Annotated in this window: 40 protein-coding genes (2 of these 40 cut by a window edge); 32 read left to right on the plus strand and 8 right to left on the minus strand. The window is 47.0% G+C overall.

Features of this window, described 5'->3' with window-relative positions; translation table 11 throughout:
* The 8 genes from FO446_RS09300 to FO446_RS09335 all read left to right on the plus strand — a co-directional run.
* Positions 1-2,750, plus strand: partial view of an RHS repeat-associated core domain-containing protein gene (locus FO446_RS09300; RefSeq protein ID WP_237900467.1) — the 3' portion only. The gene continues 2,653 nt to the left of window position 1, outside the view; the window shows 2,750 of its 5,403 coding nt (coding positions 2,654-5,403); its start codon lies beyond the left edge, outside the window; the stop codon is at positions 2,748-2,750.
* A 17-nt stretch (positions 2,751-2,767) separates the two neighbouring features.
* Positions 2,768-3,040: a hypothetical protein gene (locus tag FO446_RS09305; protein ID WP_237900469.1), complete on the plus strand. Its 273-nt coding sequence runs from the start codon at positions 2,768-2,770 to the stop codon at positions 3,038-3,040.
* Positions 3,041-3,057: 17 nt separating this feature from the next.
* Complete coding sequence (locus FO446_RS09310; RefSeq protein WP_237900471.1) at positions 3,058-3,288, plus strand: hypothetical protein; 231 nt, start codon at positions 3,058-3,060, stop codon at positions 3,286-3,288.
* Between the two features lie 400 nt (positions 3,289-3,688).
* Positions 3,689-15,817: an Ig-like domain-containing protein gene (locus FO446_RS09315; RefSeq protein WP_237900473.1), complete on the plus strand. Its 12,129-nt coding sequence runs from the start codon at positions 3,689-3,691 to the stop codon at positions 15,815-15,817.
* A 16-nt stretch (positions 15,818-15,833) separates the two neighbouring features.
* Positions 15,834-16,823, plus strand: coding sequence for an RCC1 domain-containing protein (locus FO446_RS09320; protein WP_232774131.1), 990 nt, complete (start codon positions 15,834-15,836; stop codon positions 16,821-16,823).
* Positions 16,824-16,956: 133 nt separating this feature from the next.
* Positions 16,957-22,329, plus strand: a complete 5,373-nt coding sequence (locus tag FO446_RS09325) for an RHS repeat-associated core domain-containing protein (RefSeq protein ID WP_237900474.1) — start codon at positions 16,957-16,959, stop codon at positions 22,327-22,329.
* A gap of 11 nt (positions 22,330-22,340) precedes the next feature.
* Positions 22,341-22,673, plus strand: coding sequence for an Imm8 family immunity protein (locus tag FO446_RS09330; RefSeq protein ID WP_237900477.1), 333 nt, complete (start codon positions 22,341-22,343; stop codon positions 22,671-22,673).
* Between the two features lie 193 nt (positions 22,674-22,866).
* A complete protein-coding gene (locus tag FO446_RS09335) occupies positions 22,867-23,823 on the plus strand; it encodes a phage lytic cycle repressor MrpR family protein (protein WP_419466143.1) in 957 nt (318 codons plus the stop codon).
* Positions 23,824-24,390: 567 nt separating this feature from the next.
* On the opposite strand, the gene FO446_RS09340 is transcribed toward FO446_RS09335, so the two are convergent.
* From FO446_RS09340 to FO446_RS09355, 4 genes are all read right to left on the minus strand, one after another.
* On the minus strand, positions 24,391-24,837 hold the full coding sequence (locus FO446_RS09340; RefSeq protein ID WP_237901054.1) for an acetyltransferase: 447 nt from the start codon (positions 24,835-24,837) through the stop codon (positions 24,391-24,393).
* A 158-nt stretch (positions 24,838-24,995) separates the two neighbouring features.
* Positions 24,996-25,928: a DUF4179 domain-containing protein gene (locus tag FO446_RS09345; protein ID WP_237900480.1), complete on the minus strand. Its 933-nt coding sequence runs from the start codon at positions 25,926-25,928 to the stop codon at positions 24,996-24,998.
* The gene (locus tag FO446_RS09350; protein ID WP_237900482.1) at positions 25,921-26,439 is read right to left on the minus strand and encodes a sigma-70 family RNA polymerase sigma factor; all 519 of its coding nucleotides are present in this window, start codon (positions 26,437-26,439) and stop codon (positions 25,921-25,923) included. The genes FO446_RS09345 and FO446_RS09350 overlap by 8 nt, the downstream gene beginning before the upstream one ends.
* A gap of 104 nt (positions 26,440-26,543) precedes the next feature.
* A complete protein-coding gene (locus tag FO446_RS09355; protein ID WP_232774126.1) occupies positions 26,544-27,293 on the minus strand; it encodes a Gmad2 immunoglobulin-like domain-containing protein in 750 nt (249 codons plus the stop codon).
* 242 nt (positions 27,294-27,535) lie between these two features.
* Between FO446_RS09355 and FO446_RS09360 the strand changes: the two genes are divergently transcribed.
* Positions 27,536-28,642 carry a peptidylprolyl isomerase gene (locus tag FO446_RS09360; protein ID WP_221869275.1) on the plus strand — a complete coding sequence of 369 codons (1,107 nt, stop codon included), beginning with the start codon at positions 27,536-27,538 and terminating at the stop codon, positions 28,640-28,642.
* A gap of 83 nt (positions 28,643-28,725) precedes the next feature.
* On the opposite strand, the gene FO446_RS09365 is transcribed toward FO446_RS09360, so the two are convergent.
* The gene (locus FO446_RS09365; protein WP_237900484.1) at positions 28,726-29,757 is read right to left on the minus strand and encodes a superoxide dismutase; all 1,032 of its coding nucleotides are present in this window, start codon (positions 29,755-29,757) and stop codon (positions 28,726-28,728) included.
* A gap of 170 nt (positions 29,758-29,927) precedes the next feature.
* On the opposite strand from FO446_RS09365, the gene racE reads away from it, so the two are divergent.
* Both racE and FO446_RS09375 read left to right on the plus strand, forming a co-directional pair.
* Entirely contained in the window at positions 29,928-30,740 is an 813-nt protein-coding gene (gene racE, locus FO446_RS09370; RefSeq protein ID WP_221869277.1) for a glutamate racemase, read from the plus strand.
* 96 nt (positions 30,741-30,836) lie between these two features.
* Positions 30,837-31,889 (plus strand): GerMN domain-containing protein, encoded by a 1,053-nt coding sequence (locus FO446_RS09375; RefSeq protein ID WP_173608513.1) that lies wholly within the window; start codon positions 30,837-30,839, stop codon positions 31,887-31,889.
* A gap of 19 nt (positions 31,890-31,908) precedes the next feature.
* On the opposite strand, the gene FO446_RS09380 is transcribed toward FO446_RS09375, so the two are convergent.
* Positions 31,909-33,156, minus strand: coding sequence for an MFS transporter (locus FO446_RS09380; RefSeq protein ID WP_237900486.1), 1,248 nt, complete (start codon positions 33,154-33,156; stop codon positions 31,909-31,911).
* Between the two features lie 215 nt (positions 33,157-33,371).
* On the opposite strand from FO446_RS09380, the gene rph reads away from it, so the two are divergent.
* From rph to FO446_RS09430, 10 genes are all read left to right on the plus strand, one after another.
* Positions 33,372-34,133 carry a ribonuclease PH gene (rph, locus tag FO446_RS09385; RefSeq protein ID WP_237900489.1) on the plus strand — a complete coding sequence of 254 codons (762 nt, stop codon included), beginning with the start codon at positions 33,372-33,374 and terminating at the stop codon, positions 34,131-34,133.
* Positions 34,126-34,719, plus strand: a complete 594-nt coding sequence (locus tag FO446_RS09390; RefSeq protein ID WP_048032069.1) for an XTP/dITP diphosphatase — start codon at positions 34,126-34,128, stop codon at positions 34,717-34,719. Before rph ends, FO446_RS09390 begins: the two co-directional genes overlap by 8 nt.
* A gap of 30 nt (positions 34,720-34,749) precedes the next feature.
* Entirely contained in the window at positions 34,750-35,289 is a 540-nt protein-coding gene (locus FO446_RS09395) for a metallophosphoesterase family protein (protein ID WP_173609121.1), read from the plus strand.
* 125 nt (positions 35,290-35,414) lie between these two features.
* Positions 35,415-36,707: a trigger factor gene (gene tig, locus FO446_RS09400; protein ID WP_237900491.1), complete on the plus strand. Its 1,293-nt coding sequence runs from the start codon at positions 35,415-35,417 to the stop codon at positions 36,705-36,707.
* Between the two features lie 132 nt (positions 36,708-36,839).
* Complete coding sequence (gene clpP, locus FO446_RS09405) at positions 36,840-37,421, plus strand: ATP-dependent Clp endopeptidase proteolytic subunit ClpP (protein ID WP_007722241.1); 582 nt, start codon at positions 36,840-36,842, stop codon at positions 37,419-37,421.
* Positions 37,422-37,441: 20 nt separating this feature from the next.
* Positions 37,442-38,707 (plus strand): ATP-dependent protease ATP-binding subunit ClpX, encoded by a 1,266-nt coding sequence (gene clpX / locus FO446_RS09410; RefSeq protein WP_012685515.1) that lies wholly within the window; start codon positions 37,442-37,444, stop codon positions 38,705-38,707.
* A 197-nt stretch (positions 38,708-38,904) separates the two neighbouring features.
* Positions 38,905-40,602, plus strand: coding sequence for an ATP-dependent protease LonB (gene lonB / locus FO446_RS09415; protein ID WP_173608509.1), 1,698 nt, complete (start codon positions 38,905-38,907; stop codon positions 40,600-40,602).
* Between the two features lie 247 nt (positions 40,603-40,849).
* Entirely contained in the window at positions 40,850-43,189 is a 2,340-nt protein-coding gene (gene lon, locus FO446_RS09420) for an endopeptidase La (protein ID WP_237900493.1), read from the plus strand.
* Positions 43,186-43,833, plus strand: a complete 648-nt coding sequence (gene yihA, locus FO446_RS09425) for a ribosome biogenesis GTP-binding protein YihA/YsxC (protein WP_173608507.1) — start codon at positions 43,186-43,188, stop codon at positions 43,831-43,833. The genes lon and yihA overlap by 4 nt, the downstream gene beginning before the upstream one ends.
* 39 nt (positions 43,834-43,872) lie before the next feature.
* Positions 43,873-45,225 carry a protein O-GlcNAcase gene (locus tag FO446_RS09430; protein WP_237900495.1) on the plus strand — a complete coding sequence of 451 codons (1,353 nt, stop codon included), beginning with the start codon at positions 43,873-43,875 and terminating at the stop codon, positions 45,223-45,225.
* Between the two features lie 48 nt (positions 45,226-45,273).
* Here the strand turns inward: FO446_RS09430 and FO446_RS09435 are convergent, their stop codons facing one another.
* Positions 45,274-46,215 (minus strand): DMT family transporter, encoded by a 942-nt coding sequence (locus FO446_RS09435; protein ID WP_312027551.1) that lies wholly within the window; start codon positions 46,213-46,215, stop codon positions 45,274-45,276.
* A gap of 232 nt (positions 46,216-46,447) precedes the next feature.
* Here FO446_RS09435 and hemA point away from each other — a divergent pair, with 232 nt between their 5' ends.
* The 7 genes from hemA (at position 46,448) to FO446_RS09470 (ending at position 53,488) form a co-directional block, all read left to right on the plus strand.
* The gene (gene hemA / locus FO446_RS09440; RefSeq protein WP_047072881.1) at positions 46,448-47,812 is read left to right on the plus strand and encodes a glutamyl-tRNA reductase; all 1,365 of its coding nucleotides are present in this window, start codon (positions 46,448-46,450) and stop codon (positions 47,810-47,812) included.
* A 242-nt stretch (positions 47,813-48,054) separates the two neighbouring features.
* Entirely contained in the window at positions 48,055-48,873 is an 819-nt protein-coding gene (locus FO446_RS09445; protein WP_047072880.1) for a cytochrome C assembly family protein, read from the plus strand.
* A gap of 24 nt (positions 48,874-48,897) precedes the next feature.
* A complete protein-coding gene (hemC, locus tag FO446_RS09450; RefSeq protein WP_173608505.1) occupies positions 48,898-49,827 on the plus strand; it encodes a hydroxymethylbilane synthase in 930 nt (309 codons plus the stop codon).
* Positions 49,824-50,636, plus strand: a complete 813-nt coding sequence (locus FO446_RS09455; protein WP_237900497.1) for a uroporphyrinogen-III synthase — start codon at positions 49,824-49,826, stop codon at positions 50,634-50,636. The genes hemC and FO446_RS09455 overlap by 4 nt, the downstream gene beginning before the upstream one ends.
* A complete protein-coding gene (hemB, locus tag FO446_RS09460) occupies positions 50,620-51,594 on the plus strand; it encodes a porphobilinogen synthase (RefSeq protein ID WP_064200736.1) in 975 nt (324 codons plus the stop codon). Before FO446_RS09455 ends, hemB begins: the two co-directional genes overlap by 17 nt.
* A 7-nt stretch (positions 51,595-51,601) precedes the next feature.
* A complete protein-coding gene (gene hemL, locus FO446_RS09465; protein ID WP_237900499.1) occupies positions 51,602-52,891 on the plus strand; it encodes a glutamate-1-semialdehyde 2,1-aminomutase in 1,290 nt (429 codons plus the stop codon).
* 120 nt (positions 52,892-53,011) lie between these two features.
* Complete coding sequence (locus FO446_RS09470; protein WP_237900501.1) at positions 53,012-53,488, plus strand: GyrI-like domain-containing protein; 477 nt, start codon at positions 53,012-53,014, stop codon at positions 53,486-53,488.
* 53 nt (positions 53,489-53,541) lie between these two features.
* On the opposite strand, the gene FO446_RS09475 is transcribed toward FO446_RS09470, so the two are convergent.
* Entirely contained in the window at positions 53,542-54,219 is a 678-nt protein-coding gene (locus FO446_RS09475) for an alpha/beta hydrolase (RefSeq protein ID WP_237900503.1), read from the minus strand.
* A gap of 110 nt (positions 54,220-54,329) precedes the next feature.
* On the opposite strand from FO446_RS09475, the gene FO446_RS09480 reads away from it, so the two are divergent.
* The 4 genes from FO446_RS09480 to FO446_RS09495 form a co-directional block, all read left to right on the plus strand.
* Positions 54,330-55,121, plus strand: a complete 792-nt coding sequence (locus FO446_RS09480; protein WP_173608500.1) for an alpha/beta fold hydrolase — start codon at positions 54,330-54,332, stop codon at positions 55,119-55,121.
* Between the two features lie 88 nt (positions 55,122-55,209).
* Positions 55,210-57,084 (plus strand): bifunctional metallophosphatase/5'-nucleotidase, encoded by a 1,875-nt coding sequence (locus FO446_RS09485; protein ID WP_237900505.1) that lies wholly within the window; start codon positions 55,210-55,212, stop codon positions 57,082-57,084.
* Positions 57,085-57,191: 107 nt separating this feature from the next.
* Positions 57,192-57,521 (plus strand): PadR family transcriptional regulator, encoded by a 330-nt coding sequence (locus tag FO446_RS09490; protein ID WP_173608498.1) that lies wholly within the window; start codon positions 57,192-57,194, stop codon positions 57,519-57,521.
* Positions 57,508-57,671, plus strand: the beginning of a protein-coding gene (locus FO446_RS09495) for an HAAS signaling domain-containing protein (protein ID WP_173608497.1). It continues 388 nt past the right edge of the window; 164 of the gene's 552 nt are visible here — the first part of the coding sequence; the start codon lies at positions 57,508-57,510; the stop codon falls past the right edge of the window. The genes FO446_RS09490 and FO446_RS09495 overlap by 14 nt, the downstream gene beginning before the upstream one ends.

Here is a 57,671-nt window from a genome sequence, read left to right on the forward strand (position 1 = left end):
AAATCAAAAGTCAGACCTATCCGAACGGAAGCAAGGCTACCTATGAATACGATGAGTTAGGAAGACCTCTTTCGGAGACTTTTCATAATCAAGGCGCAAAACGAAGCATTACGTATGTCTATCGGGACGGCGAAGCTTCTGGGGCGACGACAGAGGGACCGGGCATCGTGGAGAAAATTGCACCGGATTCATCGAAGCTCATCACCTACTACACCCCATATGGAGATACGGCCTATCAAGAGCAGGTAGGCACAACAGGTACGAAACGTCCCTTGGTAGAAAACGAGTTCACGCCGGATGGGTTAGAGGTTAGCCGCATGGTTCCTTTTGGGAAGCAGGGGGAAAGCACCTCGTATCTGTATGACTGGGATGGCTTTTTGTATCAAACGACGAATGCACTTGGAACTACCAAGAATCATCGAAACAATGCCTACTCGGATGGATCGAAATATTTGCCGCGCTTGACGGAACAAACGCTCTCTCCCAATGGGCTCATCGTAACCACCTATCGCGACTTGTATGGAAGAGTGGAGAGCACAGAGGAGACGACCCAAAGTGGCAGTCACCATCGCGAGACAAACTATCAGACTGATCGATTCGGGAAAGTAACCCATAAAGAAATCTCTGACGGCAAGACTTCCCAAGCGTGGAGTATGCGCTTCGATCATAACGACAATCTCGTATATTTGCAGGACCCGGAAAATAACGTAAACGTGTATGGCTACGATACGCTAGGCAATCTCACCAGTGTTCTGGAAAATGGCACGACTACGGCAGAATATACCTACAATAGTTTGGCATGGAAGCTCTCCGAGAAGAATCCGGAAACGAGAGCAGAGACGTACACCTACGATAAAAGCGGTCTTGTGAAGAGCTACAAGGACAAAAACGGCGTCACGTTCAACTACGACTATTCGCCTTTCCATGAACTGACGAAAGTTTCTTCTGGTACAGCCTTCTATGAAGAGCGCGTGTACGATCCACAGTCTGGTCTGCTTTTGAGCGAAAATAACCACACAGGAAACTCTATCAGCTATGGCTACGATGGATTCCATCGGAAGAATCGCCAGACGATGATGGGCAAAGACTACCAGCTTCTTTATTCAGACAATGACGATTCGGTAGATACACTTGTATACCCTGCACGAAGTGCGGTATCTGGTTCTGCCCCATCTCTTAGTGTCGGGTACACCTATGACAACGCGAACAGATTGAATTCGGTGGCGATTCCAGGAGTCGGAACGACCACGTACACGTACGATATCAGCAACACAGGTGAAACCAATGCTGTATCGTATCCGGGACAACCGACAGCGATGCAGCAATCGGTCAGCTCATTCGGTGAAAAAACAGCCTTGAATCACGCAGACGGCTGGAACGAGACTAATGGCTACGATCTGTTTGGCAATATCACTAGTCAAAAGCGCTCCGGTACGAATTATGGATTGTTTGTGTACGACAAGCTTTCCCGGATCAAGGAAGAATCGGTGGAAGGAAACGTTAAGCAGTATGCCTATGATAAGCGCGGCAACCGCCAAGTGTATGCCAATGCTCCTGGTAATATCTTAAGCTCCTATGAAATGAAGCACGATTTATTTAATCGTTTGCAGGAGTATAAGGACGAGAAAGGGACGACGACGTACACGTATTATCCAGGTGGACTGCGGGCGACGAAGCAACAGACTGGTAGTGTGACGGATACGACCAATTACGTTTACCTGAATGGGCAAGTCATTGAAGAGCTCACGCAGGATGGCAGGGTCAAAGCGCGGAATGTGTTTGGTAACCAGTTGATTTGGAGGAAAGACTACGCGGCGAATCTTGAAGGTACCTACTATTACAACAGCCACGGGGATGTTGTTAAGCTCAAAGACCCGAACGGCAACGTCCTGAATACGTATGACTATGACATTTGGGGTAACTTGATCGCGGATAAGGTCAAGGAGACGATGTCTAGCCCGTTTACGTATGCGGGGGAGATGTTTGACAAGGAGAGCGGGTTTTACTACCTGCGTGCCCGGTATTATGATCCGAAGATAGGGAGGTTTATCTCGGAGGATACGTATAAAGGGCAAGTGGATAATCCATTGTCGATGAATCGGTATACGTATACGCATAATAATCCGTTGAGGTTTGTTGATCCGAGCGGACATGATGCCATAGAAGGAACCGGTGGAACTGGTGAGGAACGTAATTGGTGGCAGAAGATGATGGATTATGCTGACGCCCATCGAGCACAATTTGACAGTTTATCTCCTAAGGAACAAGCTGATGAATTAATGCCACTTGGAATAAACTTTGGCATGTCTGGCAAAATCCTAAGCAGTTCGACCAAAGTTGTTTCTAGCAATTCTTTAAGAAGAATTGGTATAGATATTTTGGATAAAATGGAAAAATCGGGTGGTCACCTGGTAGCTAAGCATGTATCAATGACTAACCAAGAGCTTATAAAAAGAGCGATTCAAGAAGGGGTCGATGCTACTAGTTTTTATAGCAAATCTCATGCAACATTAGCAATTCAAGAAAATTTAAGAAATAATGCAGATAACATCGTAAATTGGCTGGCTGATCAGAATTCGCGAGTTACAACAGTTTTTGAGTTCACACATAAGTATCCTGTTGGGAAAGGGGCTATAGAAGCAACGAAGAAAATTCAAGACGGTTTAAGGAGTAGTAGGGTTGTATTAGTGAAAGATTCTTCTATGGAGTACGGATTTAGAATATTGACAGGGTTCCCAATATTTAAGTGAAACTTGAGGAGGTCTCTATGTCAGCACAAACTTTCGAATATTTTAAGCATTTTTTGGAGTGTTATTTTAACATTTCAGCTGATTACTCTGATTTGAAAGATTTACTTAGTTTTTATAAAAGTACTGAATCCGAAAAAACTAGAATAGAGCTGTTAGGTGAAATTAATACATTAATTGACGCGGATGAATGGACATATGCCCATAGTTTGATTAAGGAACACGGAATGAGGAATATGAAGCACGAAAACATAATAGAAATGTTGTTATTAATGAGAGATATGTTGAAATAAAATGATGGAGGTGAGTTGTGGAGTCAATGGAAAAAAGGTTTGAATCACTTCTTAAGGAATTAAATTTTGAGAAAGTACTAATCAATAATACCGTAGTTTTTTCACGTGATGGAATGTATTGCAAATTGACTTTCATACAAATGCTTGAATCATATGTAATTGAGTATGCTTATAGTTATGATCAAGCACAAAAGAATCTTTTTGAAGATGGTGATTTATTTTCAATGTTTTTGGATGTAGAGAATTAATTAAAAGAATGCGCAATGAATTAGTTAACGCACAACAATAGAGCTGAAGGAATAGTGCAAGACTGTCTCGTTGGTAGAGGTATCTACTATAAGGGACAGTCTTATTTTTTAAGTAGGAAGAAAAATCTAGGTATAGTCAAACATACTCTAACTTGGAAATCCCTTCTGCTAATCAGCAATATTGGCTGACTAGTAATTTGTTAGTCAAAACATATTGGTAAGTTCCTATTGATCCAATATCAGGAATTCACTATAATTCAAAATGCTGTTTAGGTAAAATTTACATTTTTTATTTGCACTTATTTTTAGGAAGGAGATGAAGAGTAACTGGCTGGCTTGAAATATTTTTAAAAAGGAATGATACCAAAGCTCAACACAATTATGACAAGGAGTTACAGGAATGAACCCTAGATTCATCCGCTCAATCAGTCGTTTCAATGTATTCCTACTGCTAGCTTTATTGTTTTTGCAACTTATCCCAGAGCACGCTATCGCAAGCGCTAGTAGTAAAACGTATTTAATTGGTTTTAAAGAAAGCAAGAAAACAAAAGTGAGGGCGATTCAAAGATCATCTGTCCAGCAACTTAGCACGAAAGTGATGGTTGCTCAATTAACAGAGAGTGAAATGGAGGTAATGTCTCAGGACGAGAATGTAGCCTATATTGAGGAAGATAGTGAAATAGAGTTAGCAGAAACAAACAGAACAGAAAAGCAGGAAATTCCGTGGGGGATTGAGCACATAGGGGCAAATCAAGCTCACGAAAAAAATTACAAAGGCCAAAACATCAAAATTGGAATTATTGATACAGGTATATCCAATCATGAAGACCTCCAAGTAAAAGGAGGCATTTCCTATGTAGAAGGAAAATCAGATTTTGATGATGAGCACGGGCATGGAACTGCGGTGGCTGGTGTTATCGCTGGTAAAGATAATGATGTTGGAATTGTTGGTGTTGCGCCAGAAGCTGAAATCTATGCCATCAGAGTCCTTGATGAAAAAGGTCACGGTACATATTCCAGCATGATTCAGGGGATTGAATGGGCGATACAGAATGACATGAACATCGTTTCCATTAGTGCTGGTGGTAGAATTGACAGTCAAGCGCTACACGACCAGATAAAAAGAGCGAATCAACAAGGGATACTGGTTATTGCAGCAGCAGGCAATCGAGGAATGGGTGAGGATACCCAGTTGTATCCTGCGAAATATGCTGAGACATTGTCCGTCGGTGCGATAAATCAGGACAATCAACGGGCTGACTTTTCAAGTGTTGGCAGTGGGTTAGACCTGATGGCTCCTGGCGTTGATATTCTAAGTACGTCTCTCCATGGAGACTATGAGCAACGTTCAGGCACTTCTTTAGCAGCTCCTCACGTAACCGGTGCAGCAGCTGTTATTTGGTCGAAAAAGGGTGGAGCCACCAATCGCGAAGTGCGTGATAGTTTAGTCGAGAACGCAACACCTTTAGGGGAATCACGTTTTTACGGAAAAGGGCTTGTAAACCTAGAGAAAGCGCTGGGACTAGGGGATGAGGACTCCGCAGAGATTACCTCACTGGAATCGACGCCGAACGAATTGCGACTTTCCGAAGGTGAAAATTATCAACTGAAGATTACGGCGAACATGACAGATGGCAACACCAGAGATGTCAGCAAAGAAGTTACGTATACGAGCAAAGATGAAAAAATTGCTACGGTTACATCTTCAGGGTTCGTCACAGGAAGTGGAATAGGAGATACGCAACTGATCGCTGAGTTGGGTGACAAGACGATTGAGATTCCGATAGTCGTGACGAAGAGAGCTCCTTTGATACCAATAGGGGGGCTCGACACCCCCGAAAAAGGCGAGTTAATCAGTGGTACGTATACCATTAAAGGATGGTATCTCCATCCAGACGGGGTATCGAAAATCAGTATCCTGATTGATGGTACGAATGTGGGAGAGGCATCTTATGGCGACCCGAGACCAGATGTTGAAGCGAAATATCCAGCTTATCAGAATAGCAGTGCTGGATTTCACTATCAACTGGACACTGGGAATTTAACGGCAGGCACACATAGCATTACGGTGGAAGTTCAAGATACGAATGGACAACAAACCGTCATTGATGGAACGACATTTTACATTGGTGACGTGGAGCCGTTGAATGGTCTGCATGCTGATGTAACCAAGCTGGAACTAACGAATGAAGGTTCGCATCAGTTGGTGGTATCTACTGTTTTAGAAGATAACACCCTGAAAGACGTTACAAGTCTTGCAGAGTACGCTTCATCAGATGAAAGTGTCGTAACAGTAGACGCTGCTGGGGTTGTAAAAGCAATGGGGGATGGAACGGCGATTGTGACCATTCGATATGATGGTCAATCAATCACGATCCCCGTTACGATCAAAAAGAATGAGCCACTGATACCGCGTTGGGAGTTAGAGGCGCCAACAAGTAATTCCATGATGACTGGCGTCACACTCATCAAAGGCTGGTACCTGGATCCATCAGGTGTTTCCAAGATAGAGGTTCATTTGGATGGAACAGTAGTGGGGGAGGCTTCTTATGGGCATACCCGACCTGATATTGAATCCTCGTATCCACAATACCAGAATGCTAAAGCCGGATATGAGTACCGTTTAGACACAACACAGCTAATGGAAGGGCAGCATTCGATCAAGGTAACGGCTGTTAATAAAGACGGCGCTGAACAAGTTCTGGCAGAGCGAGCTGTTTTCATCGGTCGTGCTGAACCGGCAACAAGTATTGTGGCAAATATAAGCAAGGTAGATTTGATACAAGGGAATACACAGCAATTATCCATTTCTGCTGTTTTACTGAATCAACAAACGAAAGATGTGACGAGAGAGGCTCAATACACGATTGAGAATCCTGCGATCATTAGCCTTTCAGATAAAGGTATCGTTACGGGAATTGAAATCGGTCAAACCAATATCATCGTGAAATACCAGGAACAAACGCTTACGATACCTGTTTGGGTCAAAGCAGCAGGGGCTCTGGCTCGGGGAGGCATTGACAGTCCCGCGGAAAATGCATTAATCAGCGGTGTTTACCCTGTCACAGGCTGGTTTATTGACTCTACTGGTGTTGAAAAGATTGAAGTACTGGTCGATGGAGCCGTAAGTGGCGAAGCAACCTATGGCATTTCTCGTCCGGAAATAGAAATTATGGATGCTTCCAAACCGGATGGAAACGTAGGGTTCCACTATAATCTCGATACAGGGAAATTGCGGGAAGGCACACATACTCTTTCTGTTAGAGGAACAGGCAAGGGTGGAAATCAGGTAATGCTGGGGAACAGAACGATTCAAGTCGTTACCTTGCTACCAGCAATCGGATTAAAGGCAAACGTTACAGAGGTAATCGTTCCTCAAGCAAAAACGCATCAAATGACTGTCATGGCGGTATTGGAGGATCAGAGCAGTCAGGATGTAACCAAGTTGGCTCTATACAACATAGAGAATTCTTCTGTCGCAAAGGTGAGCACAGATGGCTTGGTCACGGCTCTAGCCCAAGGACGTACGAGTCTCACCGTAAAATATGGGGATCAAAGTATCAGCATTCCTATTACCGTTACGGAAGCGGAAGCACTTAAAACCTTGGGAGAGATAGAAACGCCTGTAAATGGTGCTACTGTCAATGGCACCTATACGATTTCAGGATGGTTTTTACATCCCTCTGCTATCTCAGACTATCAGGTTGTCATTGACGGGATCGAACATGGGAAAGCAAAGTCAGGCATTGCTCGACCTGATATTGCCCTGCTTCATCCGGAATATACAAATACACAAGCAGGATACAGCTATACCGTAGATCTGAACGAACTGCAACCGGGTAATCATACCGTTTCTGTGATCGCAACGGATAGCGAAGGAAAGCAGCATCCACTACCCGAAAAAAGTTTCGTAGTTGGAAAAAATGCTCCAGCGATCAGTCTGCAAAATACAGAACCAACTATTAGCGTAGCAAAAGACGCTATGCAGAAACTGCAGATTACCGCCAGTTTTGAGGGTCAACAATCAAGGGACATTACAGGGGAAGCTGTTTATACAGTAGAAGATCCGAATGTCGTTTATGTCAGTCCGCTGGGAATCGTAACAGGGCTGAAGGTTGGAATGACAAAGATTCAAGTGAATTACGGGAATCAGTCATTAATGATTCCAGTTGTTGTCACAGAATCAGAAGCAGGCTCGCTTGTTGCCAAAGGGCAAATGGATATCCCAAAAGAAGGCACAGTTATTGGTGGAACCACAACCATACAGGGATGGATTCTGAACCCAAGCGGTGTGTCCAAAATCGAGGTTTTGGTGGATGGACAATTACAGGGAACTGCCGTATATGGCGGACCTCGTCCAGACATTTTAGCCATGTATCCACTCTACCAGAATGCAAATGCTGGCTTTCAATATCTACTGGATACGTCCTTGTTTGCGGAAGGGAATCACAAACTGACCATAAAAGTAACGGATAAAGCGGGCGCGGAGAGTCTCTTGCTGGAAAGTAACATCATCATTGGTCCCGTTACGGGAATCACAGCTAATTATTCCGAAGTTACTTTAGAAAAAGACAAGAGCGTAGCATTCACGGTCGTTGCATCTTATCGAGATAAGAGTACCAAGGATGTAACGGGAGAAGTAACCTACACGATTGATAATCCATCTATCGCCAAAATAGATGCAACTGGATTACTAACCGGGCTCTCATCAGGAAGTACAGTGCTCACTGTGTCTTATGCTGGCATAGTCAAGCAATACCCTGTCACTGTAAAAGGCGACGTCTTGGTAACAGGGGGCGCCATTGACACCCCGCAAGATAACGAACTGATCAGTAGGAATTACAACATGACGGGATGGTTCGTTTCTTCTGGTGAAGTGGAGAAAATCGAGGTTTTGATGGATGGAGATAAGCTGGGCGAGGCGAAATATGGGCTTGAACGACCAGATCTGAAGCGCAAATACCCAGACGCACCACATCTAAAACCAGGCTTCTCCTATCTGTTGGAAGTTGACCAGATGCAAGTAGGGGAACACCAATTACAGGTGCTGGTCACAGAAAAAGACGGGAAGCAAACCAGTATGGAGAAGACAATCACGATTGTTGAACCCATACATGACACGTATGCTTTTTGGCTGCAATTTTCTAATCAGCAAGGACAGAACAATTGGTCCTATCAGGAGGTAAGCGGAGATCGCTTCACGGACTTGGAATGGGACAAAGCTGCCGAGGAATGGAAGAGTAATCAAAACGAGACGGCAATCGGAAACACGTGGATAAAAGTCGGGAGCTCAGATCCTATCCTGAAATGGAAGGCACCGCGTTCAGGACGAATTCACGTTAGCGGTTGGATTTCCAAAATCCAAGTGGAAGAGGGAGATGGAGTTAACGTCCGACTACTGAAAAATGATGCTCAAATTTGGCCTTCCTCAGGCTGGCAATCGATTGACTTTAACGATGAGATTGGTGTGGAAATTCAGGAGGAGCTTTCGATTGAAGAAGGAGACGCATTGATTTTTCAAGTCAACCAGAAAGAAAACAACATTGGGGATCTTCTAAAATGGACACCTGAAATCACCTACATAACGACTGAGGTGAACGATAATTCTGCTCCCCAAGTCTACTTGACCTCACCCGTGGTAGGGAAGGCTGTCACTACTGTTAATTCAGAGGATGTCATCGTCATATCAGGCATTGCGATGGATCCGAACATCGGAGACCAAGTTCATATTTGGTATCAGCTAGATGAAGAAGATCCTCATGAACTGACTCGTTTTACGGCGTCTGAGAGCGCAAATGAATTTTCATACAACTTGCCCATCGGCAATTTGAAACCAGATCATCTCTACTCACTTCGTGTCTGGGCGGTCGATCAGAAATCCAGTAAATCTCTCGTCGAAAAAGTCGATATTAGCTTGGATATGAGAGCGCAAGCTGAAAAGGACCCGATAACCATTTCTGCGAATTGGAAATATCCGAAAGATCGAGCAGAAATACCAAAAGGGCAGTCGATTACGTTGGATTGGGACTACTACAACGGTAAAGGGTATCCAAGTTATATAGCCTCGCAAGAATTAATCATTTATATCAGCGAGGGCGGGCATGTCACTTCTACAAAACGGGAGAAATTAACAGGTACAGCCCGTTCTTATGTATTTGATACAAGCTATATACAAAAAAACGCCCTCATTGATGTGCGCCTAAAAGCGATAATGAAGAGCGATGCCCCGAAAATCCTTGAAGGCAGTACCGCTAAATTGGAGTTCTATCTATTAGCCACGAATCAAGCACCTGTCGTCGTAAATACAGAGCTTGTCATCATGGATAGTGGCCGAACAGGGTTAATTAATTATTCGCTTAGAGATAATGATGTTTCAGACAAAATCGTATCAACAAAATTAAGAGTGGGACTGACTCCAGGCGGAAACGAGCTGGGTGAGAAACAAGAGCCGATTTCCGAATCGAACCAAAATGGGAATGAGTCCGGCAGATATTTTTTCCCCATCACAAAAGAAATGTTATATCAAACCGTATATTGGACGGTTCAAGCTCAGGATAATCGTGGTGCATGGACTACACCAACGAATTACACATCCCGATTGGTAGATGCTCTCCCGAAGATCGTTATTTACACCCCTGGGGCAAAGAGGGTCATGGACATTGATGAGACCTTTACTCTGGAAGGGGTCTATACCCATCTTCAAGCAGGCGATGTCATATCTGGCAGGATGAATCGTCTTAAAAATCCGCAGGAATTTACTACTACTGGTAGCTCAGGTCAGTGGAGCCTTAGCTGGAGGGGCAGGGATCTTGGAGAAGGCACCTATCCGAACATCGAAGTATCCAATCGCGGCGGTTTTGTAGCAGTTTATCCTGGAAGCTTGACTATCGAGAAGAAACCAGATGCCCCAAATAATATTAGTGTAGAGGCAGATACGAATTCCCTTAAAGTATTTTGGAGTCCTGTCGTAGGCGCAACAGACTACGGCATTCAAGTAGATGGCGGAGGTATTAAGCGGATAGGCAATGTGTCCAATCATACCATCACGGGCCTACAACCGGCGACCGTTTATACAATTAGACTTTGGGCGTACAATTCATCCGGTACTAGCAGCTATGGCAGCGGCTCGATCACGGTCCAAACGAAACCAGCAGAAAGCAATTTTAATCTGTTGGTAGAGTATAACCCGGTACGGATGCATTTTCCTACCAACCAGGCAAAATACTTTAAAATCACAGCGAAAACGAGCGGAGTTTATCAGTTCACGTTAAATAACGACTCGGGATTAGCGGCAGATGCGAATATATCCGTTTATAAAGGGGCGGGCTTGCTGGATCATGAGGAGATCTCTTCAGGAAGTAATGGTAGAGTGAATCCAGTATTTGCTGCCGGAAAAACGTATTATGTGAAGATTGTAGGAAAAAGTGAGTTTTACGCTACGCTTCTGGCAAAGCCAGGAGGCGAAGCCTTTGTTTTTAATCAGCCAAACGATATCACGATTCCAGGTGGACAAACGGTAGAAATCGCCATGAATGTTATCTTTCCTGGAAAGTATCGCATGGTGACGCAATTGAAAAATCCAAGTCAGAAGTATCCTGCTGTAACGGTCTATTCCAATGGGGTTCAAGTGTCACCGAGGGAGAAGCCAAGTGCAGCGGAAGTCATTTATGATTTGGCGGCAGGTGCCTACACAATTAAGCTGACCAATACAGAAAGTAATCCAGTCAATGTATTATTTACCGTTTTTGCTCCAGCGGCTGGGGGAACAGTTTACGAGTATGTATACGATCAAAACAATCGAATTAAGGCGATCAAAGAAAATGGAGTCGAAAGCGTCATTTTCTATCATGACGAGAACGGAAATATCACAAAAAGCGTAAAGCAAAACGCATCTACACCACAGAAAGCCAAAGCCTTGAGCCTCGATCTGGAGAAGGTGAATGTATCACCCGGTAACTCCAAATCGATCAAGGTCATGGCAACGTTGGACAACGGGAGTCAGGTGGATGTAAGCGCGCAGGCTGTATATGTCGTGGAGGATCCTTCGGTTGCTTATATCAACAAGGGGATTGTGTATGCGGTGAACGGCGGGACGACGCGGGCCAGGTTGTATTTCGGAGGGCAGTCGAAGACGTTAACCATTACGGTTGATGCACCTTCTGTTCATTTGACATCGATCAGTCTTACACCAGGACAATCCACAATAACAGAAGGCCAGATCCAACGCTTGTACGCATCCGCTTATTACTCAGACGGTAACAGCAAAGATATCAGCAGCGTTGCCAGCTTTGACACTTCGAATTCATCTGTTGCGCAAGTGAGCAGCCAAGGTGTCGTAACGGGTATCAAAGCAGGAACAGCGACGATTACCGTTTCTTATGATGGTAAAAGTGCATCTAGCCAGATAACTGTTCAAGGGGCTACCATCCAGGAAGTAAAAGGAACTCCAGTGCAAGTGTCGTTGGTAGCAGGTGGTACTCAACAGCTTAGTGTCACGGCCACTTATTCAAACGGGGCCGAAGAAAATATTTCAAAGCAAGCCGTGTATTCAAGTAGTAATGCCAATGTTGCATCAGTGGATAGTGGTGGACTGATAACAGCACTTTCGCCAGGAGCTACGCAAGTCACGGTAAGCTACGGTGGGCAAAGTACGATCATTCCTGTTACGGTTGCAGGAAATGCCATCTCTCTCGTATCTTTGGCTGTAACGCCAGCGACAGTGAGCATTGGCAAAGGAGCCAGCCAGCAGTTGGAAGTGAAGGCGATCTACAGTGATAACAGCCAAACGATTGTAACGAATCAGGCGACTTATCAGAGTTCGCAACCTGCTATTGCTAGTGTTGGAGCAGGTGGGTCCGTTACAGGGGTGGCGGTCGGGTCATCTACTGTAACCATAACTTTTGGTGGTAAAGTAGTTACCGTTCCTGTTCAGGTAACAGAGACACAAGAGCCTGTGCAGAGCTTGTCTGTTACACCAGTCAGTCTGAACATATTGGTTGGGAAGACGCAGCAGCTACAAGTAACAGCGACGTATAAGGATGGCAAGAACATGGATGTTTCGGGGCAAGCAGTCTACTTGCCAGGAGATGCCACAGTGGTAACCGTTGATGCAAACGGGGTAGTTACGGCTGTTAAGGCAGGTAGTACGAACATCACCGTTTCCTTTGGGGGAGCGAGTGTGGTTGTGCCTGTTGTTGTTACAGCAGAAATTCCGGTTCAGAACATCAAGGTTGTACCGGAAGACATCACTCTTCAAGAGGGGACAACACAACAACTAAATGTGCTATTGAAGCTTGCGGATGGTACTGAAGTAGATGTAGCGGATAAATCATTGTTTACAATGGCAGATCCATCTATAGCATCTGTTTCTGCAAGTGGTCTCCTCACGGGAATAAAAGACGGAATCACCTCAGTAACCATCGACTATTTGGGAACCAAGGTAAACGCGAATGTAAAAGTAGCACAAGTATTGAAAGAAGATAAGCTGAAACGCTTGTCCGCAGGTGGAGCACATACATTGATGGTGAAAGAAGACGGAAGTGTATGGGCATGGGGGCAGAATGAGAAAGGGCAGCTAGGAGATGGAACGATACAAGATCGGACGACGCCAGTAGAAAGTATGCTGGTCATCTCAGCGCAGCAACTGGTAGCGAGTCCAAGCACAGTGCTGTTGCCAATCTCTCAAAGCAAGCCGTTGCAAATCACGGCGACCTATGCCAATAACAGTACCCAAGATGTCACGACGCAGTCGACGTATGAGAGCAGTAACCCAGCGGTTGCAACAGTAGATGCAGCAGGTGTGATCACATCGGTATCGGTAGGGACAGCTAACATCACAGTCAGCTACTATAACAAAACGATTACGGTTCCTGTGGAAGTCAGAGAGACAGAAGTGAAAGTCAATCGCTTGTCCGCAGGTGGAGCACATACGTTGATGGTGAAAGAAGACGGAAGTGTATGGGCATGGGGTCAGAATGAGAAGGGGCAGCTAGGAGATGGAACGGTACAGAATCGGACGACGCCAATAGAAAGTATGCTGGTCATCTCTGCTCAGCAACTGGTAGCGAGTCCAGGTACGGTGTTACTGCCGACATCTCAAAGCAAGCCATTGCAAATCACGGCGACCTATCCAAATAACAGCACCCAAGACGTCACGACACAGTCGACGTATGAGAGCAGTAACCCAGCGGTAGCAACGGTAGATGCAGCAGGTGTGATCACAGCGGTATCGGTAGGGACAGCGAACATCACAGTCAGCTACTATAACCAAACGATCACAGTTCCTGTAGAAGTCAGGGAGACAGATGTGAAAGCGAATCGCTTGTCTGCCGGCGGAGCACATACATTGATGGTGAAAGAAGACGGAAGTGTATGGGCATGGGGTCAAAATGAGAAGGGTCAGCTAGGAGATGGAACGGTACAAAATCGGACGACGCCAATAGAAAGTATGCTGGTGATCTCTGCTCAGCAACTGGTAGCGAGTCCAGGTACGGTGTTGCTGCCGACGTCCCAAAGCAAGCCATTACAAATCACGGCGACCTATCCAAATAACAGCACCCAAGATGTCACGACGCAGTCGATGTATGAGAGCAGTAACACAGCGGTAGCAACGGTAGATGCAGCAGGAGTGATCACAGCGGTATCGGTAGGGACAGCGAACATCACAGTCAGCTACTATAACCAAACGATCACAGTTCCTGTAGAAGTCAGGGAGACAGAAGTGAAAGCCAATCGCTTGTCTGCCGGCGGAGCACATACATTGATGGTGAAAGAAGACGGAAGTGTATGGGCATGGGGTCAAAATGAGAAGGGTCAGCTAGGAGATGGAACGGTACAAAATCGGACGACGCCAATAGAAAGTATGCTGGTGATCTCTGCTCAGCAACTGGTAGCGAGTCCAGGTACGGTGTTGCTGCCGACGTCCCAAAGCAAGCCATTACAAATCACGGCGACCTATCCAAATAACAGCACCCAAGATGTCACGACGCAGTCGATGTATGAGAGCAGTAACACAGCGGTAGCAACGGTAGATGCAGCAGGAGTGATCACAGCGGTATCGGTAGGGACAGCGAACATCACAGTCAGCTACTATAACAAAACAATCACGGTCCCTGTGGAAGTCAGGGAGACAGAAGTCAAAGCCAATCGCTTATCCGCAGGTGGAGCACATACGTTGATGGTGAAAGAAGACGGAAGTGTATGGGCATGGGGTCAAAATGAGAAGGGTCAGCTAGGAGATGGAACAGTACAAAATCGGACGACGCCAATAGAAAGTATGCTGGTGATCTCTGCTCAGCAACTGGTAGCGAGTCCAGGTACGGTGTTGCTGCCGACGTCCCAAAGCAAGCCATTACAAATCACGGCGACCTATCCAAATAACAGCACGCAAGATGTCACGACGCAGTCGACGTATGAGAGCAGTAACCCAGCGGTTGCAACGGTAGATGCAGCAGGTGTGATCACAGCGATATCGGTAGGGACAGCGAACATCACAGTCAGCTACTATAACAAAACAATCACGGTCCCTGTGGAAGTCAGGGAGACAGAAGTGAAAGCCAATCGCTTATCCGCAGGTGGCGCACATACGTTGATGGTGAAAGAAGACGGAAGTGTATGGGCATGGGGTCAAAATGAGAAGGGTCAGCTAGGAGATGGAACGGTACAAAATCGGACGACGCCAATAGAAAGTATGCTAGTCATTTCGGCGCAGCAACTGGTAGCGAGTCCAAGTACGGTGTTGCTGCCGACGTCTCAAAGCAAGCCATTACAAATCACGGCGACCTATCCAAATAACAGCACCCAAGATGTCACAACGCAGTCGAGGTATGAGAGTAGTAACCCAGCAGTTGCAACGGTAGATGCAACAGGTGTGATCACAGCGGTATCGGTAGGGACAGCGAACATCACAGTCAGCTACTATAACAAAACAATCACGGTCCCTGTGGAAGTCAGGGAGACAGAAGTCAAAGCCAATCGCTTATCCGCAGGTGGAGCACATACGTTGATGGTGAAAGAAGACGGAAGTGTATGGGCGTGGGGTCAAAATGAGAAAGGGCAGCTAGGAGATGGAACAGTACAGAATCGGACGACGCCAATAGAAAGTATGCTGGTCATCTCTGCGAAGGAACTGGTAGCGAGTCCAAGTAGGGTGTTGCTGCCGACGTCCCAAAGCAAGCCATTACAAATTACGGCGACCTATCCAAATAACAGCACCCAAGATGTCACAACGCAGTCGAGGTATGAGAGTAGTAACCCAACAGTTGCAACGGTAGATGCAACAGGTGTGATCACAGCGGTATCGGTTGGGACAACGAGCATTATCGTCAGCTACTATAACAAAACAATCACGGTCCCAGTGGAAGTCAAGGAGATCGAAGTGAAAGCCAATCGCTTGACCGCAGGTGGAGCACATACGTTGATGGTGAAAGAAGACGGAAGTGTATGGGCATGGGGACAAAACGCGAAGGGGCAGCTAGGAGATGGAACGGCACAAAATAGCACAGTTCCAGTATTAACGAATGATAAATAAAATGGAGTGAGCCTAAGTGAAAAAAAATCTAATTAAGTCAAATTTAATATGTAATATTTTACTGATGATGCTTGCAGTACTTTTTCTATCAAAAGAGACGACTTTGGCAGCGGGTAATGCAGTGAGTAGTGCTGCAGGTTCAGAGCACTCTCTCATTCTGAAGAGTGATGGTACCGTTTGGGCGTGGGGTGCAAATGGTGCCGGTCAATTGGGCGATGGTACAACCGTTCAAAAAAATGTTCCTGTCCAAGTAAGAGGCATTACAAACATTTCGCGTATTGCTGCGGGAGAGTACCATAGCGTAGCTTTGAAAGCAGATGGTACAGTATGGAGTTGGGGAACTAATGGTTATGGTCAATTAGGTAACGACACAACTAATAGTAGTGCCACACCAATACAAGCAATGGATCTAACAGATATTACAGAGATTGCTGCTGGAAGATATTATGGGTTAGCTCTCAAGAAAGATGGTACAGTTTGGATGTGGGGATATATGGCTGGAGGGAGCGTACAAAAAAAACCAATAAAAGTATGGGGTCTTACAGACATAAGGGCAATTGCTGCTGGGGGAGGTCACAGTCTTGCTGTTAAAAAGGACGGAACAGTATGGGCTTGGGGGGAAAACGAATATGGTCAATTAGGCATAAACAATACAACAGCGAATCAAGTTCCAACTAAAATAAACGGACTTTCAAATATTGTCTCTGTTGCTGCAGGATTCAAGCATAGTATGGCACTTGATGTAAATGGAAAAGTGTATGCGTGGGGCCTTGGGAACCAAGGACAAATTGGTGATGGCAATAATACGCTTAGAACTACTGTCCCAGTGAATGTACTAGAAGTGACAGAAATTGTGGAAATTGCAAGTGGGTCTCTTGCTAATCATAGTTTAGCTTTAAAGAGAGACGGAACAGTATACGCATGGGGAAATAATTATCCCGGTCAACTAGGAGATGGAACAACTAATAACAGCTTCAAACCTATAAAAGTTAAAATTACACCATAATATTTACTAGTAAATCCCCCTTCTAACCAAGGGGGACAACATTTCTTTCGGAGGCAATATGAAACTCCTGTCGACAAAATCAACCCTGATTTTTATATTAAGTCTTTCCCTATTTACGACGATGATACCACCAGTGAGTACCCTGGCAAATGAACCGTCAATCCAAGAATTATCAAATACACAAAGTATAGAATCATCAACTCCAAACGAGACAATAGATGAAATCCAGAATTCCATCGCAGAGCAAAATCTCAACCCTTTACCAGAAAAAAGAGAAGCAAAAAATCCCGCATCATATAACGCCGCGGACATCGCTTCACTAACATGGACTCAGCTGGATGCAAACACAGCAATCGAAATCCACCAAACATTCGACCGAACCTTACTAAAATACGCTGCCTATTTCTATCCAGATCTATTGCAGCTACTTTCAACAGAAGAACACTCAGAAGTAAATGCTTTTTCCAGTGACCAGCTCATCTCTCAATTCGATCATCTCAGTCAGGAAAATAAGGCCCTCTTAAATCGCCTTACACCCCTTGTAGCATCGAAAGTAAATGAACTCAAGAGTCTGGAAGAAACACTCGACATTCAAGCAGTGAATACAACTCCTCCAGAAGTTCTCTACACAGAAAAAGATCAGGAGTTTCGCTTTGCTCGTTCAAAAACAGAGCAATCCGTAGATGATGTATATCGCTCTGCAAACTTGGTCGAGCAAGATCTCTACTTACCAGGAAAGCATGGACTGGATCTGGATATAAAACGCCGATATCACTCCCTGAGCAGTAAAATCAGTGTACCAAGCTGGGACGATGATCTAGACAAGAATGAAGCCTTAAAGGCCAATGAGAAATTTGCAACAGGCTGGGATTTTAATATGCCGAGACTGGATATCGTCACGCGTGAGCAGGCAGCCACGGTAAGGGACGACCCCTATAATCCAGGCCAGCAAATTTACTCCACCAAGGTAGACAAGAGTCCAACGGCGAATCGTTATTACATTAGCTTAGAGGACGGGACATCTTTAGAATACCGGTTCAACAAGTTTGTGAATTATCCATATAAGGACATTATGTTCATCACGGACGACGTGAATCGGAAGTACACGCTGCATTACCGTAATCTGAAGTATGAATTTGATGTCAAGCTGGGAACAGTCGTCAAATCCAATATTTATGGAGACACGATCAAGTACAACCTGAATAGCGACGGAGAGCCAGTCAGCATCGAAGACAGTGTCGGCCGCTATGTGGTGCTAAAACGAAAGCAAAACGACACCACACAAGATTTGATAGTCTATAAAGACAAATCAGAGACTACCGTGCTCAAGCACATTCGCTACCACTTTGAACGAAAGCTAGCATTGAACGGTTACTTTCAGCTCGTTCGAGTAGAAGTCCTGCCGACAGCAGGGAGTGGGAGCGGTTCTTATACAGTAGCAAATTATTCCTATCATAATCCTACTACCAAGGGTATTGCTTATTTCAATTTGAACAAGGAATACACACTGGACAAGCTCCCTACCGATCAAAGCCTTCAAGATTCAGCAAAGTATTGGGAATCGGATACAAAGAAGCGTAAGGAAATCGATTACTTGCTCATGCAAGAAGTTTCCTATCCGCTGCAAGGATTAAAAATCAACTACGAATATCGTCCCTATCAACTAGGTCAAACGACGTTTAATGACGGTCTCGTACGGATTTTTCAAGACAAGTATGCACTAAGCTATGTAGCCTATCATCCTGTTAATAAAGTATCGTACAGCTATACGCAGAAAACGCCAAAAGGAACCAATACGTATAAGCTCGAAAAGAACTATGCCAATAACGACAACCTCCACGAGATATGGAAGGTACCAAAGGAACAACTGCCCAGATTGAAGAATTTTGCGGAACGTCATGGGGATACCATCCAGGTCACCGAATCTGAGGCTTCCCGTTACACGAAGAATTCCATTTACAAGGTCAATCAAGACGGAAATACGTTGCTGCGAAGCGAGAAGACAACAGGCGTGAGCAAAGGCGGAACAAATGTATCTGGCGCGAAGTATCGGGTCGAGTACAATCCAACTACGTACACAACCTATGCCTATTCCGGCCGGAATACAAAGCCGACGTATCAATACGTTTTCCTGGAACCGACATCGGCAGTGAGCGATCTGGATGTTTACAATTCCTACTTGAAAGACCCGAACCTATCCAATCGATCACGGTATGCGGCCAAGATCAACAATTACGCACAAGAGACGTATTTGGAATATAACGATTACGGACAGCTAACCAAGCAGATTGCACCGGACGGGATTGTAAGTACATGGACATATGATGCAGAAGGGGTAAATCCATGGGGCTTCCGTACCTTCTCCGTATTGAAGGCAGCCAGAACGCAATCAACCTCCGCCTCGGGCGATCCGTATTATTCGAATACGACATTCGAGTACAACAATCAATATTTGCTCCGGAAGGAAACGGAGATCAACTCGTTCCCTGCCAATTTGATCAATAATCACAAGAGCCAATCGGTTGAACGGACATATGAGTACACCAATAACCAGCTCTACTCGATTACGGAAAACTTTGGCGCAGGAAAGACAAGGACGCAGACCTTTACCGCTTATGATCAATATGGCGTTCAGCCAACACAAATCGCACTCGCAGGTGTTGAGCTGGAAAGCGGCAAATCGGATGTATTGAATTTTTCCTACGACATCGATGACAAAGGCCAAATCAAAAGCCAGACCTATCCGAACGGAAGCAAAGCTACATACGATTACGATGAGTTAGGCCGACCGTTATCGGAGACTTTTCACAATCAAGGCGCAAAACGAACCATAACGTATGTGTATCGGGACGGCGAAGCTTCTGGATCGAGTTCAGAAGGACCGGGCATCGTGGAGAAAATTGCCCCGGATCAATCGAAGCTGATCACTTACTACACCCCGTATGGAGATACCGCCTATCAAGAGCAGGTGGGCACGACAGGTGCGAAGCGTCCATTGGTAGAAAACGAGTTTACGCCAGATGGCATGGAGATTAGTCGCACGGTTCCTTACGGGAAGCAGGAGCAAAGCACCTCGTACCTGTATGACTGGGACGGTTTTGTGTACCAAACGATGAATTCCTTAGGAACCACTAAGAACCATCGAAACAATGCCTACTCGGATAAAACAAGATACTTACCTCGTCTGACGGAACAAACGCTCTCTCCGAATGGCTATATCGCGACCACCTACCGTGATTTGTATGGAAAAGTGGAGAGCACGGAGGAGACGACGCAAAGCGGCAGTCATCATCGCGTGACGAACTACCAGACGGATCGATTCGGGAAAGTAACTAATAAAGAAATCTCAGACGGAAAAACTTCCCAAGCGTGGAGTATGCGCTTCGACCATAACGACAACCTGGTGTATTTGCAGGACCCTGAAAATAACGTAAATGTATACGGGTACGATGGGCTAGGCAATCTCACCAGTGTATTGGAGAATGGCACGACTACGGCAGAGTATACCTACAATAGTTTGTCGTGGAAGCTCTCGGAGAAGAATCCAGAGACAAGAGCGGAGACGTACACCTACGACAAAAGCGGTCTTGTGAAGAGTTACAAGGATAAAAACGGTGTCACATTCAACTACGACTACACGCCTTTCCATGAGTTAAAGAAAGTTTCTTCCGGCGCTTCTTTCTATGAAGACCGCGTGTATGATCCACAGTCTGGTCTGCTTTTGAGCGAAAATAATCACACAGGAAACTCTATTAGCTATGGCTATGATGGGTTCCATCGAAAGAATCGCCAAACGATGATGGGCAAGGACTACCAGCTTCTGTATTCTGATAACGACGATACGATAGATACACTCGTATACCCTGCAAGAAGTGCGGTATCTGGTTCTGCCCCATCTCTAAGTGTCGGATACACCTATGACAACGCAAACCGATTAAATTCGGTGGCGATCCCGGGAGTGGGAACGACCACATACACGTACGATATCAGCAACACAGGAGAAACCAATGCAGTATCGTATCCGGGACAACCGAAAGCGATGCAGCAGTCGGTCAGCTCATTTGGTGAAAAAACAGCCTTGAATCACGCAGACGGCTGGAACGAGACAAATGGCTACGATCTGTTTGGCAATATCACTAGTCAAAAGCGCTCCGGTACGAATTATGGATTGTTTGTGTACGACAAGCTTTCCCGGATCAAGGAAGAATCGGTCGAAGGAAACGTCAAGCAATACGCTTATGACAAACGCGGCAACCGCCAAGTGTATGCAAATGCCCCGGTAGATATCCTGCGCTCCTATGAAATGAAGCACGATTTGTTTAATCGTTTGCAGGAGTACAAGGACGAGAAGGGGACGACAACGTACACGTATTATCCAGGTGGATTGCGTGCGACGAAGCAACAGACTGGCAGCGTGACGGATACGACTCACTACGTCTATTTGGATGGGCAAGTGATTGAAGAGCTGACGCAGGATGGCAGGGTCAAGGCGAGGAATGTGTTTGGTAACCAGTTGATCTGGCGAAAAGACTATGCGTCGAATCTTGAAGGTAATTACTATTACAATAGCCATGGTGATGTTGTCAAAATCAAGGCTCCCAATGGGAATGTTCTAAATACGTACGACTACGACATCTGGGGCAATTTGATTGCGGATAAGGTCAAAGAAACGATTTCCAACCCGTTTATGTATGCGGGGGAGATGTTTGACAAAGAGAGCGGGTTTTACTACCTGCGTGCTCGGTATTATGATCCGAAGATAGGGCGGTTTATCTCGGAGGATACGTATAAGGGGCAAGTGGATAATCCGTTGAGCTTGAATAGGTATACGTATGTAAGTAATAATCCATTGCGGTTTGTCGATCCTAGCGGACACTATCAATGCGAAGGTGCGATTTCTAGTTGTAATAAAGAAATATCAGGGAATAAATATTACAAAGATCTACGTGATTTAAGCCCTGAAGAACAAGTTCAGATTCTTGAAGATCCGAGGTACTCAGAGTTTGATAAAGCGAGGGTATCTTTGTTGATGATGGGTAGATCTATTGGTTTGACGTCGCTTTCAGGAGTTTCTAATACTACGAAAGTAGTGAGCACGTCTACTACACTAAAATCCACCTATACACCTACTTATAAAGTGAATTTGCAGTACTTCGCTGGAAAAAGAAGTAAGTGGTGGCATCCAGAATATATTGATAATCTATCTTCAACTGATATTTTATTTGGCGTTAAAAAATCTCGTAAAGGCTTATCAACATTGGGAAGTGCCAAAAGAGCGGACGCTTGGGTTGCTGGAAGAGGTTGGGTAGGTGTTGACGCTAAGGAGATCGTAGATAATGGAGTGTTAATAGGATACAGCAGTAATGACGGTTTGAGAGCATTTAGATTACAATATAAAAAAGGAGATCAAATGTGGCGAGCGAATTTTCAACTAAATACAAATAAAATAGGAAGCACATCTAAAAAGGCTGAAGTATTTAATGTTCACATTGATATATTAGACTAGGAGGGCTGTGGATGCTTGTAGTTAAATCATTGATACAATCTTATGAAGATTGGGGTACTGACATAGATGATTTTTATATATCTTTTGAAGTTGATATAGGTTGTAAAGATATCATTGGATCAGCCGATATGTTTACTTTTGAGGTGGTGAGTCCAAAAAGATTAAGTAAAATTGTGTCAGATAGTAATATTGAGATTGGTAGAGGCTATCTAATTATGAATGACTTTAATATTAACCAAGTACAGCAGGTTGTGAATAATATCGTAAAAAAGTGTCAAAATGAAGATTATAATTTGGCGATGAAGGATATTTCAAAATATTTTAGATGGCAGATGGATAATTAATTGTAACAGAGACTTTTGTTAGCAACTAAAATCCCCAAGTGAGTAACCAAAACTCGTTTGGGGCTTCTTTAATTTATCCCTGAAAGAAGTAAAAAACTCTTGATTTAAAATGCAAATTTATAGTAATATCAATTCAAGGAAGTCGAACTATAAATTTATAGTATTCCTGCTTCATCAAGAAAGGTGTGTAACCATGTTTAACCCCGAAATAAAAACTACCTTTCTTCAAGGATATAAAGAAAATACCCAAAAAGCTTATTCAAGAGTCTTCAACCTAACAATGAAGTTCGAAGTGGAAAAGGATAAGGATTTGCTCCACTTTACACTGGATGAGATTGAAACTGCCCTGCACAGCTTCCATGCTTCTACAGGAGATTCTCTCAATACGGCTGGGAGAACGATATCTGCTTACTTGAATTGGGCAAGGGCAGAGGGGCTTAGAGAGGACATCAATCCACTGGAGTTCGTTTCAAAAGAATGGTTTAAGAACATGGTAGGTAACACCCACCAACAATTTATTACGAAGCAAGAAATCGATGCAATCATTGACCAATGTAATAACGATCAGGATTCAGTGATTCTCTCCCTGTTATTCGAAGGTGCGGGTGGTAGAGAGGTAAGTGAACTACGCAATCTAAAACGTGATCAAGTCAATGATGAGAAACGAACATTGATATTGATTAACGATAAAGAAGAAACAAGAGAAATTCAAATATCCGAGCAGTGTCTGAAATTAATAAATGGCGCAATCAAGCAAAAGGATTATCTCAAAGGTAATGGGGAGATGAGACGAGATCATCTCAAAGAAACAAGTGAATTAATTGAAACAGGCTATGTAATCAGACCAGCCAAGACAAGAAATGTTCATATGGAACAAGTCAGTCCTCATCTGATTTATGGGAGATTACATGCATTAGAAGAATACTTTGGTTTTGATAATCTACGAGTGAAAACGATTCAACGCAGCGGGATGATCTGGATGGGAAAACAACTGTTAGAACGTGATGGCGAACTCGGAAAAGAGCAGTATTATGAGATATGCCAACAGTTCGGCATTAGCCAAGTCATGAATGGAAACAAGCTAGAGTATATGTGGTGGGGATTAAAAGACTTCGTAAATCCAGACATGATTGCTGTATTGTACAAGTAACGCACCTAGAGGATGTAATTCCTCTGGGAAAACAAGATAAAACTAAAAATTTATTGTAAATAGATAAAGGAAGGTGATCGAACGTATGAGTTGCTATCTTTTGTTATAACATGCCAAATCATATTCAATATATTAAAATTTATAGTGAAAAGGAGAGAATACTATTGTTTGATTCCATCAAAATGAAAGTAAGTTCCGTATTTATTCAACCTGAAATATTACGACAATATAACTTTGCATCTTTAATCAGAAAACAGGTGTTATGACCACATTCCAAATGCAAGACGAGATCATTCCATATATCAAATATCAGGAAGCAAGCGGCACTTTAACTATTCAAGTTTCGATTCCCAAGATGCTTTATGGAAATAATGTCAAAGCAATCGAACAATCAGATATTCCCATTTTCTTTCAGCGTGTACAAGAACGATTACAGCAATTATTCGGCATCCACATTTCCACGAACCCCTGTTGGAAGCATACAAGATCAATCATGTAGAACAAGACTGTCTCACAAGTAAAGAATTCCACTACAAGAGACAGTCCTATTTTTTATACAACCAAGAATTACCGTTCTAAACCTAAATGAATCAAAGGAAACGACCTCCCCGAACCATCCAGCTCAGACCGTCCTGTCTGCACAAACCCATACCTTCTGTAGAAAGCATAAGCCCCTTCGTTTTGCTCGTTGACATCTACTTTGAGATTCGGACCATACTTACGCTCTGCATGTTCAAGTAATCTGCGCCCAATCCCTTTCCCGTGGTATTCTGGATCAACGAACAGCATTTCAATTTTCGCTCCATCAAGGCCAATGAAGCCTACAGGCTCTTTCTTCTCGTTAATTTCCATCCATACCTCAACAGCAGATAGTGCTTCATTTTTTACCATGTTTTTATAAAACGCAATATCTTCTTTCGCCAAAAAATGGTGCGTACGGCAAACGGCACGATACCAAATATCTACCAATTGATCACGATAGCTGGCTTCATAAACAACAGTTTTGGTATTCATCATGAAACCTCCCGATTCAAACTAACAAATAAGAAAAGAGCGCTCTTGAGAGCTTATTATATAGAGTCGCTAAAAACTTTCCTATCCGGTTCACAGCTTTTCTATCCTCCCAGAATAATCTGACGATTGATCGGCGAGAAGGGGAGGGGAACCCAACCCTACCTGGCCTCAATCCCCCCAGGCACTTCCAAATACCCTCTCTTCTCCACAAACAATGGCTCTACAACCCCAAACTCATTCTGCAATTGCTTCATTTTCTCTTGAGCCTCGGCTTCCGTCCGATAATACCCGGCCTCGACAAAATATCCACCTTGCTTGTCCTTCAAAACCCGCATATTGTCCGCGACCAATAGAGCCTCCTCCATAGCCCCGAGCGCCTCTCCATACGGCACGGAAGCAGTGCGCACCGAGTACACAGGCTGCTGCTCTTCTGGCGTTACTTCGTTTGGAGAAATCGTAATAACAACTTGCGCTGGCTGCTTATATTCCTTCACCTTATAAGCAATCGCTTCCTTAAAGGTCACATTAAACCGCACGAGAGAATCGTCCAACGAAATGATCTCGTAAGCATCTTCAATGTACGGACTTTGCTTCAAAGTCTCGAAATCTTTAACAGCCGAAAATTTTCTCGCGCCACCAACAGCAAACGTCATCGTATTCGGATATTCCGTAAAACTCACGTGGAACGAGCTGACGTTCTGCTGTACCTCATTATCCTGGGTAAAGTTTATGATGATGTTTTCCCGGTCTCCTTGCTTCTGTACCGTAATGAAGCTAACATCTACGGCATCTTGCGGAGTACCACCGCCTGCACTGCCTTTATTGAATTGCAATATTTTCACTAGCTTGCCCAGACCAGGCACGTTTTCCAAAGCACTCGCAAAGGCGGGGATTGTGTTCACGCTGACCGTGAAAAGAACAAAGACAGCGGCCGCGCTAACACCAGCGTGCTTTAACCAACGCGTTCTTGCTTGCGCACGCTTGCGATGAAGCTTTCCACGTCCGATGGCTTGCTCGGTGACTGCCGCCAACTCTTCGGGAATTTCAATATCGTGATAGGCTTGTTTGTAATCGTCCAGTTTGTTATCCAAGAGATTCACGCTCCCCAATGTTCACTTTCAATTTCTCCAGTCCGCGGTAAATGATCGACTTCACGGAGCTGAGGGGTATGTCTAGCACATCGGCAATGTCCTTGATGGGCATGTCTTCGAAATACCTCAGCATAATGACCGTTCTGGATTTTTCATCGAGTTGGCCCAAGGCATCTTGCAAGTCGATGGCATCTTCCCGTGGTTTTTGCTCGTAGCTGCCTTCATGCTCTTTATCCATATAAACGACTTTTTTTGCTTTGCGTATGTGATCCAAGGCGCAGTTGACGGCGATTTTGGTCAGCCATGTTTGAAAATATTGCGGCTGCTTCAATTTGTGTATGGAGATAAAGGCGCGATAGACAGTCTCCTGCACGATTTCCAACGCGTCTTCCTTGTTTCGTACATAAGTAAAAGCCATGCGATATATTTTTTCTCTATTCTCTTGGATCAGAAGCGTAAAGCTGTCTTCATCACCGGAAATGGCTCTTTGTGCCAGTTCAGTTTGATTCACGATGCTGCACACCCTCCTTGCTGAATACGTTAGGTTCTTCCTTTCCTCACCTAAATAATCCAGCAGCGCGAGACACACTGCGGGAGCGTAAATCCTTCTTATCCTTACTTTAATGGGAATACCATTTTATTTTTCGTTTCGCCGCTTTCTTGATCGATTTCAAACAGCTCGAGGGTGCTTGTGTTATTTTTAGACAGATTGCTCAGCGGAATGACAATCTCCTGAGAGAATTCACCCCATTCCGGGCCGCCTTTCGATGCTGTTCCAAAGCCTTTGGCAACGACTTGTTCGTCTTGCTTCACGGCATATTGATAGGTACCTTCGAAAACGCTAGCTTCGCCGGATACCGTGTACACGACAGACGGTGCTGCAAGCTTCAGGTTACGAAATACTTGGGTGTTTTTTACTTGATCGGAGCTATTTAATGGAATGGAAAGCTTGTTGATGATCTTCCCGTTCTCTTGATTAATTTCAAACATCTCGAGCATCAATGGCTCTTTTCCTATTAGCTCACTTGTTGGAATTTTAATCGTTTGCGCAAACGTTCCCCATTCCGGGCCACCATTTGAAGCTGTGCCGAACCCACTTGCGACAACGTGCTTCCCTTGCTTGACTACGTATTGGTACGTACCTTCAAAAACATTTGCTTCCCCTTTTAAAGTGTACAGGAGAGCAGGCTCTGCTAGTTTGATATTCCGAAACCTATTTTGTTCGGCTGGTTCGTTGTAGTTTGTTTCTTGCTGCGTGGTTACTGGGGGAGCAGCTTGGTTAGCCCAAGTCGTGCCGAGGACTCCGGCAAAAACAGTGCAAGTCAAAATAGAAGCAGCAACTACAGTGATCGTCTTTTTATTCATGGTATGTCTCTCCCTTATCAGGCATATGGTCGTGATGGATTGTTTGTTTTTGGTAGTAGCTTCATGAAGGTTACAAGGGTTAGACGGGGGAGGGACGCAAAAAGACGCAAGAGATTTTATGGGAAAAAATGATATTTTCTCGCTGTATTTAGCAGAATTTTTAAAATATTAAGGACGACGATTCACGGATTAAGCTATACTGTCTTTATGGAACAATCTTCTAATTAGTGGGGGCGGAAAATATGAAAAAACTCGTTTCACTGGCAGTCGTTGCAAGTATTGCGATCCCGTTACTAAGTCCAACGTTTGTCCAACATGCTGCTGCAAATGCTATTCATGACTATCGTAGCGAAGCTCAGGTCAACCAGTTCCGCCCACATGGTGGAGATAAGCAGGAAGTGAATGATTACATAGCGTCCTTGGTGAAGCAACGATCCAATCCTGCTGAGGTAGCAAAGCTGGTGGCAGATGACTCCTTGACGAATTTTGCGATGAAAACCTATGTGGAAGGATTGGCGCAATACAAAAACATTCAGGTGATCGAAGCAAAAGTTGACAAGCTGTACACCGTCACGAAGGAGGACGCCTACAATAACTACCGTGCGATTGTGAAATTCAAATACGTCGGGTATACCGCAGATAACAAGGCCATTGAAAAAACGGATTATCTCGGTTTGGCCAGACTCGGTACAGACCCGGTGAACTGGAAGGCGTGGGGAGTCATTTGGCAGGACTCTGGCATCGATGTGTCAGATGTGAAGCTAATTCAGTTGGAGAAGCCACGCAAAGGCGAAGAAATATGCGTGATCACGACAGATGCCGGTGTGATCAAGCTGAGACTGTTCCCGAACAAAGCTCCAAAAGCGGTGGAAAACTTTAAGACTCTCGCCAAAAAAGGGCAGTACAACAATATGATTTTTCACCGTGTGATCAACGATTTCATGATTCAGGCGGGAGATTTGAAAGGGCCGGATGGCAAGGAGCTCCCGAGTATTTACGGCGAGTCCTTTGAGGACGAGTTTAGCAGGGATCTGTTCAATTTCAGAGGAGCGCTCAGTATGGGGAACGCTGGACCCAATACGAACAGCACGCATTTCTACATTGTACAAAGTCCCAAGGTAGATCAGGAGTACCTCGATTTGTCGGCGCTGCCGTTGAACGCAGAAGCAAAGTATAAAGAAATTGGCGGACGAGCTTACCTCGACAACCGCCACACTGTTTTTGGTCATGTATTTGCCGGGATGGAAGTCGTTGACAAGATCGCTGCCCAGAAAACAGATGAGAATGCAAAGCCCATCCAAAATCCGATCAAGGTGCAAAAGATCGAATTTGTCCCTTATAACGAATAAGCTTCGCCAGCAAAGCAAAAACCCCCTCTCATTCCTGGCACTTGGGATGACGAGGGGGTTTGTCAATGAAGGGGAGATGCAAGTCAATACGGCTCCCAGCGCAGTTTGCGTGCCTTCTCGAATCGCTCTTCCACATAGGGCCAGTTGACGATATTCCACCAGTTCTCTACATACTTGTCTCGCTGGTTTTGATACGCCAGGAAATAGGCATGCTCCCATACGTCCAGGGCCAGTAGCGGAATCACATCCCATTGTGACAGGTTCTGGTGCTTTTCGGCCGTAAGAATCTCCAGATGATGTGCCCGCGGGGACCAAACGAGGATCGCCCACCCAGGACCTTCTACCTTTTCTGCCGCCTGACTAAATTGTCTCCTAAAGGTGTCATATGAACCGAAATACCGATTGATTGCCGCCACGAGATCACCAGAGGGAGTGCCACCCCCATTTGGACTCATGGAGGGCCAAAAGATCGTATGCAAGTAATGACCTGCCCCGTTGAAGGCTAGCTCACGTTCCCAATGGCGAATGAGATCGAAGTTGCCACTCTCTCGGGCATCCGATAGCTTCCTCTCTGCTGTATTGAGATCGTCTACATACTTTTGGTGCAGTTTGTTGTGATGGATTTGCATGGTTGCTTCATCGATGTACGGCTCTAAAGCGTTGTACGCATAAGGGAGCGGGGGGAGGGTATGCCGGCCGACAGCCACGGGGCGTGCCGCACGGACTGGCTCGCGTGCACCGGGATAGGAAACGGGTTCTGGCACAACAGGCACTTGTGCTTCTTCCGCCACCGCTGGCTGTGCATTCATTGATTCCGCAACAGGTTCCCTCGTTTCTCCTTCCAGTTGGTCATCTTCACTCAACTGAGCCAGTCGTAAAAAGTGATGGAATTGCTGCTGCACTTGTTCGGCGCGAGTGATGAGAGCAGGGAGTTCGTCGCTGTCTTTTGCCGAATTGAGCATGGATGCTTGCCTTCCGATCTGTGTAAATGTTTCCTCGAATTTGTGCAGATGCCGTTCGAGTTCTCGGTTGAGGGTCTTATGTCTTCGCAAATGATCGATCCATTGGCGGCCCCATTGGCTCCAGTCCAGCAAATTCTTGGCTTCTTCTACCAAAAGATTCTCCTCCTCGTGGGCACATCATCACTCCTCACATTATGAAAGGTGCCTAGAGAAGGTGCGACATTTGCGGAGTACAAGAAATTTCATCTCGGCATATGGTAGTAGCACAAATGTTTGAGTGGTATGCTGTACTATATTCATTTCAACAGGGGAGACACATTAGCATGAGTAGAGAACGAGCGATAGCCGTTATTGATTCAGGAGTGGGAGGATTAACTGTTGCGAAGGAAGTCATGCGTCAGCTACCCGAAGAACGGATTGTTTATGTAGGCGATAACGCCCGTTGTCCGTATGGCTCCAAATCGCCGGAAGAGATTCGTACCTACAGCTTTCAAATGATCGACTATGTGATGCGTACACCGTTAAAGGCATTGGTGATCGCCTGTAATACTGCGACTGCCGTCGTGCTGGAGGAAGCGATGGGTGATTTGCCGCTGCCCGTCATCGGGGTGATTGAACCAGGGGCGCGTGCAGCTGTTCAAGTGACGAAAAACGGAAGGATCGGTGTCATCGGGACGGAAACGACCATTCGTACGAGGGCTTATGAACGTGCGCTTTTACGGATTCAGCCGGATCTATACGTCGCAGGCATGGCTTGTCCCGCATTTGTGCCACTGGTGGAGAGCCACATGGCGAACACAGAGGAAGCAAGAAGAGTAGTAAAAGAAACGCTTGCCCCGTTCTTGCACGAAGATTTGGACACGTTAATTTTGGGTTGTACACACTATCCGTTGCTAGCTCCAATTATCTCGGAAGTGATGGGAGATCGAGTGCGCCTGATTAACTCCGCAGAGGAGACAGCACGAGAATTGTCCATGCAAATTGCGACTGACGCCGAAAGCAAGCAAATAGAGCGCCCGAAGCATTTGTTTGTGACCAGTGGGGACGCCCACAAATTCCGGACCATTGCAGAAGAATGGCTGGATTGCAAAGTAAACGTCCAGCACAACTCATTGGAAAAAACCGTCCAGCCCTAATGAAAGGCCTTGTCTGGCGAGACAAACTTTCAACGCATAAACCCAAGCCTAGCTCGTATACATGGTAGTACAAAGTGTGTGGAGGAGGCTGGGGAAATGAAGATAAGGCACATCGGGAAAATGACGGCCGTGCTGGGGGTTAGCGCAGTGCTTTTGTCGGGCTGCGGTCTCTTTGGCCCGGAAAAGGAAACGATAAGTATTGATGCACCACCACAGTCTGAGGTATCAGTTGATTTGCCAAACGGCACGCCGTCCCCGGATGCTTCAAAAGAAGGAGCACAACCGGTCGTTCAGGAGACTGGAGAGAGAATGGTGTACTTGCAGGATGCCAACGGATATATCGTTCCTGTCTCGATGACGCTTCCGAAATCAGAAGGTCCTGCCAAACAAGTATTGAGCTACATGGTAAAAGGTGGACCGGTAGAGAGCATGCTCCAGGGTGGCTTCTCCGCTGTCTTGCCGAAAGGGACGGAAGTAAAAGGACTTGTCATCAAAAACGGCGTAGCCACTGTCGATTTTTCCAAAGACTTCAAGACGTACGAGGAGAAAGACGAGAAGAAAATTGTCGATGCCGTCACCCGGGCGCTGACGGAATTTAGCAACGTCAAGACTGTGCAAATTTGGGTGAACGGAACTCCATTAACAGAAATGCCAGCAGCCAAAACGCCCATAACGCTATTAGACCGTAATCAAGGAGTCAATCTCGAATTGGGCGATGGAGCAGTACCAGGAGACACTTCCAGCGTAACGGTTTATTTCCAGGGACAGCTGGATGATACCCGTACGTATTATGTCCCAGTCACTCGCCTGGTTCCTGAAACGGCTGATATCGCCAAGGCAACCGTTGAAGAGTTGATCAAAGGGCCGAAACAAGGATCTCATCTCTTCAGCTCCTTGCTGCGTACGACACGTGTTCTAAATGTGAAGCAGGAAAAAGATTTGGTGACGGTCAATTTGAGCAGTGACATCCTCAAGTATGACGATGGCAAGGAAGCGAGCCCAGAAGCTCTGCAATCGCTCGTCTTGTCATTGACAGAGACGACAGGAGCCAAGCAAGTGCAGCTGCTGGTGGAAGGAAAACCGCTAGCTAGTGGCGAGTTCACCAAGCCAGTGAGCCGTCCGGTTCAACTCAATCCCATACAGATGTAAGGAACGAGCCACGCCCGTATTAACGAGCGTGGTTTTTGTTCGTCAATGATTCGTTGCCACTACCGCGTACAGTTCTCCAAATAACCAGCCCGAGCACAAGTGATGGGATCGTGACCAAAAAGCCCGCCACAAAGCCGACTATGCGAGGCTCTGCTATCGTCAAAATCCAACCGCCAAGGAGCATGGATAGACCGATCAGGATGTTTGAAATCGTCGCATCCAAGGCAAATACTCTGCCATGGTAGCTGGGTGCGACATGCCGCATGATCAGCGTATTCAGGCTGGCGTTCCCCATTCCTCCTGCAACGGTGGACAGCGCAAAGAACAGTGCCGTTACATAAATCGTAGGTGAAAAGCTGGTCAAAAGCAGCGCAAAGCCTTCCAAAGCGAAGCTGCTGGCAGCCACTTCGTTAAAGTAGCGCTGAAAGCGCTGAGCAAGCAGTCCCCCGATGATGAAGCCAATTCCGATCGCACCGTACAACAAACCAATTCCCCATTCACCGGCAGTAAACACTTGATAAGCATAGACACTGATCAGGACATTGATGATCCCCCCGCCGATTGGCCACACGGCTTTCAGCAAAAGGATGGCGTAGACAAGCGGTGTGGATGTGATGGCGCGAATCACCTCTCCGTAGGAAGAGACTTTAACCGTCTGCTGCAACTGCACGCTATTAACGGATTGGTCTGGGGAGGAGGGTACCTTCAGTCGAGCCAAAAACAGAGCGGATGCGAAAAAGGAGAGGGCATTGAAAAGAAAAGCGAGATCACTTCCCCACAGTGCTATAAAAATACCGCCGATCAACGAACCGATGGCCATGACGATTCCATAGATACTTTGATCAAGGGCGTTCGCAGTCGCCAATTCCTCAGGGTCAACGATTTTGGGGAGCAGGGACATTCGTGCCGGATTGTAAAGGGAAGAAAAGGCAACTAACGAAAACGTGCCTGCATAGACGATCCATAAATCTGATTTTTCAGATACAAACAAAAACGAAAGAGCAACGAATCCGCGAACGAGATCACAGGCGACCATCACTTTTTTTCGATCAAAACGGTCTGCCATCAAGCCGCCCAGCGGACCAAAAATCAAGTGAGGCAGCGTACGCAGGGCAAGGGTAATGCCTACAGCGATAGCTGTTCCCGTTATTTCGAGCAGCAGAGCGAGCACAGCAACGCTGTTAAACCAATCACCGATTCCGCTAAGGAAATTGGCGGTTAAAAGACGCCGCAAATTCGGCTTTTTCAAAAGAAACAGGAAGCTCATTACCTAAATTCACCTACCATCAAATTAATAAAATATCTAATTAGATGATATTCGAAGTAACGGGTGGTAGCAAGAGCTTTTTTTATGTGGAAGGAAGTGAAAAGAATATTTGCAATTAACGTAAATAGGGAAGAGGCGTTTGTGCAGTGGCAGATCGTTTCCTGCGTCTGGTATAATGAGCGGAGTGTAACAAAGCGATTTAGGAGGAACTTGGAATGAGAGTGGATGGCCGTGCCCATGATCAATTGCGCCCTGTAACCATTACGCGCAATTACATTAAACACGCAGAAGGATCGTGCCTGATTGAAGTCGGAGACACAAAGGTGATTTGTACGGCGACTTTGGAAGACCGGGTACCGCCTTTTATGCGTGGTGGCGGGAAGGGCTGGATCACAGCCGAGTATTCCATGCTTCCCCGAGCAACAGCGACCCGCAACGCGCGTGAGTCGTCCAAAGGAAAAGTCGGTGGACGAACCATGGAGATTCAGCGTCTGATCGGACGTGCTCTGCGCTCCGTTGTGAACCTTGAAGCAATGGGTGAACGCACCATTTGGTTGGATTGCGATGTCATTCAGGCAGACGGTGGTACACGGACAGCTTCGATTACCGGAGCTTACGTGGCAATGGTAGATGCGATGCAAAAGCTGGTGGATAGTGGCACCTGGAAACACCTGCCGCTCAACGACTTCCTGGCAGCGACCTCAGTAGGGGTAGTCGGTGAGGAAGCCGTGCTCGATCTTAACTACAAAGAAGATTCTACAGCGATTGTCGACATGAATGTCGTCATGACGGGAAAAGGAAAGTTTGTCGAGCTGCAAGGAACAGGGGAGGATGCACCGTTTTCTCCTGAACAGCTACAAGAAATGATTGCCCTTGCAAAAGTCGGCATTGACAACTTGATTAACAGCCAAAAAGAGGCGCTCGCTGATGTTACGCTCTCTTTTGCACAATCAGTAGCGGAGGAAAGTCATGCCTAATCGAAAAAAAGTCGTTCTTGCAACACGTAACCAGGGAAAAGTGAAAGAATTCAACAGGCTGTTCGCAGATGCAGGCTGGGAAGGAATCAGCCTCGCTGAATTTGACGGTGTGCCTGAGGTAGTAGAAGACAAGGACACCTTCGAAGGAAACGCGCTGAAAAAAGCAATCGAAATCTCTACATACCTGAACATGCCTGCCCTCGGAGATGATTCCGGTCTGGAAGTAGATGCGCTGGAAGGACGCCCTGGTGTTTACTCCGCACGCTTCGCTGGGGAAGATGCAACAGACGAGCAGAATTGGCGTAAATTGTTGAAAGAGCTGGAAGAGGTTTCGACACAGGAACGCACAGCTCGCTTCCGTTGTACGTTGGCGTTGGTGATTCCGGGCGAAGAGCCAATCATTGCCACTGGTGCTTGCGAGGGTGTGATCGCACGTGAACCAAAAGGGACAAACGGCTTCGGTTACGATCCGGTATTCTACATCCCATCGATGGACAAAATGATGGCCGAACTCATGCCAGAAGAAAAGAACCAGATCAGCCATCGTGCTCGTGCCATGCAGCAACTGCTTGAAATCATCAAGTAGACAAGAGAGAAAACAGGAGAGTGAGGCGTGATGGGAATTCTCATCATGAGCGATAGCCACGGCTTGGTTCGGGAAGTAAGCCAGGTCGTCAACCGACATCATGTCGAAAAAATTTTGCATTGTGGCGATTTTTGTGTGGACCATAAGCGCGAGCCGTTTTCCAACATGACGCTTGTCCGAGGCAATTGCGATTCGACACAAGAGGTGCCGACCGAGCAAGAGACCAAATGGCGCGACCTTCACATCCTGCAAACGCACGGGCATCTTTATGGTGTGAAAGGCTCTCTTCTGCGCCTTCATTACCGTGCAGAAGAGGTCGGAGCAAACGTAGTCATATTCGGTCACTCTCATGTGCCTGTCTGTGGTGTGGAAAGAGACATCTTGTTTCTGAATCCGGGCAGCTTGCAAATGCCACGCGGCTTTCATGTACCGACATATGCTCTTTTAGAAGAGACAGGAACGAGTCCGACAGAAACTTACATATCAGTGGCGTTTTATGATCATGTAGGCAACCCGGTTTCACAATTGGGAGGGAACTATTCTGTTCGTCGACCAATGAGGTCTTCTTGAAAACTAAAAGATTTGTGCTATACTAGAATGGTTATAATGGCTAGAATATTATCATCCGAGCCTGCGAAGATACCATGGCGCGGCTGGCGATGTTCTGTTGATTCGATTTAGGAGGGGAAGTTTACGTGGCAGCAAATTGGGAAAAGGTAGAGAATAACCAGGGAGTCCTGACGGTTGAAGTAGATGCTACGCAAGTAGACGCAGCATTGGATCAAGCGTTTAAAAAAGTGGTTCAAAAAGTTCAAGTTCCAGGATTCCGCAAAGGAAAAGTACCACGCAAAATGTTCGAATCCCGTTTTGGTGTAGAATCTTTGTACCAAGACGCTCTTGACATTCTGCTTCCAACTGCATACGGACAAGCTGTTCGTGAAGCTGGTATCGAGCCAGTAGATCGTCCAGAAGTAGACGTAACGCAAATGGAACAAGGGAAAAACCTGATCTTCAAAGCGACTGTAACTGTGAAGCCTGAAGTGAAGCTGGGCGACTACAAAGGTCTGTCCATCGAAGATAAAGACTTCTCTGTAACCGAAGAGAGCGTTGACGCTGAACTGAAGCGCATGCAAGAGCGTCATGCTGAGCTCGTAGCAGTAGAAGAGGGTGCCGCACAAACAGGCGATATCGCTGTAATCGATTTCGAAGGCTTCCAAGACGGAGTAGCTTTTGAAGGCGGTAAAGCGGAAGATTATTCTCTGGAACTGGGTTCCGGTACTTTCATCGCAGGGTTCGAAGAGCAACTGGTTGGCCTGAACATCGGCGAAGAAAAAGAAATTACCGTAACTTTCCCTGAAGAGTACCACTCTCCTAACCTCGCTGGTAAAGAAGCGGTATTCAAAGTGAAGCTGAACAGCCTGAAGCGCAAAAACCTGCCTGCTTTGGATGATGAGTTTGCCAAAGACGTGAGCGAGTTCGACACGCTGGAAGAGCTGAAAGCAGACACCAAGAAAAAACTCGAAGAAAAAACTGCGCAAGAAAAAGATCAATATGTTCGTGAGCAGCTCGTTCTGAAAGCAGCTGAAAACGCTGAGATCGATTTGCCAGCAGTAATGGTTGAGCATGAATTGGATCAAATGGTAAATGAATTTGGTCAACGTCTGCAATACCAAGGCATGACGCTGGAACTGTACTACCAGTTCTCCGGCATGGATGAGAGCCAACTGCGTGATCAATTGCGTGCAGACGCAACATCCCGCGTTCGCACTTCCTTGACTTTGGAAGCAATCGGCAAAGCAGAAAACATCGAAGCAACAGAAGAAGACGTAAACGCAGAGCTGGATAAACTGGCTGGCGTATACGGCCGCCCAGCAGATGAGCTGCGCAAAATCTTCTCTGCACAAGATGGCATGGCTGCTCTGTACCGCGATGTGCAAACTCGCAAAACAGTAGATTTGCTGGTTGCAGAAAGCAAAGTAACAGCATAAGCTTAGAAGAACGCATGATTGGTCAGTGGGCAGGCTAACCCTGAGCGCTGGCTGTCAAGACCACAAGGCACGAGTGTATCGTGCCTTGTTTTTCCACCATTGACTTTTTTCGGCAAAGGAGGAAAATACATAATGCTAATCCCAATGGTCATCGAGCAAACAAGCAGGGGAGAGCGCTCCTACGATATTTACTCGCGCCTCCTGAAAGACCGGATTATTCTCTTGGGCACCGAGATTGATGATGAAATCGCCAATCTGGTTGTTGCTCAACTGCTTTTCTTGCAAGCAGAAGATCCGGACAAAGACATATCGCTATACATAAACTCTCCAGGTGGTTCTGTTACAGCCGGAATGGCCATCTATGACACCATGCAGTACATCAAACCGGATGTGTCCACGATTTGTGTGGGCATGGCTGCCAGCATGGGTGCGTTCCTGTTGGCTGCTGGTGCAAAAGGCAAGCGCTTCGCTCTGCCAAATGCCGAAGTCATGATTCACCAACCGCTCGGCGGTGTGCGTGGGCAAGCAGAAGACATCCGTATTCATGCGGAATGGATTATGAAAACGAAGCGCCAGCTGAATGAGATTTTGTCTGAGCGGACAGGTCAGCCTTATGAACGCGTAGAGCAAGATACAGACCGCGATAATTTCATGAGCGCAGAAGAAGCAAAGGCCTACGGATTGATTGACTCTATTATCGAACGCAAAAACTGACCCGTTGTGAGGTGAAGCGCATGTTTAAGTTTAACGACGACAAAGGCCAACTGAAGTGTTCCTTCTGCGGCAAGTCCCAGGAACAGGTGCGCAAGCTGGTAGCTGGTCCTGGTGTTTACATTTGTGACGAATGTATCGAACTGTGCAATGAAATTGTACAGGAAGAACTGGGCACTGAAGAAGAAATCGATATGAAAGAAATTCCAAAGCCAGTGGAAATTCGCAAAATCTTGGACGACTATGTGATCGGTCAAGATATGGCGAAGAAGTCCTTGTCTGTAGCGGTGTACAACCACTACAAACGGATTAATTCCGGGGCGAAGATCGAGGATGTGGAGCTGCAAAAATCCAACATCATGCTGATCGGGCCGACTGGTAGCGGGAAAACGCTGCTCGCGCAAACGTTGGCGCGCATTCTGAATGTGCCTTTCGCGATTGCGGACGCAACTTCTCTGACAGAAGCAGGCTATGTGGGCGAAGACGTTGAAAACATCTTGCTCAAGCTCATTCAGGCTGCCGACTATGATGTGGAGAAGGCTGAAAAAGGAATCATTTACATCGACGAGATTGATAAGGTAGCCCGCAAATCGGAAAACCCATCCATCACGCGTGATGTGTCTGGTGAAGGCGTTCAGCAAGCGCTTTTGAAAATTTTGGAGGGGACCGTTGCGAGTGTTCCACCACAAGGCGGACGCAAGCATCCTCACCAAGAGTTCATCCAAATCGACACGTCGAACATTTTGTTCATCTGCGGTGGTGCATTTGATGGCGTCGAGCAGATTATCAAGCGCCGTTTGGGTAAAAAAGTCATCGGTTTCGGTGCAGACTTCGGCGATGGCGTAAAAGGCGATCTAAAAGCCGGAGAATACCTAAAATACATTTTGCCGGAAGACCTGCTGAAATTCGGTCTGATTCCGGAGTTCGTCGGTCGTTTGCCAGTGCTGGCTACCTTGGAGCCGCTGGATGAGGAGACGCTCGTGCGTATCCTGACAGAGCCGAAAAACTCTTTGGTGAAACAGTACCAAAAACTGCTGAGTCTCGACGGTGTTGAGCTGGAGTTCGATAACGGTGCGCTGCTGCAAATCGCGAAAGAAGCGATTAAACGCAACACTGGTGCGCGCGGACTGCGTGCGATTATCGAACAAATCATGCTCGATATGATGTATGAGCTTCCTTCCAGAGAAGACGTCAACAAGTGCGTCATTACCGAAGAAACGGTACGCGACAAAGTGAAGCCGCAACTGTTGACCAAAGAGGGACAGGAATTGCACGAAGAAACAGCCTAAGCATCGTCTACACGAACCATCTCGCGATAAGCGAGGTGGTTTTTTTGTTGTTGGTTTACGTCTACGCTTGCGGGGCAATACTACTTGATATCGTTCAAGAGAAGCTTTACATATGCACAAAACGGTCATGAACGTGTTCCTCTCTCTTCGGGGGACAAAAGTTGACCGCAAGCGAAGACGCATGGGAGGGACTGCATATGGACTATACGACATTGGTCATTGCTGTCATTGAAGTGGTTGTTGGTATCGTGATCGGCACCTACTTTTGGAACTTGCTGCGAGCGCAGAGAAACACGAAAACCTCAACCGAAAAGGAATCGCGCAAGGATCTGGATTCCATTCGTAAAATGAGAATGGTTGCATTGACAGAACCTCTGTCAGAAAGAACAAGACCAGCGACTTTGGAAGAAATTGTAGGACAAGAAGATGGGCTTCGTGCGTTGCGTGCCGCCTTGTGTGGTCCCAACCCGCAGCATGTCATTATTTATGGACCACCTGGTGTAGGCAAGACCGCAGCGGCTAGGGTCGTGCTGGAAGAAGCGAAGAAAAATCAGCTATCGCCGTTTTCTTCTGATGCCAAGTTTATTGAAATCGATGCGACGATTGCTCGTTTTGATGAGCGCGGGATTGCGGACCCGTTAATCGGCTCTGTACATGATCCGATCTATCAAGGGGCAGGCTCGCTTGGGCAGGCGGGGATTCCGCAACCAAAGCCAGGTGCAGTGACGAAAGCGCACGGTGGTATGCTTTTTCTTGATGAAATAGGGGAACTTCATCCTATTCAAATGAATAAGTTACTAAAGGTTCTTGAAGACCGCAAAGTCATGCTGGAGAGTGCTTACTACAGCGAGGAAAATAACCAAATTCCTTCGCATATTCATGACGTTTTCAAATACGGTTTGCCCGCCGACTTCCGTCTGGTTGGAGCGACGACGAGGTTGCCAGAAGAACTGCCTGCTGCGCTTCGTTCCCGTTGCCTGGAAATCTTTTTCCGCCCATTGAAGGCTGGGGAAATTGGGAGTATCGTGCGTACAGCTGTTCCTAAAATGAATATGAATATAGAAGACAGCGCTGTTTCCGTGATCGAGCGCTACGCGACCAATGGACGTGAAGCGATCAATACATTGCAAATCGCTGCGGGAATTGCCTTAACGGAAGAACGCCAGGACATCCAGGCTGCCGATGTGGAATGGGTGATGCACAGCAGTCAAAAATCGCCTCGCCCCGAAAAGCAGGTGCATGATGCACCGCAGGTCGGATTGGTCAACGGTCTTGCTGTGTACGGTCCGAACATGGGTAGTGTGATGGAGCTGGAAGTGACTGCTTCACCTACAGCTATTCCGGGTCAAGGTCGAATGGCGATGACAGGAATGGCAGAGGAAGAGGAAATGGGCAGCCGCAACCGGACGATTCGCCGGAAGTCGATGGCAAAAGGCTCGATCGAAAACGTTTTGACTGTATTGAACAGAATGGGCGTCCGTCCGTATGATTATGATCTGCATATCAATTTTCCGGGAGGCATCCCTGTGGATGGGCCTTCTGCGGGCATTACCATTGCCACTGCGATCTACTCGGCGATTGTGAATCAGCCTGTTGATAATTTACTGGCTATGACTGGTGAAGTGAGTATTCATGGGAAGGTAAAGCCAGTTGGGGGTGTAGTCGCAAAGGTGGAGGCTGCTAAACAGGCGGGAGCGACCCGAGTCCTCATTCCCCAGGAAAACTGGCAAAGCATTTTTGCCGACATGAAAGGGATCGAAGTCATTCCGGTGTCTACCGTCTCTGAAGTAATTGAGCTAGCTGTACCGCAAGCTGCCATGCAAGAAGCAGAGGCGACGGGATTTACTTTGCAGATCCCAGCAGAGGATCTCGCTTCCTCTCCGCTATCCCTGTAACAGTCGGGTATGCTCGCGGATTAGACATCGGATTGTGTTTGCGCTACAATGGAAAAAAGCTTCTGCTTGCAAAGAGCCTGAGGCCTTGCCCAGCCTGAAACGAGCTCCACAAAAAATGATTGTGTATGATCTTTTTTGTCTCGTTTTTGGGGCTGGGTGGGCGTTAGAAAAACGGCTTTGAGGGCCGTTTTTGTCTGTTATAAGGCTCTTTGCAAGAGGGTAGATCAACAAGGAGAGGTGCATCCGCTTGGGCGAACGTTCCGGTAAACGAGAATTACCGCTTCTCCCGTTGCGAGGATTGCTTGTTTATCCGACAATGGTACTCCATTTGGACGTTGGACGGGAAAAGTCCATCCGCGCATTGGAGCAAGCCATGGTAGACGATAACAAGATTTTGCTTGCGACACAGGAAGAGGTCCATATAGAAGAGCCAGATGCTGAGCAAATTTACAGTATTGGTACCGTTGCGCGTGTGAAACAAATGCTGAAGCTGCCGAATGGGACAATCCGTGTATTGGTAGAAGGCTTGCAGCGCGCGAAGATCGAGGAGTATCTTCAGCAGGAAGATTATTTCGTCGTGTCGATTACATATTTGCAAGATGAAAAAACAGAGCAAAACGAAGTGGAAGCCTTGATGCGTTCCTTGCTGGGCCACTTTGAGCAGTACATCAAGCTGTCCAAAAAGGTTTCTCCAGAGACGCTAACCTCTGTGCAGGACATTGAGGAACCGGGACGTTTGGCGGATGTGATTGCTTCGCACTTGCCGCTCAAGATGAAGGACAAACAAGAAATTTTGGAGACGACCAACATCAAGGAACGTCTCGAAATTCTTTTGACCATTTTGAACAACGAGCGCGAGGTACTGGAGCTGGAGCGCAAGATCGGCAACCGCGTGAAGAAACAGATGGAGCGCACGCAAAAGGAATATTACCTGCGTGAGCAAATGAAAGCTATCCAAAAAGAGCTGGGCGACAAGGACGGACGCCAGGGCGAAGTAGATGAGCTGCGTGCTCAGCTCGAAAAGTCCGACGCTCCTGAGCGAATCAAAGCGAAGATCGAGAAGGAGCTTGAGCGTCTGGAAAAGATGCCGGCGACTTCTGCGGAAGGTTCGGTCATCCGCACGTATATCGATACCTTGTTTGCGCTGCCGTGGACGAAGACGACAGAGGACAATCTGGACATTCATCATGCGCAGCAAGTACTCGATGAAGATCATTACGGCCTGGATAAACCGAAGGAGCGCGTTTTGGAGTATTTGGCAGTACAAAAGCTGGTAAACTCCATGCGTGGACCAATCCTTTGTCTGGTAGGTCCTCCGGGTGTCGGAAAAACATCTCTGGCCCGTTCCGTAGCGCGTGCAATCGGGCGTGAATTCGTTCGCATTTCCTTGGGTGGAGTACGCGATGAAGCAGAAATTCGCGGTCACCGCCGCACGTATGTAGGTGCTCTCCCAGGACGAATCATACAAGGAATGAAGCAAGCCGGTACGATTAATCCTGTCTTCTTGCTGGATGAGATCGACAAGCTCGCATCCGATTTCCGCGGAGACCCTGCGTCTGCCCTGCTCGAAGTACTCGATCCAAATCAAAATGATAAATTCAGCGACCACTATATCGAAGAGAGCTATGATTTGACGAATGTGATGTTTATTACGACTGCAAACAGTCTTGATACGATTCCACGTCCGCTTTTGGACCGGATGGAAGTCATCTCGATTTCCAGCTATACCGAACTGGAAAAGCTGAACATTTTGCGTGATTACCTCCTGCCGAAGCAAATGCAGGATCACGGTCTGGGCAAAGATAAGCTGAAAATGAACGACGATGCGATGCTGAAGCTCGTTCGTTTGTACACGCGGGAAGCGGGGGTTCGTAACCTCAATCGCGAAGCAGCCAACGTATGCCGCAAAGCTGCCAAGCTGATTGTGGGCGGTGAGAAGAAGCGAGTCGTGGTTACAGCCAAGACGTTGGAGACACTGCTCGGCAAACCGCGCTACCGCTATGGACTGGCGGAGAAAAAAGATCAAGTCGGCTCCGTTACAGGTCTGGCTTGGACACAGGCAGGCGGCGATACGCTGAATGTAGAAGTCAGCATTTTGCCTGGAAAAGGAAAGCTCACCCTGACAGGAAAACTGGGTGACGTCATGAAGGAATCTGCGCAGGCTGCATTCAGCTATATTCGCTCCCGTGCAGATCAGTGGGGAATTGATCCTTCCTTCCACGAGAAGAACGACATCCACATCCACTTTCCAGAAGGGGCGATTCCAAAAGACGGTCCGTCTGCTGGGATTACTATGGCAACCGCACTCGTATCCGCCCTCACGAAAATCCCTGTGAAAAAAGAAGTGGGGATGACCGGGGAGATTACGCTCAGAGGTCGGGTTCTGCCAATTGGCGGGCTGAAAGAAAAATGCATGTCTGCTCACCGTGCAGGTTTAACCACGATCATTTTGCCAAAAGACAACGAGAAGGATATCGAGGATATTCCGGAGAGCGTACGTGGTGAACTGACATTCTATCCAGTTGATCATTTAGATGAAGTGCTGCGTCACGCGCTAACTAAACAGCCAGTAGGTGACAAAGCATGAAAGTAACATCAGCAGAGTTTATTATCAGCGCGGTTGGACCGAAGCAGTATCCGACGGATGGCCTCCATGAGATCGCGCTGGTAGGACGCTCGAACGTAGGAAAATCATCATTGCTCAATAAAATGATGAATCGCAAAGGGCTAGCCCGGATCAGTTCTCGTCCGGGTAAAACCCAGACATTGAACTATTTCCGTGTCAATCAAATGCTCTACTTCGTTGACTTCCCGGGTTATGGGTATGCAAAGGTAGCGAAGACGATCAAGGAACAATGGGGAAAAATGATCGAGGGCTATTTGAAAAACCGGAAAGAGCTTCGTTTCATTATTCAACTGGTTGATATTCGCCATGCTCCGAGTAAAGACGATATTGCGATGTACGACTGGTGCAAGCAAATCGGGATTCCTACCGTAGTCGTAGCGACGAAAGGTGATAAAATCGCTCGCGGGCGTTGGATGCAGCATACGAAGGTCATCCGTCAAAGCCTGAATTTGCGCGGGGATGATACGATCATTGTATTTTCTTCGGAGACAGGTCAGGGCAAGGATGAACTGTGGGCAGAAATCATGCGTCGTATCCGTGCTGGAGAGGAAATGGCTAGGGAGACGGCTGCTATGGATGAAGAGACTGCTCCAGCCAATGAGTAATTCTTAGACCCAATTCGTCGTGGGGAAGGGAGCATCTGAGTGAGCGGGAGTGCTTGCTTTGCTGTACGTGGTGTGATCGAAGGTTTCTATGGAACACCTTGGACACATGAAGAGCGGCTGGATATGATCGACTTTTTGCACCGATATGATTACAACGCGTATTTCTATGCTCCCAAAGATGACGAGTATCTGCGGGAACGCTGGATGGAGCCGTTTCCTGAGAAAGCCAATCAACAGTTAGATGAGCTGATCCAGAGGGCAAAGGCTCATAACATGCAGTTTATTTATTGTCTGGGTCCTGGACTCAGCATGGAATATACGAATCGTCAGCACTTGGAGCTGTTGGGCAGGAAGTATCGGGATTTGTATGATCGTGGTGTGCGTTACTTTGCGCTATTGTTCGATGATATCCCCATGCACCTGTTGCATGACAAGGATGTAGCCGAGTTTGCCCATTTGGCGGAAGCGCATGCCCATACGACGCTTTACGTGTGGGATTTAATACGCAGCTGGGGCGATCCAGTCAAGCTGGTTGTCTGTCCTACGCAATACAATGGGATTGGAAAAGAAGCGTACATTATGTACCTCGGTCAGCATTTGCCGCCAGAAATCGATTTGTTCTGGACGGGACGATTCGTCTGTTCGCCCTATCTGACGGACGGCGATGCGATTCGTTTCCAAGAGTACACGGGTCATCAACCATTTTATTGGGACAACTACCCGGTGAATGATTTGGCCATGGCGAACGAACTACATATCGGTCCATTGCGTCACCGTGACCCTGACCTGTGGCAATACGCGGCAGGTTATGTGGCGAATGCGATGTCCAGACCAGAATGCTCGAAGATTCCTTTGATTACGACGGCAGCTTATTTGCGAGATCCGATCGGCTACGATCCTGATACAGTATGGAAACAAGCGGTCGAGGAAGTAGCGGGACAAAAGGATGCGGATGCTTTCTTCACCTTTGCGGATAACGTGCAAAGCTCGTTTTTATGTGAGGTGGAATCGCCGCGATTGCTGGAAGCGATCCTGACCTTCCGCTTTCATTTTTTGCAGGGAGATCGGCAAAAAGCCATTGCCGACTTGACTGCTCTTTTCCAGAAGATGGAGGCGGCGGCTGACAAGCTGTTGGCAGGGATGACGAATGGGAAGCTTGCAGAAGAAACGAGGCCATGGTTGGAGAAGTTCCATCTGTGGACCAAAGTCGGTCTTTCGGCAGTCGCTCTCATCGATCATGGGACAAGAGGAAGACTTCCACAAGCAGCCTATCACTTGCTCCGGCTCAAACAGTGGCTCAAACGAACGGAGCGTTACCCGCAAGAAGTGTGCGGACCGGTCATGCAGCTTTTTGTGGATGCGGTAATGCTAGAGGTTAAGAAGAGCTCATAAAAAAAGTTCCTTTCCCGCAGGGGTGAAGGAACTTTTTTGCTTTTCGCATCAGGCCGATTCACGCCCGTCATTGGGTTTTCTCTGACGGAAATTCCGCAACCATTCTTGAATCGGCAGTTCTGCGAGAATCATGCCGGTGAAAATCAGGAGACATCCGGTTAACTGTCTTCCACTCAGTACTTCATGAATAAAGACGTAGGAGGTGAGGGCTGCAAATACAGGCTCCAAGGCGAAAATGAGAGCGACTCGCGTCGAGCTGGTTTGCTTTTGCAAGGCTGTCTGCGCGAGAAAGGCCAGTGCCGTGGCGAAAATAGAAGTGACGATCAAACCAAAGGCCACCTCGGGTATGAACAAGATCGCCGGATCAAAAGCACGACTCCAATCCTCAAAGAAAAAGGAGTACAGCCAGCTCATTACACCTACCGTGCCTAATTGCGTAATGGCAAGGGGCAAGGCTGCAAAACGAGGTGCGTATTTGCCTGTAGAGACGATTTGCATGGCGAAGCAGATTGCACCGAAGAATATCAGGGCATCACCAAGGTTAAAGGAGAATGACTGGTTCTGCGTCAGCAAATACAAGCCGAATGCTGCCAGAATCACACCGACGATAGCGAATGGTTTGACACGCTCACGCAAGAGCAAAAATGAGAAGAGCGGCACCAATACGACAGATAAGCCAGTGATAAATCCAGCTTTGGACGGCGATGTATACAAAAGTCCTACGGTCTGAAAGGCGTACCCCAAACAGAGCCAAAAACCGAGGATGACTCCGGCACGAAGCAGTGGCCCTCTCCATTCAGAGGTCTGCCCACGATGACGATTGCGGATGAAATAAATGATCAATAAAAATAACGCAGCAATGGTAAAACGAACAGCGTTAAACGTATTGGGAGGCAGCGATGCGATTGCCTGCTGAACGATCAAAAACGTAGTTCCCCAGATAAAAGCAACGAGGAGCAGCGTTATGTCTGCCATCCATGGTTTTCTCAAAGCTTCTTTCCTCTCCTTTCCGACATTTTCGCAATTTTTCTTCTGCTTCATGTATAGCCGACATCATAAGGTATTCCCGGAAGGAACGCAAGCGGATTATACAGGATATACCCAAAGTGCACTCCGTTAAAAAACTTTTCACAATTACTCCTATCCGATTCGGGACATAATGATATAATAATAGTGCATTTTACATATGCCGCTAACAGGTTTGGTATTCTGGGAGGACATTATGGATATTCTTTTGCTGGGTCTAAACTATAAAACAGCTCCTGTCGAAATTCGCGAAAAGTTTACATTCAGCGACGACGGGACAGCACGCGCTCTTCATCTTCTCTCCCAGACGAAGAGTATCGCAGAATGTATCATCCTGGGGACGTGCAATCGGACGGAAATTTACGTCGTTTGCGATCAGGCGAATATTGGCCGAGACTATACCCGCCGTTTTTTGGCTGAATGGTTCGGCGTGGAGAAAGAACAATTTAAGGATCATCTCTATATAAAAGAGAACGAACAAGCAATCGAGCACTTGTTCCGCGTCTCTTCCGGTCTTGATTCGATGGTAATGGGAGAAACACAAATCCTCGGACAAGTCCGGGATGCGTTCCTGTTGGCGCAGGAGCGTCAAACGACAGGAACTGTCTTCAACACCTTATTCAAGCAAGCGATTACGTTCGCCAAGCGTGCCCATACAGAGACAGCGATTGGACAAAATGCGGTTTCTGTCAGCTACGCTGCTGTCGAACTGGGCAAAAAGATATTCGGTTCCTTCGCAGGGAAGTCTGTTCTGATCGTCGGAGCAGGCAAAATGAGCGAACTGACCGCCAAGCACCTGCACGCAAATGGATCGGAACGCGTCATGGTAGCGAATCGTACATTGGAACGAGCGCAGCTTTTGGCAGAAAAGTTCAAGGGTGACTCCTGTACGATGGAGCAGTTGCCAGAGGCACTGCTCACAGCAGACATCGTCATCAGCTCGACCGGAGCGACAGGTTATGTCCTCGGAAAAAAAGAACTGGCTCCGATCATGAAACAACGGAAGCATCGTCCGTTGTTCATGGTGGATATCGCAGTTCCTCGCGACCTGAATCCAGACTTGCATGATCTTGATAACGTATTTTTATATGATATTGACGATCTGGAAGGAATCGTTGCGAGTAATGTTGCGGAACGTTCTCGTGAAGCGGAACGTCTGGATGTCATGATTCAAGAAGAGATCGTGGCATTCACGACCTGGTACCAGACGCTTGGCGTGGCGCCACTGATCGCTGCACTGCGTGACAAGGCAAACACGATCCAAAGCGAAGCGATGCGAAAAATCGAAAACAAGCTGCCGAATCTGTCTGAGCGGGAGATGCACATCATCCGCAAGACAACCAAGGGCATTGTCAATCAACTGTTGCACGATCCGGTCGTGCGTTTAAAGGAAATGGCAGCGACCAAAGATGGGGAAGAAGTACTGGATATTTTCGAGAAAATGTTTGCGTTGGAGGAGATCCTGGAGCGAAAAGAACAGGAAGCAATCTGGGCTAACGATAAAAATAAACAGACATCTTCTTCTCGGGAACAGGTATTGGCTTCCCGGTTCCCTGACTAAGCTGACCTGACAATCTATCTGCTACTAGAGGTTGTTCAAAAAGTCGTCTTTTGATCACGAAGTAGCTCCGAAAGCTAATTCGACATCGAATATGGCGTTCACCTCCGAAGTCCGGTGCTCATGTAGATTACCTACACTGCGCTCCTCCTTCGTTCGGTTCTCGCCATCTTCTCGGTGCTAAAAAGCCGACTTTTTGAACACGCACTGTTAGAAACCGATTGGGAAAGTGGGGGAGAGAGTGCATGGCCGAGGTGAGATGGATCTACGACTTGACGATCTTTCTCTACGCTGCAAGTGTTCTCTTCTATTTTAACGACTTCTTGCAAAGCAACCGGAAAGTCAATCGTCTGGCTTTCGGGTTGCTTGTTGTCGTTTGGGCCTTGCAAACCGCATTTTTTGTCTCGCAAGCAGTCATGAAGGGGTATTTTCCAGTCATTACGCTGTTTGAGACGCTCTTTTTTTATTCATGGGTGCTGGTAGGTTTGTCGCTTGCCATTCACTATTTTTTTCGAATTGATTTGCTGGTTTTTTTTACTAATATTATCGGGTTCGTCGTGCTCGTCATGTCGATGTTTTTGCCGGAAACGCCGATTGAGGCTGTATCGAGCATTTTGACCTCTGAGCTATTGCTGACGCATGTGACACTGGCCATGTTCAGCTACGGGGCATTCTCGCTCTCCATGATCTTCTCGGCCATGTATTTGCTCCAGCACAAAATGCTAAAGGGACGACGCTGGTCGCCGTTGCTCAGGCGTTTGCCAAGCCTCGATCAATTGGAAGGTTACGCGTACCGAATGAACATGCTCGGCGTACCAATGCTCTTGCTTTCGATTGTATTAGGGATCATTTGGGGTAAAATGGTTTTGCCGGAGAAATTTCTGCTAGATTCTAAAGTAGTGCTCTCCGTGCTCGTCGTTGCGATTTATTCGTTGTGGCTGTACCAACGCTATCGGGATACGATGCAGATGCGCAGACTCGCGCAGTGGAACGTCCTGGCGTTTTTGTTACTGCTTATCAATTTTTTGGGCTTCACTACTTCTACATTTCACGACTGGTGGTAGGAGCTGTTCATCAAGGAGGCTGTCATGGGAAAATGGAAAGTGGGAACGCGTCGCAGCAAATTGGCGCTCACCCAAACGAATTGGGTCGTAGATAAACTGAAGGGGTTCGCACCTGAAGCTGATTTTGAATTGCATGAAATCGTAACAAAAGGCGATCGAATTCTCGATGTGACCTTGTCCAAAGTAGGCGGAAAAGGATTGTTTGTCAAAGAAATCGAGCAATCCTTGTTCGATAAGGAAACCGATTTTGCCGTACACAGCTTGAAGGATATGCCGGCTGAATTGCCAGAGGGCTTGGTAATCGGCGCGATTCCGAAGCGTGTTGATCCTCGGGATGTTCTGCTTTCCAAGGACGGCAAGACGTTGGATGAACTGCCCCAAGGAGCTTTGGTAGGGACCAGTAGCTTGCGCCGTTCTGCACAAATTCTCGCACATCGCCCTGACATTCAGATCGAATCTCTGCGTGGAAATATTGATACGCGCATACGCAAGCTTGCGGAAGGTAATTTTGATGCGATTATCCTTGCTGCGGCTGGACTTGAGCGCGTGAATTTTGAAGGCGAAATCTCGCAGTTCCTGCCTGTTGAAATCAGCTTGCCAGCAGTCGGTCAGGGTGCGCTTGCCATCGAATGCCGTGCAGACGATGAGAAGACACTCGCTCTCTTGAAGCAGTTTGATGACGCACCGACACGCTTGGCGGTAACAGCAGAGCGGAGCTTCCTGCACAAGCTCCAAGGAGGCTGTCAGGTGCCGATTGGCGCATACGCGACAGTTGGAGAGAACAATGAAATTACGTTGACCGGAATGGTTGGCTCCCCTGATGGAAAACAAATGTTCAAAAACACGGCGACTGGCCAGGATCCGTTAGCGCTGGGCATTCAAGTGGCGGAAGCTCTTCTGGCGCAAGGAGCGGGAGACGTACTTGCGCAAGTATTGCGGGAGAATGAGCAATGATTGTCCACGGATCGCACAAGCCGCTGACTGGCAAGTGCATCATGGTCACGCGGGCAAGAAGTCAAGTTCGCGAGCTCGTTGAACATATCGAGCGGTTGGGTGGAGAAGCGTATGCATTTCCCCTGTTAAAAATGATGCCGCCGACGGACACTGCCAAGCTCGATGAAGCCATCACCCAGTTGCCAACATACGACTGGGTGGTCTTCACAAGTGTGAATGGTGTACGCTTCTTCTTGGAGCGCATGCGCGAGGTCGGGGTAGGCCTTGAAGCATTCACTGGCAAAATTGCAGCAGTCGGTCCGAAGACGGCCAAGGCACTTGAGCATCACGGGCTCGAAGTAGCTGTCATCCCGTCTGATTACGTGGCGGAGGGCTTGCTGTCGAGCTTGTATGATCAGTTGCTTTCTGGTCAGCGCGTTCTGCTGCCTCGTGCAGATATTGCCCGCAAGGCACTGCCGAAGGAGTTGGCTCGCTTGGGACTTGCTGTGACAGAGGTAGACGTGTATCACACTGTCATCGATGCAGAGCAGGCTCCAGACGCAGCGGAAAAGCTCCAGCAAGGACTCATCGATATCATCTTGTTTACCAGTTCTTCAACGGTGACACATTTCATGGCAGCGATGGAGCCTTATGCATCGTTAGACTGGCTCAAGCATGTTCAGATAGCCTGTATCGGACCAATAACGGCAGACACCGCAAAGCAAAACGGGCTTTCTGTTCATGTGGTAGCGAGTGAGTACACCGTGGAAGGATTACTAGCAGCTATCATAGAGAATCTGGGAGGGAATCGACATGGCACAAACATTTGACCGTCATCGCCGTCTTCGCAAAAGCGCGGCTATGCGCAATCTGGTGCGGGAGAACCACGTACGGGTGGAAGACTTGATTTATCCGTTGTTCGTAGTGGAAGGAACCGGTATTAAGAATGAGATTCCGTCCATGCCAGGCGTGTATCAGCTCTCCTTGGACACGCTGGCCGAAGAAATGAAGGAAATCGTAGCTCTCGGCATTCAGGCTGTTTTGATGTTTGGGGTACCAACGCATAAAGACGCATGCGGAACAGAGGCGTACAATGATGATGCGATTACCCAACAGGCGATGCGTCTGATCAAGGAAGCCCATCCGGAAATGATCGTGATTGCAGATACATGCCTGTGTGAATACACCGATCATGGTCACTGTGGTGTCATTCACGAAGGAGAAGTCGTGAATGACGAAACATTGAAGCTTTTGGGTCAGACCGCTGTTTCCCAAGCAAAAGCTGGAGCAGATATTATTGCACCTTCCAACATGATGGACGGTTTCGTGATTGCAATCCGTGAAGCTTTGGACGAGGCTGGTTTTGAGCACATTCCGATCATGTCCTATGCGGTGAAATACGCTTCTGCCTTCTACGGGCCATTCCGCGATGCGGCAGGCTCTACTCCACAATTCGGTGATCGCAAAAGCTACCAAATGGACGCAGCCAATGCACGAGAAGGTCTGCGCGAGGCAGCTTCCGATGTAAAAGAAGGCGCGGACTTCTTGATCGTGAAGCCAGGTCTTGCCTTCATGGACATGGTTCTTCGTCTGCGTGAGAACTTCAACCTGCCAATCGTGGCTTACAATGTGAGTGCAGAGTATTCCATGGTAAAAGCGGCAGCTTTGAATGGCTGGATCGATGAAGAGCGTATCGTTATGGAAACATTGGTTGGCTTCAAGCGCGCAGGTGCGGATATGATCATTACGTACCATGCAAAAGATGTTGCAAAATGGCTGGCGAGGTGAGCACGAGATGAATAGAGAAAAATCTACTCAGTTATTTGCAGAAGCACAGCATTACATACCAGGCGGAGTTAACAGTCCGGTTCGTGCCTTTAAAAGCGTTGGAGGCAATCCTGTTTACATCGCAAAAGGAGAAGGCTCCCGCATTTTTGATGTCGATGGAAACAGCTATATTGACTACATCGGCTCGTGGGGTCCATTGATCTTGGGTCATGCGCATCCGCGTGTCCTTGCAGCGATTACGGAAGTAGCTGCACTTGGAACCAGCTTCGGCGCACCCACTGAGCGGGAAACCGAAATGGCAAAGCTCGTTTGTGAGATCGTGCCATCTGTGGAAGTTGTGCGTATGGTGAACTCCGGTACAGAGGCGACGATGAGCGCTCTGCGCCTCGCGCGTGGCTATACCAGACGCAACAAAATCATGAAGTTCGAAGGCTGCTACCATGGTCATGCCGACAGCCTGTTGATCAAAGCTGGTTCCGGTGTGGCTACACTTGGACTGCCAGACAGCCCAGGGGTACCAGAAGGAACAGCACACAACACGATTACGGTTCCTTACAATGATCTCGAAAGCGTCAAACTGGCATTTGAAACGTTTGGCGATGATCTGGCAGCAGTTATTGTGGAGCCAATCGGCGGCAACATGGGGGTTGTTCCTCCACAGCCGGGCTTCCTCGAAGGACTGCGTGAAATTACGGAGAAACATGGGACACTGCTCATTTTCGATGAAGTCATGACTGGCTTCCGTGTAGCATTAGGCGGTGTACAAGAGCTGTACGGCATTACTCCGGATCTGACAACGATGGGGAAAGTCATCGGTGGTGGCTTGCCAGTAGGTGCATACGGTGGCAAACGGGAGATCATGCAGCAAGTGGCTCCAGCAGGACCAATCTATCAGGCAGGTACGCTGTCAGGAAATCCTTTGGCAATGGCTGCTGGCTTGACTACCTTGCAAGAGCTCAGCAAACCAGGCGCTTACGAGCGCTTGGAGAAGATGTCCGCTCGTTTGGCTGAAGGCTTGGCTGACAATGCCAAGAAGCTGGGCATCCCGCACACGCTCAATCGCGTAGGCTCCATGGTTTGCCTGTTCTTCACAGAGACGCCGGTTATCAACTATGAAACAGCGAAAACATCCGATCTGGAGCGTTTCTCGGCGTACTTTAGCTATCTGCTCGAGGAAGGCATCATGATCCCGCCGTCCCAGTTTGAGGGTATGTTCGTTTCCTTGGCTCATACGGATGAAGATATCGAACGGACGATTGAAGCAAGCTACAAAGCGATGAAAAAAGCGTTTGAATAAAGAATCAAAAGAAGAAAGCACTTCCTTGCTGATGCAGGAAGTGCTTTTTTTGATTTTTTGCAGGATTTTTCCACCCCCTGTCAAAATACGAAGGAAAATGCAGATGAGTGAGGTGGAAAGATGGAAGGGACGATTGTTCACGTACCGCAAAAACATCTGATTGGACTTAGCTTCTCCGGTTCTTTTCCGATGCTTGTCGAATACATGCCCAAACTGTGGGAGACTTTTTTGAAGCGTCAGGATGAGATTCCTTTCGTGATTTCACCAGATGTTCGTTACGACATCAACAACGAGAATCGGACGTACGAAATGTATACCGAGTACATTGTGGTGGAAGTCGAGCGTTTTGAGCAGATCCCTGAGGGCATGGTAGGGTTTACGATTCCTGCGAAGACATACGCTCGCTTTACCCACACAGGACCGATGGAACAGGTCCAAAACACATACCACAGTCTGTTTGGCTGGCTCAACGAGAATGGCCATCAAGTGGACGACCAAGCCCTTCGCATGGAGTGCTACGACCATCGGTACATTCCCTCTGTGCATGAGTCTGCTCGCGTCGACAATGCGTATGAAATTTTTATCCCGCTTCGGTAAAAAACAAGAAAACAACACCTACTTTGCACGAGCAAGAGGTGTTGTTTTTGATGTCAATCCATTTGCTTGTCCAAGAAGCGTGATAGTTCACCCATGACAGACTGAAGCACTTGAAGAGAATCATCGATGGAGAGATCGACATCGAGGGAGTGCTTGGCGTTTTGCGGGAGATGGAGCTGGATGTTAGGTTTGGATGCGGCAAGCTGATCAACCACAACCTGGTTGTAGTAATGATCGGCAGTGCCTGAGACGAGAAATACCTGTTGGTCAAGAGTCAGCAATTCAGTATGGACCACATCCTCAGTCAGCAATGGCGTCAACAGGATAGCTGATGAACGGGCAAAACGAGATTCCTTGAGCAATCCACATGTAATCGGCACCGTACCGAGTGACTTCCCGAGGAAGAAAACTCGTTCATACTCATGAGCATCCAGCACATGTGAGACAACCATTTGCATCTCTTCGCTGATCCAAGCACTTCGTTTGGCGAATGAGCAATTCCAAAAATCCGTATTGTCTCGTCCATACTCTGCGTGTACATGGACGAGATCGATCTGTTTGCTCAAAAAAATCATGGTAGAATAATACAGATAAGGTCTGTCGAACGAATAGCTGGCTCCGGGAAAGAAAAAACAGACGGAGCGAGATGGCGTCTGATTTGCCTGAATGTGCGTGTACGTCATTTCTCTGCCGTCCCTGACGATCACGGAACCTGTTTTTGGGTATACCATCTACTAGCTGCACCTCTTTCATGTTCTTCGGAACAGGGGTATTTTCCAATAGTAAGGGCTAGTAGCATTTGTTGACAAGAAGTAAACAAACGATAAAGGAGAATGATTCGATGAAAAAGGAAGTCCAACTGAGTAACGGCATCAAAATAGCTTACGTAGAAGAAGGAACGGGGGAGTCGCTTGTTTTGATCCACGGCTTTTGCGGGAGCTCATCTTACTGGCACAAACTAATGCCACTCCTGTCAAAAACGCATCGTGTCATTGCGATCGATTTGCGTGGTCATGGAGACAGCACGGCCCCTGATGAACCGTATTCGATGGAGCGCTTTGCAGACGATCTGTCTTTGTTTGTAGATGAGCTGGGGGTAGCGAAGATTCATCTGTTTGGACATTCGCTCGGTGGCTATGTGACCTTGGCATTTGCCAATCAATACGCGGACAAGCTGGCGAGCTTTGGTTTGATTCATTCGACGCCATATCCGGATGACGACGCTGCAAAGGCCAATCGGGATAAAGGCGCAGACAACATCCGCCAAAATGGAATGGAGCCGTTTATCAAAGCGCTCATACCGAAGCTGTTCGCACCTTCCCATATCGACACGATGAGAGAAGAAGTCCAGCTGGCAAAAGAGATTGGCTTTGCGACAAGCCCGGTTGGAGCTATTCAAACATTAATCGCCATGCGTGATCGAGCGGATCGCAATCATGTGCTGCAAGAAACGACTTTGCCTGTGCTATTAGTCGCAGGATCAGAGGACCAGATCATTCCTGCTGAAAAAACTTTTACAGTAGATAAAAATAACGTCGAGCAAGTGTTGCTGCCCGATGCAGGGCATATGGGCATGGTAGAGGCACCAGAGAAAATGGCAGAAGCCTTCAAGAGCTTTCTAAACAGAAAGTAAACAAATATCACACCATAGTCCTAGCAAATTTTGCTATAATGAAAACGTTATCCTATTTATTTATACATAGACGAGAGGGGAAATTATTATGAAAAAGGCACGTCGGATTACGATGACGGCGTTTGCATCTATCGTATTTGCATCGCTGATGTCTTCCTCAGCATTTGCAGCACCTTTGCATCCCGTACAGCACGTTGACTGGATGGTGAAAAAGGCAATTGTATCAGCGGGTCAAAATGGCGATCTTGCTTTGGATCGTGCCGTGACTCTCGCAGAAGCTACTGTTGTTTTCTCTAAATTGAAAGTGGCAAAAGTGGGAGCTGCCGCTAAAGGTGCTCATTGGTCCACTCCTTACTTCGACTGGGCGAAGAGCCAAGGTGCTCTCACACAAGAAGATTATAAAAACCCTACGCAAGCGGTAACATCTGCCAAGCTTACACAAATGGCTGACAAACTGGGCTACAAAGTGAAGCTCGAAAACAAGGCGACTGTAACGCGCGGCGAGTTTTTCCAAGCATTGGGTGATGCGGCTACCACGCATGTAACGATTGCACACACCAACGATACACACGGTCATATTCAAGAAGACAAGAACCAAAAAGAATTCGGCTTTGCCAAAATCGCAACCTTGCTCAAGGAATGGCGTGCAGAGAACGAAAACTTCTTGCTCTTGGATGCTGGTGATACCTTCCAAGGTACCGTTTTCGTGAACCAATTCAAAGGCGAATCTGTTGTTCCGATCCTCAACAGCCTTGACTACAACGTAATGGCAGCAGGTAACCACGAGTTTGACTTCGGTTATGAGCAATTGCTCAAGCTGCGTGATATGCTCGAGCATCCAGTTATCTCAGCTAACGTATTCAAGTCAGATGGAAAAGAATTGCTGCCGCCTGTTTTCAAAGCAGAGATTGGCGGAAAGAAATTCGCCTTTGTTGGTTTCGTAGCGGAAGATACCCCTGTATTGACTCACCCTGACAACGTAAAAGGGCTGACATTCAAAAACCCGGTAGAAGTGGCGAAAGTACTTGTACCTGAGCTGAAAAAAGAAGTAGATCACGTGATTGTTGTTTCCCATATCGGAGTGAACGTAGACCGTGAAATCGCGAAAAACGTTCCTGGCATTGACCTGATCGTTGGTGGTCACTCCCATACTCCGCTGAAAGAACCTGAACTCGTAAACGGCACATACATCGTACAAGACTGGGAGTACGGCAAGTCACTCGGACGCGCTGACCTCTACTACCTCGGAAAAGAACTGGTAGCATTCAGCGGCGGTTTGAAAGAGTACGATGAAGCAGTTGTGGCTGATCCAGATGTAGATAAGATGGTTAAAGAAATCGTGAGCAAGATCGATACGGTCATGAATGTTGTCATTGCGAAATCCGAAGTACCACTCGACGGTGACCGTGCACTGGTACGTACGAAAGAAACAAACGTCGGTAACCTGATCACAGATATCATGCTGGAGCGCACGCAGTCCATCAAAGGCTATGAGGCAGATGTAGCACTTGCTAACGGCGGAGGCATCCGTACACAGCTGCCAGCAGGCGATATCACGAAAAAAGGTCTGTACACGCTCCTGCCATTCGAGAACAATACACTGGCAGTCGTAGAAGTAACAGGCGAAGAGCTGAAGAAAGCCCTCGAAAACGGCGTGAGCAAGGTAGAAGAGGGAGCAGGACGTTTCCCGCAAGTGAGCGGCATGAGCTTCACGTACAACCCATCCAAGCCAGCAGGCGAGCGCGTAGTAGAAGTAAAAGTTGGCGAAAAGCCGCTTGACCTGACCAAAACATATAAATTGGCTACGATTGACTTCCTGGCAGCAGGTGGAGATGGTTACGAATCTTTGAAAAAGCCATTCTTCAACACAGGCCTGTCCATGTACAGCATTGTGGAGGAAGGCCTGATCAAGCGGAAAACTGTCAATCCAAAAGTAGAAGACCGCATTGTTGAGGTAAAATAAGGTTTGACCGGACAGGGGTGGAGAAAAACCTCCCTGTCCGTCTTTTATTATGAAGTACCTTGCAATATATAGTAGCGATTTGGTAAGCTTTTACATGGGTGATATTGATGAACGTACAGTTTAAAAAAGGGGTTCTGGAGCTGTGTGTTCTCGTCTTGACAGCTAAGCAGGACAGATACGGCTACGAACTGGTTGCAAGCATCTCGGAAAAATTCCATATCTCTGAAGGAACGGTTTATCCCTTGCTTCGCCGTTTGACCCAGGAAGGATTTTTTACGACCTATTTGGCGGAATCACAAGAGGGACCCCCGCGGAAATATTACCAGCTGACAAATCGCGGACGTCAATACATGAATGACCTCGTCTTGGAGTGGCGAATATTTAACCGCGGGGTAAATGAGATCATAGAGGAGGGACTCGAATATGACAAGGCGTGAGTTTATGGATGAGTTAAATGCTTTGCTTAGCGCTTTGCCCGATAAAGAACGTTTAGACATTCTTGCCGATTATACAGAGCATTTTCTCTTGGGTATGAATCAAGGGAAGACGGAGCACGAAATCGCGGAAGGATTGGGAAGTCCGAAGCT

The organism is Brevibacillus brevis (genome assembly GCF_022026395.1).
Taxonomy (GTDB): domain Bacteria; phylum Bacillota; class Bacilli; order Brevibacillales; family Brevibacillaceae; genus Brevibacillus.

Bases quoted from the DNA above. Each gene is read 5' to 3' on its own strand.
- FO446_RS09305 (WP_237900469.1), top strand. From the start codon at position 2,768: ATGTCAGCACAAACTTTCGAATATTTTAAGCATTTTTTGGAGTGTTAT.
- FO446_RS09315 (WP_237900473.1), top strand. From the start codon at position 3,689: ATGAACCCTAGATTCATCCGCTCAATCAGTCGTTTCAATGTATTCCTA.
- FO446_RS09330 (WP_237900477.1), top strand. From the start codon at position 22,341: ATGCTTGTAGTTAAATCATTGATACAATCTTATGAAGATTGGGGTACT.
- FO446_RS09335 (WP_419466143.1), top strand. From the start codon at position 22,867: ATGTTTAACCCCGAAATAAAAACTACCTTTCTTCAAGGATATAAAGAA.
- FO446_RS09340 (WP_237901054.1), bottom strand. From the start codon at position 24,837: ATGAATACCAAAACTGTTGTTTATGAAGCCAGCTATCGTGATCAATTG.
- FO446_RS09355 (WP_232774126.1), bottom strand. From the start codon at position 27,293: ATGAATAAAAAGACGATCACTGTAGTTGCTGCTTCTATTTTGACTTGC.
- FO446_RS09360 (WP_221869275.1), top strand. From the start codon at position 27,536: ATGAAAAAACTCGTTTCACTGGCAGTCGTTGCAAGTATTGCGATCCCG.
- racE (WP_221869277.1), top strand. From the start codon at position 29,928: ATGAGTAGAGAACGAGCGATAGCCGTTATTGATTCAGGAGTGGGAGGA.
- FO446_RS09375 (WP_173608513.1), top strand. From the start codon at position 30,837: ATGAAGATAAGGCACATCGGGAAAATGACGGCCGTGCTGGGGGTTAGC.
- FO446_RS09380 (WP_237900486.1), bottom strand. From the start codon at position 33,156: ATGAGCTTCCTGTTTCTTTTGAAAAAGCCGAATTTGCGGCGTCTTTTA.
- rph (WP_237900489.1), top strand. From the start codon at position 33,372: ATGAGAGTGGATGGCCGTGCCCATGATCAATTGCGCCCTGTAACCATT.
- FO446_RS09390 (WP_048032069.1), top strand. From the start codon at position 34,126: ATGCCTAATCGAAAAAAAGTCGTTCTTGCAACACGTAACCAGGGAAAA.
- FO446_RS09395 (WP_173609121.1), top strand. From the start codon at position 34,750: ATGGGAATTCTCATCATGAGCGATAGCCACGGCTTGGTTCGGGAAGTA.
- clpP (WP_007722241.1), top strand. From the start codon at position 36,840: ATGCTAATCCCAATGGTCATCGAGCAAACAAGCAGGGGAGAGCGCTCC.
- clpX (WP_012685515.1), top strand. From the start codon at position 37,442: ATGTTTAAGTTTAACGACGACAAAGGCCAACTGAAGTGTTCCTTCTGC.
- lonB (WP_173608509.1), top strand. From the start codon at position 38,905: ATGGACTATACGACATTGGTCATTGCTGTCATTGAAGTGGTTGTTGGT.
- yihA (WP_173608507.1), top strand. From the start codon at position 43,186: ATGAAAGTAACATCAGCAGAGTTTATTATCAGCGCGGTTGGACCGAAG.
- hemA (WP_047072881.1), top strand. From the start codon at position 46,448: ATGGATATTCTTTTGCTGGGTCTAAACTATAAAACAGCTCCTGTCGAA.
- FO446_RS09445 (WP_047072880.1), top strand. From the start codon at position 48,055: ATGGCCGAGGTGAGATGGATCTACGACTTGACGATCTTTCTCTACGCT.
- hemC (WP_173608505.1), top strand. From the start codon at position 48,898: ATGGGAAAATGGAAAGTGGGAACGCGTCGCAGCAAATTGGCGCTCACC.
- FO446_RS09455 (WP_237900497.1), top strand. From the start codon at position 49,824: ATGATTGTCCACGGATCGCACAAGCCGCTGACTGGCAAGTGCATCATG.
- hemB (WP_064200736.1), top strand. From the start codon at position 50,620: ATGGCACAAACATTTGACCGTCATCGCCGTCTTCGCAAAAGCGCGGCT.
- hemL (WP_237900499.1), top strand. From the start codon at position 51,602: ATGAATAGAGAAAAATCTACTCAGTTATTTGCAGAAGCACAGCATTAC.
- FO446_RS09470 (WP_237900501.1), top strand. From the start codon at position 53,012: ATGGAAGGGACGATTGTTCACGTACCGCAAAAACATCTGATTGGACTT.
- FO446_RS09475 (WP_237900503.1), bottom strand. From the start codon at position 54,219: ATGGTATACCCAAAAACAGGTTCCGTGATCGTCAGGGACGGCAGAGAA.
- FO446_RS09480 (WP_173608500.1), top strand. From the start codon at position 54,330: ATGAAAAAGGAAGTCCAACTGAGTAACGGCATCAAAATAGCTTACGTA.
- FO446_RS09485 (WP_237900505.1), top strand. From the start codon at position 55,210: ATGAAAAAGGCACGTCGGATTACGATGACGGCGTTTGCATCTATCGTA.
- FO446_RS09490 (WP_173608498.1), top strand. From the start codon at position 57,192: ATGAACGTACAGTTTAAAAAAGGGGTTCTGGAGCTGTGTGTTCTCGTC.